We start from the raw sequence: 55637 nt of genomic DNA, 5'->3' as shown, positions 1-55637 counted from the left end.
CGCCCTCGGCCTCGGCTGCATGGGCATGTCCGCGCTGTACGGCGAGAGCGACCGCGCCGAGTCGATCGCGACGATCCACGCCGCGCTCGACGCCGGGATCACGCTCCTCGACACCGGCGACTTCTACGGAATGGGCCACAACGAGCTGCTGATCAACGAGGCCCTGCGCACGGCTCCCGCGGCCGCCCGCGAGAAGGCCCTGACCAGCGTGAAGTTCGGCGCCCTGCGCACGGTCGAGGGCGGCTTCACCGGCTATGACGGCCGCCCCGCCGCGGTGAAGAACTTCGCGGCGTACTCCCTGCAGCGCCTGGGCACCGACCACATCGACATCTACCGGATCGCCCGTGTCGACCCCGACGTGCCGATCGAGGAGACCGTCGGCGCGATCGCCGAGCTGGTCGAGGCCGGACACGTCCGCCACATCGGGCTCTCCGAGGTCGGCGCGGACACCCTGCGCCGTGCGGCGGCCGTCGCCCCGATCGCCGACCTCCAGATCGAGTACTCCCTGATCTCCCGGGGCATCGAGGAGAAGATCCTCCCGACCGCGCGCGAGCTGGGCATCGGCATCACGGCGTACGGCGTGCTGTCGCGCGGCCTGATCAGCGGCCACTTCACCCGTGACCGCGAGCTGGCCCCGGGCGACTTCCGCGGGATGTCTCCCCGCTTCCAGGGCGACAACCTCCACCGGAACCTGGACCTGGTGGAGCAGCTGCGGGCCATCGCCGAGGCCAAGGGCGTGACGGTCGCGCAGACCGCCATCGCCTGGGTCCTGGCGCAGGGCGCCTCGCACGGCGCCGACATCGTCCCGCTGGTCGGCGCCCGCCGCCGGGACCGGCTCACGGAGGCCCTCGGCTCGCTGGACCTCACCCTGGACGCCGCCGACCTGGACGCGATCGAGCGGGCCGTCCCCGCGGGCGCGGCGGCCGGCGAGCGCTACCCGGCTGTCCAGATGGCCCACCTGGACAGTGAGCACTGACCTGCGCTTCGGCTGACAGGTACTGTCATCCCATGCCCACCGAGACCCTGACCGCAGAGCGCATCCTCGAAGCCACCGAGGAGGTGCTGCGGCGGTACGGCCCGGCGAAGGCGACGGTGGTGGACGTGGCCCGGGTCCTCGGCGTCAGCCACGGCAGCGTCTACCGCCACTTCCGCACGAAGGCGGCGCTGCGGGAGGCGGTGACGGCGCGCTGGCTCTCCCGCACGGAAGCCGCGCTGGCCGAGCTGACCGGTTCCGCGGGCCGGCCCGCCCCGGAGAAGCTCCGTGCCTGGTTCGCCGAACTCTTCGACGCCAAGCGCCACAAGGCGGGCGACGACCCGGAGCTGTTCGCCACCTACGAGGTCCTGCTCGACGAGAACAGCGGAGTGGTCGAGGACCACCTCGGCGTCCTGGTCGGCCAGGTGCGCGAGATCGTCGAGGAGGGCGTCCGGGGCGCCGAGTTCACCGCCGCCGACACGGACAGCACGGCGCGGGCCCTCTTCGCGGCCACGGCCCGGTTCCACGACCCGGCCTACGCTCCTGAGTGGCAACGCCCCACGATCCAGGCGGAGTTCGACGCGGTGGTGGACCTCCTGCTGCGCGGCCTGCGCCCCTAGACCGTCCCGCTCGGCAGGCGTTCCGCTCGATACGCCGAAGCCCCCGGTTCCACTGGAACCGGGGGCTTCGGCGTAGGCGATCAGGCTGGTCAGCAGCCGAGCAGGCGGCTGCCCAGGTAGCCCTGGATCTGGTCGAGGGAGACGCGCTCCTGCTTCATGGTGTCGCGCTCGCGCACGGTCACCGCGTTGTCGTCCAGGGTGTCGAAGTCGACGGTGACGCAGAACGGCGTGCCGATCTCGTCCTGGCGGCGGTAGCGGCGGCCGATGGCGCCGGCGTCGTCGAACTCGATGTTCCAGTTCTGCCGCAGGTCGGCGGCGAGACCCTTGGCCTTCGGCGACAGCTGCGGGTTGCGGGAGAGCGGCAGGACGGCGACCTTGACCGGCGCGATGCGCGGGTCGAGGCGCATCACGGTGCGCTTCTCCATGACGCCCTTGGCGTTCGGGGCCTCGTCCTCGTTGTACGCGTCGAGCAGGAAGGCCAGCATGGTGCGGCCGACGCCCGCGGCGGGCTCGATGACGTACGGGGTCCAGCGCTCCTGGGTCTCCTGGTCGAAGTAGAACAGGTCGTTCCCGGACGCCTTGGAGTGCGCCTTGAGGTCGTAGTCGGTGCGGTTGGCGACACCCTCGAGCTCGCCCCACTCGCTGCCGCCGAACTGGAAGCGGTACTCGATGTCGGCGGTGCGCTTCGAGTAGTGGGAGAGCTTCTCCTTCGGGTGCTCGAACCAGCGCATGTTCTCCTCACGGAGACCCAGGCCCGTGTACCAGTTCCAGCGCTGCTCCATCCAGTACTCGTGCCACTGCTCGTCCTCGCCCGGCTTGACGAAGAACTCCATCTCCATCTGCTCGAACTCGCGGGTGCGGAAGATGAAGTTGCCCGGAGTGATCTCGTTCCGGAAGGACTTGCCCATCTGCGCGATGCCGAACGGGGGCTTCTTGCGCGAGGTCTGCTGGACCTGGCCGAAGTTGGTGAAGATGCCCTGCGCGGTCTCGGGACGGAGGTAGGCGACGGAGCCGGAGTCCTGCGTCGGGCCGAGGTGCGTGGAGAGCAGACCCGAGAACTGCTTGGGCTCGGTGAAGGTGCCCTTGTTGCCGCAGTTGGGGCAGTTCAGGTCGGTGAGGCCGTTCTCGGGGAGACGGCCGTGCTTCTCCTCGTACGCCTCCTCCAGGTGGTCGGCGCGGTAGCGCTTGTGACAGGAGGTGCACTCGGTCAGCGGGTCGGTGAAGGTGGCGACGTGACCGGAGGCCTCCCAGACCTCGGTGGCCAGGATCACCGACGAGTCGATGCCGACGACGTCCTCGCGCGCGGTGACCATGTAACGCCACCACTGGCGCTTGATGTTCTCCTTGAGTTCGACACCCAGCGGTCCGTAGTCCCAGGCGGCACGCTGGCCGCCGTAGATCTCGCTGCACGGGTAGACGAAGCCACGGCGCTTGCTCAGGCTGACGATGGTGTCGATCTTGTCGGCGGCCACGGTGCTCTCTTCATTACGACGACGAAGTGCGAATGCCTCAGGTTACCGGCGCCCGCACCCCCCGTATCAAATCGGTTCGGCCTCGCTCATCGGGAAGCACAGGGAGGCCGGGACACGGGCGTCGACGGCGGCGATCAGATCGCCTCCCGACTTGTACCAGTCTGCCTGTATATCGATGACCGTGCCGCGCTCCCCGTAGAGCACCCGCCGCGCGTCGGGAAACACCCCGAGGCCCGCCACCTGGTGCCAGCGAACGGCGTGGTGGCAGTACGTCGTCCAGTGCGCGAGGCCCTCGTCGCTCAGATACATCCGGTCCGCGCGTCCCGCGGGCCCGAAGAGCTTCGGCCGGTACTCGTAGGCCTCGTGGAACCCGCCCCCGGAGCGGTCCGGCTCCGGCGCGAACGGGCTGTCCGGGCCGGGGGCGCAGTGTTCCGGCAGGGTGAGCAACGCGGTCGAGGGGTACGTGCCGAGGGCGGCGCGGACGTCGGCGGGACCGAGTGACGCGAGCCGGGCCCGTACGCCCGCGACGTCGAAGACCTCCAGACCGGCGAGGTGGTCGAGGGCCGCCGTGAGGAGCTGGGTGTGCCGCTGGTCGTCCCCGTCGAGCCGCTCGGACCAGGCCCGTCCGGCCCGCCGCACCTCGTCCTCGGCCGGGCCGTGCTCGGCCAGCTCGCGGAGTGCGGCGTCGAGCCCTTCGGCGACACTCTGGACGCCCAGCTCGTCGGTCTCGGCGACCAGCCAGAAGAGCATGCGCCCGCCGCCCACATAACTGGAGGCGACCTCCAGGCTCCCGGTCAGGTTCACCGTCACGCGTTCGTCGCGCAGGGCACGGCTCCGGGCGATGTCCGCCGCGAGATGACCGGCGGGCGAGGCAGGCCCCTCGAAGGAGACCGTGACCTGCTCGCCGTAGCCGTCGGGTCCCTCGATCCAGCAACCGGTGACCCCGGGAAGGGGCTCCACGACGGGGCGCACGGCGCACGGCCCGTGCGGCGGTTCCGGGAGTCGCGGGTCGAAGGACTCCGGCGGCCGGCCGCTGAGCACGAGCACCGCGCCGTCGCGGGTGAGGCGCTCGGCGGCCCACGCCCGGACATCGGCGGCGTCGATGTGGGCGACGGCGGGGGCGGCCCAGGCGACCTTGCCGGGCCCGCGCAGCCCGTAGCGGAAGCCGAGCTCGCGCTCCTGGAACCGGCCCCAGCGTTCCTCACGGAGCTGCCTGGCCCGGACCCTGCGCACGGCGGCGGCGAGCTCGTCCACCGGAGGGTCGGCGAGGGCGCGGCAGAGCAGGTTCACGAACTCGGCGACCTGCTCGGGCTCGCCGGAGGCCGAGAAGCGGGTGAAGCGGCCGTCGGCGTTGGAGGCGATCTCGTCGCACGCCCGCGCGGCGTCGGCGACGGCGGTCAGGGCGAGCTGCCCGGCGAGCTCGGTGATGCCCAGGCGGGGAAACGGTTCGTCCACGCTCCCCGTACCGAACAAGAGGTGGGCGGTGAACGGCCCGGGGATGTCGTCCCAGTACAGAGGGATGCCGTTGATCTCCGTGCGCCGCATGGCCGCACTGTAGTGGGACGGAACACAGGTAAGGCAATTGACAACCGTTTCCAGTTTTGTTGAAAATGAGTGTCATGAACGTACGCCGTCTGATACCCACCACCGCCGTCGCCGGAGCCGTCGCGCTCGGTCTCGTCACGCTCTCCGCCTGCTCGGGGACGTCCGACGCCGCCGACAAGGCGAACGGCAGGCTCAGCGTGGTGGCGTCGTTCTATCCCATGCAGTACCTGGCCGAGCAGATAGGCGGCGCGCACGTCTCCGTCGAGACGCTGACCGCGCCGGGCGTCGAGCCGCACGACCTCGAGCTCAAGCCGAGGCAGATCGGCGAGCTCGGCGATGCCGACTACATCCTCTACCTCAAGGGCGTCCAGCCCGCCGTCGACGAGGCGATCAAGCAGGCGGGCGTGGAGCACACCGTCGACGCGGCCGGCCTCACGCAGCTCGAAACGCACGGCACCGGCGGCCACGGCCACGGCGCCGAGGAGCACGGCCACGAGGAGGAGGGCCACGGTCACGAGTCCGAGGCCGGCGCCGACCCGCACATCTGGCTCGACCCGGTGAAGTACGCCGAGGTCGCCAAGGGCGTCGGCGCCTCCCTGGCGAAGGCCGACCCGGACCACGCCGCCGACTACCGGAAGAACACCGACGCCCTGGTGAAGAAGCTCGGCGACCTGGACACGGCGTTCGAGACCGGTCTGAAGAACACGACCACCAGGACCTTCATCACCACGCACTCGGCGTTCGGCTACCTCGCCGAGCGCTACGGCCTGGACCAGGAGGGCATCACCGGCATCGACCCCGAGTCCGAGCCGAGCCCCGCCCGGATGCAGGAGCTCCAGACCATCGCGGAGAAGGAGAAGGTCTCCACCGTCTTCTTCGAGACGCTCGCCAGCGACAAGACCGCGAAGACCCTGGCCGAGGACACCGGCCTCACCACCGCCGTCCTGGACCCGCTGGAGGGAATCACGGACAGGTCCCAGGGCGATGACTACGTCGAGGTCATGCAGTCCAACCTCGCCGCGCTGAAGAAGGCCCTCGGCGCGAAGTGACCCACGCACAGCAGGAGGCACCCGTGAGCGCGCCCGTCCCGCCCGTCATATCCGTCCGCGGAGCCACGGCGACCCTCGGCGCGCGCCCCGTCCTGCGCGGCGTCGACCTCGCCGTGCACCCCGGCGAGGTCGTCGCGCTGCTCGGCGCCAACGGCTCCGGCAAGTCCACCGCCGTCCGCGCGATCATCGGCCAGGTGCCGCTGACCGGCGGCACGATCTCCCTCTTCGGCACCGAGCAGAAGCGGTTCCGCGCCTGGGCCCGCGTCGGTTACGTCCCTCAGCGCACCACCGCCGCCTCCGGTGTCCCCGCCACGATCCGCGAGGTCGTCTCCTCCGGCCGGCTCTCCCGCCGCACCTTCGGCTGGCTGACCAAGGCCGACCGGGCCGCCGTCGACCGGGCCATCGACCTCGTCGGCCTCGCCGACCGGGCCAAGGACTCGGTGAGCGCCCTCTCCGGCGGCCAGCACCAGCGCGTCCTGATCGCCCGCGCGCTCGCCTCGCGGCCCGAGCTGCTGATCATGGACGAGCCGATGGCCGGCGTCGACCTCGCCAGCCAGGAGATCCTCGCCGCCACCCTGCGCGAACAGGTCGCGGACGGCACCAGCGTGCTGCTCGTGCTGCACGAACTGGGCCCCCTGGAGCCGCTGATCGACCGGGCCGTGGTCCTCCGCGACGGCTGTGTCGTCCACGACGGCCCGCCGCCGCAGGCCGTCGGCCAGCACGCCCTGCCCGGCCACGACCACGTCCATCCGCACGCGGCCGGTGAGCCGCTCCGTACGGGTCTGCTGACCTGAGGAAGCTGACCTGATCATGGAATTCCTCGAACCCGCCTTCATGCAGCGGGCGCTCCTCGCGGCCGTTCTCGTCGGCATCACCGCACCCGCCGTCGGCATCTTCCTCGTGCAGCGCCGCCAGGCGCTGATGGGCGACGGCATCGGCCATGTCGCCATGACCGGTGTCGGCCTCGGCTTCCTGCTGAACAGCAGCCCGGTGTGGATGGCCACCCTGGTCGCCGTCGTCGGCGCCGTGCTGATGGAGCTGATCCGGACGTACGGGCGCACCCGCGGCGACCTCGCGCTCGCCCTGCTCTTCTACGGCGGCATGGCGGGCGGCGTCATGCTGATCCAGGTCGGCGGCGGCTCCAACGCCAATCTGCTCTCGTACCTGTTCGGCTCCCTGTCCACGGTGTCGTCCGAGGACGTCACCGCGATCGCCGTCCTCGCCGCCTTCGTCGTCCTGGTCACCGTCGGTCTGCGCCGCCAGCTCTTCGCGGTCAGCCAGGACGAGGAGTTCGCCCGCGTCACCGGCCTGCCGGTGCGCGCCCTGAACCTGCTCGTCGCGATCACTGCGGCCGTGACCGTCACGGTCGCGATGCGGGTCGTCGGGCTGCTGCTCGTCAGCGCGCTGATGGTGGTCCCGGTGGCGGCGGCGCAGCAGCTGTCCCGTTCGTTCCGCGCGACCTTCGTCCTCGCGATCGTGATCGGCACCGGTGTCACGCTGACGGGCACCGTGACCACGTACTACCAGGACCTGCCCCCGGGCTCGCTCATCGTGCTGCTCGCGATCGGCGTCTTCATCGTCCTGACGGCGCTCTCGGCGCCCCTGGCCAGGCGCCGCGCCCGGGCCGCCGAGGCCGCGGCCGCGGCCTCGTCGCCGTCCTCGGCGGAGTGCGACATGGCCGTTCCCGGAACGCGGCGGCCGACGGAGGACGCCCCGCTCTAGCAGCCTGGCAGAATGGCGGGGGCGACGACATCACTAGGAGGCCCCCGTGGCGACGGCAGGACCCCCCGTACGCGGCCGCTCGACCAAGCAGCGGGCCGCAGTGGCGGCGGCGCTCGACGAGGTGGACGAGTTCCGCAGCGCTCAGGAACTGCACGACATGCTCAAGCACCGCGGCGACTCCGTGGGCCTCACGACGGTGTACCGGACGCTGCAGACCCTCGCGGACGCCGGCGAGGTCGACGCGCTGCGCACCAGCGAGGGCGAGACGGTCTACCGCCGGTGCTCGACCGGTGACCACCACCACCATCTCGTCTGCCGCGTCTGCGGCAAGGCGGTCGAGGTGGAGGGCCCGGCGGTGGAGCAGTGGGCGGAGACGATCGCCTCCGAGCACGGGTTCGTGAACGTGGCGCACACGGTCGAGATCTTCGGCACCTGCGCGGAGTGCGCGGCCAAGTAGGTCTTGGGGCAGGGCCACGCAGGCCCTCGGACCGTACGGAAGGGCCCGCACCGGATCGCTCCGGTGCGGGCCCTTCCGTGCGGCCGGAACCGGTGCCGTACGCAACCGGGGCCTCGGGCGGGTGTCAGACCCGCTTCACATGGCGCTCCAGGATGGCCCGCAACCGGTCGAGATCCTCGGGGGCGGACACGCCCTGCTTGGGCAGCGCGGCGACGCCGACACCCGCCCGGTCGGCGGAGAGCAGGACGAAGAGCGTGGGCGTCTCGACGTACAGGGGCAGCATCGCCCACCGGCTCGTGGTCTCGCTGACGCGCGTCGTCCAGGTCACCCCGTCGTCGTCCACGACGGCCCGGAACTCCCCCTGCGGCTCGACGAGCCCGTACATCTGACTTCCCGTCACCCGCGGTATCAGGGGTCCCAGCGTGAGGACCAGGGCGCCGAGACCGCCGAAGAGGAACACCTTCGACAGCTCCGGGGCCCCCGGCCCCGCCAGCTCCCACACCACGACCAGAGCGGCCAGGACTCCTCCGGTGGGCAGCAGCCACCGCAGCAGGCGCCCCATCGGCGAGTGGCGCAGCCTGACCCTGACCACCTCCGTGACCTCGGCCTTCGTCGGCACGTAGACCAGTTCGACCTTGCTCGGCCCCTGCACGGTCACTCCCCTCCCCCCTCCTCCTGCTCAGCCCTTGTCGAGGACGGCCATGTCCGCCGCGTCCACGCCACCGAAGCGGCGGTCGCGGGAGGCGTACTCCACGCAGGCGCGCCACAGGTCACGGCGGTCGAAGTCCGGCCACAGGACGTCCTGGAAGATCATCTCCGCGTAGCTGCTCTGCCAGATCAGGTAGTTCGAGGTGCGCTGCTCACCGCTGGGGCGCAGGAACAGGTCGACGTCCGGCATGTCCGGGTAGTACAGGTACTTCTGGAAGGTCTTCTCGTTGACCTTCGCCGGGTCCAGCCTGCCCGCCGCCACATCCTCCGCGATCTTCTTCGCGGCGTCGGCGACCTCGGCGCGACCGCCGTAGTTCACGCAGAAGTAGAGCGTCATCGCGTCGTTGCCGACGGTCTGTTCCTGGGCGACCTGGAGCTCCTGGACGACCGACTTCCACATCTTCGGCATCCGGCCGACCCAGCGGATACGGATGCCGAGCTCGTCCATCTCGTCACGGCGCCGCCGGATGACGTCCCGATTGAAGTTCATGAGGAAGCGGACCTCCTCGGGGGAGCGCTTCCAGTTCTCCGTGGAGAAGGCGTAGAGGGAGAGGTTCTTGACGCCCATCTCCAGGCAGCCCTTGAGCACGTCGAGGACCACGCCCTCGCCGACCTTGTGGCCCTCGGTGCGCGGCAGGCCGCGCTCCTTGGCCCAGCGGCCGTTGCCGTCCATCACACAGGCCACGTGGTTGGGCACCAGCTCGGCGGGGAGCTTCGGCGGACGGGCACCGGAGGGGTGCGGCTCGGGGACCTTGTACTCCCGTCGCTGCCGTCCGAGGATTCCGCGTCGTGCGATGGCCATGGCGATGGATCTCCTAGCTCTTCTCTACATACCGCAGGGAACGCAGGCCGCGCTCCAGGTGCCAGTGCAGATAGGCGGACACCAGCCCGCTCCCCTCCCTGACGTGACGCGGCTCGCACGCGTCCGCAGTCGCCCAGTCGCCGGTGAGCAGCGCGCTGAGCAGGCCGATGGCCTCCGGAGAGGGTACGACGCTGCCGGGCACCCGGCAGTCGCCGCATATGACGCCGCCCGCCGCGACCGAGAAGAACCGGTTGGGCCCGGGCAGCCCGCACTTCGCGCAGTCCTCGAAGCTCGGCGCGTAGCCGTTGACGGCGAGGGAGCGGAGGAGGAAGGCGTCGAGGATCAGGTGGGGGGCGTGTTCGCCCCGGGCGAGGGTGCGCAGCCCGCCGACGAGCAGCAGGTACTGCTGCACGGCAGGCTCGCCCTCGTTGTCCGTGAACCGCTCGGCCGTCTCCAGCATCGCCGTCCCCGCGGTGTAGCGGGCGTAGTCGGTGACGATCCCGCCGCCGTACGCGGCGATGGTCTCGCTCTGGGTGCAGAGCGGGAGCCCGCGTCCCACGAGATCACTCCCGCGGGCGAAGAACTGCACGTCGACGTGGGAGAAGGGTTCCAGCCTGGCCCCGAACTTCGACTTCGTCCGCCGCACTCCGCGCGCCACGGCGCGCACCCGTCCGTGACCGCGCGTGAGGAGCGTGATGATGCGGTCCGCTTCACCCAGCTTCTGGGTGCGCAGCACGATGCCGTCGTCGCGGAACAGACTCATGCGGCCCATTCTCCCGTACGGGAGAAGTGCCCCGTGGCCGCTCCCGCCGTTCCGTCACCCGCGCCACCGCCCCGCGCCCGGCGGGCGCGGGCGGCGGGCCGCTCGCGGAGTCACGGCACCTCGCCCCGGCTGCGGGCGTTCGCGTGCGCGGTGGCGGCGCGGAGGCGCTCGGCGGAGGTGGCCTCGCGGACGCCCTCCGGCTCCGCGTCCCACTCGCGCCCGCCGCCGAGCGGCCGCAGCTGGATGTACGGGCCCTCGTGCCCCATGACCGTGCCCACACGACCGGTGCGGATCTCGACGACGTACGACCCGATGGGCAGTTTCATGACCGGCCCCTTTCTTCCCCCGGCAGTGCGGCGGGGTTCCTCGCGCAAATCCGCCACCGTCTCACTCGCTTCTTCGACGGCCCCGATGTCGACCGCGTGACCTGTTCCTTCACCCACGCATCCCTTTCCGAATCCATTTCGCGTTTACCGCACCCGAGGTGGTGCGGAATCCGTAGAATCGGCAGATACGCAGGTCCTGGAAGTACCCGGTGGAGCCGGGGAGTCAGGCCATGGCCAAAGCGAGGCGCGAACAGAGAATGCGGAACCCGTACCCGGCCGGGACGCGCTGAATCGCGGCGACCTGCAAACCGTCACCCTTTTCGAACGGACGGATCGCAAACGTGCCGGCGCCCCGGCGGGGCGCCGGGGCGCGCCGCTCAGCCGGTCCCGGCCACCGCCGCGCGTCAGAGGCTGCGGGCGGTGATGTCGCCGCGGGAGGTGGTGGCACGGATGTCGAGTGCGACGGTGCCGTCGTTCCTGAGGGCGTTGTCGACGCGGCCGTAGTCGGTACCGGCGTCCAGGGCGGCCGATACCCCGGCGGCCGCGACGACCGAGATGTCGCCGGACTGGGTACGGAGCACGACCGTGCCACGCACGGCCTCGGCGATCCGGATGTCGCCCCGCGCGGTGCTGATCTCCGCGGAGCCGCCCAGCCGGCCGATCTCGACGTCGCCGTCGACCGCCGCGAGGCGGAGGCTCGCGGCCTCGTCGATCCTGATCCTGCGGTACGCGCCTTCGAAAGCGACGTCGCCGAGCCGTCCGACGCCGTGGAGTTCGCAGGCCCCGGCCCTGCCCTCGACCCGGGAGCCGGCGGGCAGCTGGACCGTCACCTCGACGGATCCGGCGTCGCCCAGGACGCGGCTCTCCGCCGCCGGGGCCTCGATCCGCAAGACGCCGTCTCCGCAGGAGACCTCGATCCGCGCCGCCGCCTTCACGTCGCGGCTCTTGGAGGGGTCGGCCGGGCGGACCTCGACGGTGGCGTCGGCGCGGTCGGCGGCGATGAGCCGAAGGCTTCCGGCGGGGATGTCCACGACGGCGGCGATCGGGGCGGTGGTGTCGAACTTCTGCATCATGCTCTCCGGTGACTCGTCGCTGTTTCCGATGAGGGAAAAGCTACGTTGCGTTCGAAGAGTCGGCAACACTCCTATTGCATAGAATCACCATCACGGCAGGTCAGAATGGCAATTTCGTTGCAGTGTTCAGTGATTTAACGCAACGTCAGCCCATGGATCCGTTGCAATGAATGACAGTGAACGCTCGGCGGGCGCCGCGCCGCCCGCCTTCATGGCACTCTCCAGCCCCTTCTTTGAGGGGTCATAAGTTCGCCTTATGGGCTCATAGGCCGGGGGCGGGTACCGGCGCGCTTCAGGCGTTATTTAGGGTGACCTAAGTGACGACAGCCATCGTCGTCACGTCGTTTTGCGAAGGGAACCTGACATGCCCCGCCCTCTCCGGGTCGCGATCGTCGGCGCCGGCCCCGCCGGAATCTACGCCGCCGATGCGCTGCTGAAGTCCGAGGCCGCCGCCGAGCCGGGCGTGTCGATCGACATCTTCGAGCGGATGCCGGCCCCCTTCGGCCTCATCCGGTACGGCGTGGCGCCGGACCACCCGCGCATCAAGGGCATCATCACGGCCCTGCACCAGGTCCTCGACAAGCCGCAGGTCCGCCTCTTCGGCAACGTCGACTACGGCACCGACGTGCACCTGGACGACCTGCGCGCCTTCTACGACGCCGTCGTCTTCTCGACCGGCGCCATGGCCGACCGCGAGCTGAAGATCCCCGGTGTGGAGCTGGACGGCTCCTTCGGCGCCGCCGACTTCGCCTCCTGGTACGACGGTCACCCGGACGTCCCGCGCACCTGGGAGCTGGAGGCCGAGAAGGTCGCCGTCCTCGGCGTGGGCAACGTGGCCCTCGACATCGCCCGCATCCTCGCCAAGACCGCGGACGAGCTGCTGCCGACCGAGATCCCGCCGAACGTCTACGACGGCCTGAAGGCCAACAAGGCCGTGGAGATCCACGTCTTCGGCCGCCGCGGCCCGGCGCAGGCGAAGTTCAGCCCGATGGAGCTGCGCGAGCTGGACCACTCCCCCACCATCGAGGTCATCGTCAACCCCGAGGACATCGACTACGACGAGGGCTCCATCGCCGAGCGGCGCAAGAACAAGCAGACCGACATGGTCGCCAAGACCCTGGAGAACTGGGCGATCCGCGACATCGGCGACCGCCCGCACAAGCTGTTCCTCCACTTCTTCGAGTCGCCGGTCGAGATCCTCGGCGAGGACGGCAAGGTCGTCGGCCTCCGGACCGAGCGCACCGAGCTGGACGGCACGGGCAACGTCAAGGGGACCGGCCAGACCACGGACTGGGACGTCCAGTCCGTCTACCGCGCCGTCGGCTACCTCTCCGACGAACTGCCCAAGCTCCCCTGGGACACCGCCTCCGGCACCGTTCCGGACGAGGGCGGCCGCGTGATCGAGGAGGGCGGGGCCCACCTGGCGTCGACGTACGTCACCGGCTGGATCCGCCGCGGCCCGGTCGGCCTCATCGGCCACACCAAGGGCGACGCCAACGAGACGGTCGCCAACCTGCTCGACGACTTCGCCAACGGCCGCCTCCTCACCCCCGGGACCCCCGAGACGGACGCGGTCGTCGCCTTCCTGGAGGCCAAGGGCATCACGTACACGACGTGGGAGGGCTGGTACGCCCTCGACGCCGCCGAGAAGGCGCTGGGCGAGCCGCAGGGCCGCGAGCGCGTGAAGATCGTCGAGCGCGAGGACATGCTCCGCGCGAGCGGCGTCGAGCTCGGCTGACGCCACCGCACGCCGTCACCGCACGACGTCACGGACGCCGTCACCGGCCGACGCCCCGCCCCGACATCCCGGGCCCCCACCGGCACCTGACCGGTGGGGGCCCGGCCCGTGTCAGCGACTCGGTGCCACCAGGCCCGACTCGTAGGCCGCGATGACCAGTTGCGCCCGGTCGCGCGCCCCCAGCTTTCCCATGATCCGGCTCACGTGGGTCTTCGCCGTGAGGGGTGAGAGCCCCAGCGCCTCCGCGATCTCCGTGTTGTTCAGACCCCGCGCCACCAGCGCGAGCACCTGGCGTTCCCGGTCCGACAACCCCTCCGGTCCTCCCGTCACCGGTGTGTCCGGAGTCGCGAGGACCCTGGCTATCAGCCGGGCCGTCGGTCCCGGGGAGAGCAGGGACTCCCCCGCCGCCACCGTGCGGATCGCCGCGAGGAGCTCGGCCGGGCGGATGTCCTTGACCACGAAGCCCGAGGCACCCGCCCGCAAGGCCTCCAGGATGTGCTCGTCCGTGTCGTACGTCGTCAGGACCAGCACCTTCACCCCCGCCAGGTCCTCGTCGGCGGCGATCAGCCGCGTCGCCCCGATCCCGTCGAGCTCGGGCATCCGGACGTCCATGACCACCAGGTCCGCCCGCGCCGAACGGGCCAGCTCCACCGCCTCCTTGCCGTTGGCCGCCTGCCCCACGACCTCCATGTCGGGCGCCGAGTCGACCAGCATCGCGAACGACGCCCGGACGAGCGTCTGATCGTCCGCGAGCAGTACCCGGATCACGCCGTCACCCCCTCCCTCGCCACCAGCGGCAGCGCCGCCGTGACCTCGAAGCCCCCGCCGGCCCGCGGGCCCGCGCTCAGTGTCCCTCCCACACTCCGCGCCCGCTCGCGCATCCCCACGATCCCGTACCCGGAGCCGGGGCCGGCGCCGCCCACGCCCCCGGAGCCGCCGACGCCCCCGGGACCACCCGAGCCACCCGAGCCACCCGGAGATGCGCCGCCGTCGGTCACCCGTACCGTCAACACCTCGTCCGCCAGGGCGACATCGACCCACACACCGCCGTCCGCACCCCCGTGCCGGACGGCGTTGGTCAGCGACTCCTGCACGATCCGGTACGCCGCGGCCCCCACCGCCGCCGGAACCTTCGCTTCCCCTGTCCGGAGCGTCAGGTCCGCCCCCGAGGACCGTACGAGATCGGGCAGCGAGGCGAGATCCGGCAGCGGGCCCTCCGGCGCCGCCCGCAGCACGTCCAGCGTCGTCCGCACCTCGGAGCGGGCCTCCCGGCACGTCTCGGCTATGCCGTCGAGCGCCCGGGCGAGCGCCTCCCGGTCGAGCCGGTCCGGGTCGGCGACCAGGACGTGGGCGGCGACCGACGTCTGCACCCCGATCAGGGTGATCGAGTGCGCCAGGAGATCGTGGAGGTCCCTGGCGATGCGCAACCGCTCCTCGGCGACCTTCCGCTCCGCCTCTCGCGCGGCCCGGTCGACCACGCCCGCCACCAGCTCCCGGTAGAGCCGGATGCTCGCGCCGAACACCAGCACCGCCATCGACCAGCCGGAGACCCGCAGCAACTCCACGATCTCGTGCGGGTTGACGAATATCTGCATGGTCAGCGTGATCGAGGTGACCGAGAGCCCCACGACCAGCGTCCGCTTCGGCGGGCCGGTGGCCGCGACCGTGTAGAGCGCGGCCATCGAGGCCGGTATCGGCGCCAGGTGCATGTAGTCCAGCCCGTGGTACGGGACGACGCACGCCACCACGGCGAGCAGCACCGGCAGCGGGGCCTTGCGCCGCCACGCCAGCGGGACGTGCGCGGCGAGCAGCAGCGCCCAGCCGAGCAGGTCCGGCCGCCGGCCGTCGTCGACGGTGAGCGCGATCACCGCCGCGAGGACGGCGAAGACCGCCGCGGCCGCCGCGTCGCACCTCACCGGGTACGGCGCCGCCTGCGGGTCACGGGTGAAGGCCGCTGCGAAGTCCATGACGTTCATCCTCCCTGCGGGCGGGGGCTCCTGACAGTCCGGGAAGCCCCCCATCCGCCCCCGGTCACACCCGTACGGGAGTCGGCTCGGACCCCGACGACGAGCCGGCCTTCGGCGAACCGCCCGCCGGCGTGGGCTCCTTGGCCAGCGGCCCCGGCCACCAGACCCTCCGGCCGAGCAGCACGCTCGCGCTCGTCACGAGGTACGTGCGGACCAGGAAGGTGTCGAGCAGGACGCCGACCGCGATCACGAAGCCCAGCTCCGCCAGTTGCACCATGGGCATGTTCACAAGGACCCCGAAGGTGGCGGCGAGGACGAGACCCGCCGAGGCGATCACCCCGCCCGTCGTACGCAGGGCCGTCAGGGCCGCGGCACCCGGCTCCGAACCGTTCAGGCACTCCTCGCGCATCCGGTGCATCAGGAAGATGCCGTAGTCGACGCCGAGAGCGACGAGGAAGACGAAGGAGAGCAGGGCCAGGCCCGGGTCGGTCCCCTCGAAGCCGAAGAGCGATTCGAAGACGAACCCGCCGATGCCGAGGGCCGCACCCCAGACCGCGACGACGGCCGCGACCAGGATCAGCGGCGCGACGAGGCTGCGCAGCAGCACGATCAGGACGAGCAGGACGACGACGATGACGAGCGGCACCACGATGTTCCGGTCGCCGGCGTTGGTGTCGGTCATGTCGAGCTGTTCGGCGCTGGGCCCGCCGACGTACACGCCGTCACCGAGCGCGATCCGCAGCTCCCTGATGGTCGCGGTCTCGGCCGCCGACTGCGGCGGGTCGGAGGCGACGACGGAGATCTCCGTCCAGCCGCCGCCGCTGCGGCCCCGCTCCGCCTTCGCGACGCCGTCCGTCGCGAGGGCGGTCCGCAGCGCCCCGGGGACGGCGCCGGTCGGGGCGACGACGGTGACGGGCTGGGTGCCCATCTCCGGGTACGCGGCGGCGAGCGTCTTCATCGCGGCGACCGCCTCCGGGGCGGAGGTGAAGGAGTCCTCCTGCTTGAGCGCGCCCGGCAGGTTCACCACTCCGAGCGCCAGCGCCGCCAGGGCGGCGGCGCCCGCGACCAGGACGGCCAGGGGACGGCGGCCCGCCGAGGAGCCCATCGCCGCGAAGAGGGAACGGCGCACGGCCTTGGGCTCGCTCCCGTACTCCGGGATCAGCGGCCAGAACACCCGCCGGCCGAGGACGACGAGCAGCGCGGGAAGCAGCGACATCATCGCGACGAGCGCGCACAGCACCCCGACGGCGGCGGTGGGGCCCATGCCCCGGCTGCTGTTCATGTCGGCGGCGAGCAGGCAGAGCATCCCCAGCGCGACGGTGCCGGACGAGGCGAGGACGGCGGGCCCGCAGCCGCGCAGGGCGGTGACCATGGCGTCGTACGGCCTCTCGGTACGGCGCAGTTCCTCGCGGTAGCGGGAGACGAGGAGCAGGGCGTAGTCGGTGCCCGCGCCGAAGACGAGGATCGTCATCACTCCGGTGCTCTGACCGGAGACGCTGATGTCGAAGCCCTGGTGGAGGGCGTACGTGACGGCCATCGAGAGGTAGTCGGCGACACCCGCGACGACCAGGGGCACGAGCCAGAGGAAGGGGCTGCGGTAGATGACGATCAGGAGGATCGCGACGACGGCGACGGTCGTGTAGAGGAGCGGCCCGTCGAGGGAGTTGTAGACCTCGCTCGCGTCGGTGGCGAGCGCGCCGGGTCCGCCGACCTCGCCGCTCACCGTCTCGCGGACGTCGAGGACGAAGGCGTCCCTGGCCGCTTCGTCCGTACCGGGCTCGGTGCTGGACACGGCGTACAGGAGGGTGCTGCCGTCCTCGGAGGGGACGGGCACGGGGGGCGCCGTGAGCGGGTGCTCCGCCGCCACCCGCGCGACCTCCCGGGCGGCGGTGGCCTTGTCGGCGGCGGTCAGCCCGCCTTCGTGGTGGTAGACGAGCACGAGGTCGGTGGAGTCTCCACCGGGCAGCTGCTCGGTGATCTTCGCGACCTGGGTCGAGTCGGCGCTCGCGGGCAGATAGTCGACGGCGCGGTCGCGCTGTACGTCGCCGAGCTTTCCGGCGAGGGGTGCGGCGAGGGCGATCACGATCACCCACAGGGCCAGCACCCCCCAGCCGACGGTCCTCTTACGGCCCTCCATGACGGGGCTCCCTCCGGTCGTTGCGGTCGTCTGGGTCGATCCCAGACTCCCGTCGCCCCGCCGCGGATTCGTCGCGCTGACGGCGGAGCCGAGGGCTACTGCCGGGGGCGGTACGGAGGCCCGGTTACTCCGCCGGGAGTACGGGAGGCCGTGCGTGCCACGCGCTCATATTCTGGAAGGGCCGGCACGGCCGGGAAGGGATGTGAGCGGCGATGGCCGTCCCCGTCGATGAGGCACCCGCCGTCGAGCGGGCACGGGACGCGGCGGCCCGGGACGCGTGGGCCGAGGCGTACGTCCTGCTGCGCGACGCCGACCGGCATCCGTCCGCCGCCCTCGACGCCGGCGACCTGGACCTCCTCGCGGACGCCTCCTGGTGGACGGGGCACGTGGACGAGTCGGTCACCGCGCGGCTGCGCGCCCACGCGGGGTATGTGGCGGCGGGCGACCACCGCGGTGCGGGCCAGGTGGCCTGGTGGCTGCACTTCGAGTACCGCTGCCTCGGCCGGCCCGCGGCGGCGGCCGGGTGGCTGCACCGGTCCCGGCACCACCTGGAGGACGAACCGGACTGCCCCGAGCAGTGCCTCATCGCCTGGACGGACGCCGAGGAGGCCCAGGAGCACCGCGATCCGGAGGCGGCGCTGGCCGCGGCGCGGCGCATGGAACGGCTCGCCCGCGACTCCGGCAGCCCGGACCTGATCGCCCTGGGCCGTCAGGCCCACGCGGCGGTCCTCCTCGCGAACGGCCGCCGGGCGGAGGGGCTCGCGCTCCTCGACGACGCGATGTGCGCGGTGACGGCGGGCGAGCTGAGCGGGATGTTCACAGGCTGGCTCTTCTGTCTGGCGCTGACCCAGTGCATGGAGGCGGCGGACCTCGGTCGCGCGGTGGAGTGGACGGACGCGGCGATGGCCTGGTGCGAGGTCCCCTGGTCCCAGCACGTCCGCACGCCGGACACGGAGGGCCGCCCCGGGCCGCCCTGGCCGGCACCCGAGGCCCCGGACAGCCCGCCCGGAGCCGTACCCGCCCCCGCCCCCGAGGCGGTCACGGACAACCCCTTCCGGGGTCTGTGCCGGATCCACCATGTCGAGGTGCTCGATCTCCGCGGGGCCTGGGAGCTCGCCGAGGCCGAGGCGGCGCGGGTCTGCCACGAGGTGCCGGTGGACAGCCTCGACGTCGCCGCGGAGGCGTACTACGCGGCCGGCGAGATCCGGCGGCGTCAGGGCCGCCTGGACGACGCCGCCACCGCGTACGCGCACGCCCACGAGCTCGGCCGCATCCCGCAGCCGGGGCTTGCCCTGCTCAGGCTCGCCCAGGGCAAGGCCGACGCCGCCGTGACGGGCCTGAAGCTCGCCCTGGCCTGTCGGAGCGACACCGCCCACGACCTCCTCGGCCGGGCCCGGCTCCTCGCGGCGCGGACCGAGGTGGCGCTGGCGGTCGGGGACCTGGACGACGCCGCGGAGGCGGTCGCCGGGCTGGAGGCGCTGCCCGGTGACGCGCCGGTCCTGAGCGCCGTCGCCGACACCGCCCGGGGCGCACTCGGCCTGGCCCGCCACGAGCCGACCGCCGTGCGTCCGCTGCGCCGGGCGCTGGCCCGCTGGCTGGAGCTGCGCGTCCCGTACGAGGCCGCGCAGGTACGGATGCTGCTCGCCGCGGCCGACCGGGCGGCGGGTGACGAGGACGCGGCACGGCTGGAGCTCATGGCGGCCCGGGCGGCCTTCGAGCGGCTCGGCGCGCTGCCCGACGCCCGCCGCCCGCCGCGCGGCGGCCCTGCTGACGGCGGGGCGGCGGCGCCCGCTCGCGGGCGGCCTGACCGCCCGCGAGGCGGAGGTCCTCCGGCTGGTGGCGGAGGGCGGCACGAACCGGGAGATCGCCCAGGTGCTGGTGATCAGCGAGCACACGGTGGCCCGCCACCTGAACAACATCTTCGCCAAGCTGGACGTGACCTCCCGTACCGCCGCCACGGCCTACGCCTACGCCCACGGCATTGCCGGCGCCCCCGCGTAGCCGGGCGGCCCGGGCGAGCAGGCGTCGGCCCCGAGGACACCGCGTTCGCCTACCGCGACGCCTTCTTCTCGGCCGCGATCGGCACGACGCACACGGACCCGGCGGACAACGAGGCGAACATCGCCTGGACGCGGGCGTACGACCGGGACCTGCGGCCGCACGCCGAGGAGGCCGGCTACATCAACTTCATGGACACCGACGACCAGGGCCGGGTGCGCGCCAACTACCGTCAGAACTACGACCGGTTGCGCGCGGTCAAACGCCGCTACGACCCCGGCAACCTGTTCCGGCTCAACCACAACATCGAGCCGTGAGACAGGAAGGAGCGGTTAGAGCAGCGTCCTCGCCGTGGTGAGGAGCCGGGCCGTGTCGTCGGAGCAGAGCGCGAGCGCGTTCCCGACGGTGTGGAGCACGTCCCGCTCCGCCGGGCTGTACGCCCCGTCCGCGAGCGCGATCCTGGCCCCCTGGAGCAGGATCGACTCGCGCCCGGAGGCGGCCAGATGCGGGGCGAGCGGTTCCAGGGCCTCGTGCAACTCGATGGCCAGGGCCGCGCCGCCGCCGCCCGCGTCGGGCAGGAACCGGCCGGTGTCGGCGGCGAGCGCCTCGACGAGGTCGGTGAGCTGGACTCCGGTGCACTCGTCGAAGCCTGCCGCGCGGACCGCCGTGACCGCGGTGTCCACGGCCGTACGGGACGAGCTGCCGCCCGCGGCGAGGACGGCGAGGGCGACCGTGTGCACGCCGTCCCGCAGCATCGCGGCGAAGCGGCTCGTCGTCGGGTGGTCGAGCGCCTCGGTGCCGAAGTGGGTGTGGCACGCGGTGCATTCGACGACCGGCCCGGCGAGGCCGCGGGGCAGCAGGGGGACGCCCAGGACGGCGAACCGGCGGCGTCCCGTCCGCCTGCGGTAGTTACGGTCGCCGCCGCACTCCTCGCAGAAGAACTCGCCGTCCCCGACGGTGTTCCAGGAGGTACGAACGCCGCAGAGGATCACTTTTCGTCCGCGTGACTCTCGGGCAGACCGCACGCCGCACCTCCCTTGACGAACCGGCGACTTTGCCGACGTGGGGAGTGATGTTAACCACATCCATGATGTGGCGTCAGCACCTCGTCGACAGATCGCCATCGACTTGGCCGAGACACGACACCGCCGCGGGAGGGGCTCGGAGCCGCCGCTCCAGCCCGAAGGGGGCCCGTCCGTGTGGACGGGCCCCCTTTCGGGCACTGCACCGTGTCAACCGGAAAGGGTGACGTACCGCCCGGCCCAGAGAGGCGCTCCTCCGCCCGGAGAGGCGCTCCTCCGCTCGGAGAGACGCGTCCCGGGTCGGGAGGCGCCCCGTCCCGGGGAACGGATCAGCGCGCCGAGCGGTTGACCGCCGAGATGACGGCCTTCAGCGAGGCGCGGGTGGTGTTGGCGTCGATGCCGATGCCCCACAGGACCTTGCCGTCGATGGCGCACTCGATGTACGAGGCGGCCTGCGCGGAGGCGCCCTCGCTCATCGTGTGCTCCTGGTAGTCCAGCAGCCTCGCGTCCACGCCGATCGACTGCAGCGCGGCGAAGAAGGCGGAGATCGGACCGTTGCCGGAGCCGGTCAGGACGGTGTCGGTGCCGTCGACGACCGCCTCGACGGTCAGCGTGTCGGTGCCGTCCGTGTCCGAGGTGGCCTGGCCGGAGCGCAGCTGGATACGTCCCCAGGCGTTGTCCGGGTTGGGCAGGTACTCGTCCTGGAAGACCGACCAGATGGCGGCCGGCGTGACCTCGCCGCCCTCCGAGTCCGTCATCTGCTGGATGATCTTCGAGAACTCGATCTGCATCCGGCGCGGCAGGTCCAGCTTGTGGTCGTTCTTCAGGACGTACGCGATACCGCCCTTGCCGGACTGCGAGTTGACCCGGATGACGGCCTCGTAGGAGCGGCCGACGTCCTTCGGGTCGATGGGCAGGTACGGAACCGCCCACTCGATGTCGTCCACGGTCTTGCCCTGGGCGGCCGCGTCGGCCTCCATGGCGTCGAAGCCCTTCTTGATGGCGTCCTGGTGGGAGCCGGAGAAGGCGGTGTAGACCAGGTCGCCCGCGTAGGGGTGGCGCGGGTGGACCTCCATCTGGTTGCAGTACTCGCTGGTGCGGCGGATCTCGTCGATCTGCGAGAAGTCGATCTCCGGGTCGACGCCCTGGCTGAACAGGTTCATGCCCAGGGTGACCAGGTCGACGTTGCCGGTGCGCTCGCCCTGCCCGAACAGGCAGCCCTCGATGCGGTCGGCGCCGGCCATGATGGCCAGCTCGGCCGCCGCCACGGCCGTACCGCGGTCGTTGTGCGGGTGGACGGACAGGCAGACGTACTCCCGGCGGCTCAGGTTCCGGGACATCCACTCGAACCGGTCCGCGTGGGTGGAGGGCGTCGAACGCTCCACGGTGGCGGGCAGGTTCAGGATGATCTCGCGGCCCTCCTCGGGCTGCCAGACGTCACAGACCGCCTCACAGACCTCCAGGGCGAAGTCCAGCTCGGTGTCGGTGAAGATCTCGGGGCTGTACTGGTAGCCGAAGACCGTGTCGTCGCCCAGCAGCTTGTCGGCGTACTCCATGACCAGCCGCGTGCCGTCGACGGCGATCTGCTTGATGTCCTCCTTCGAGCCGCGGAAGACGACCCGGCGGAAGGTGGGCGCGGTGGCGTTGTACAGGTGGACCGTGGCGCGCTTGGCGCCCACCAGAGACTCCACCGTCCGCTCGATCAGGTCCTCGCGGGCCTGGGTCAGGACGGAGATGGTGACGTCGTCCGGGATCGCGCCCTCTTCGATGATGGAGCGTACGAAGTTGAAGTCGGTCTCGCCGGAGGACGGGAAGCCGACCTCGATCTCCTTGTAGCCCATCCGCACCAGCAGGTCGAACATCTCGCGCTTGCGGGCGGGGCTCATGGGGTCGATCAGCGCCTGGTTGCCGTCGCGCAGGTCGGTCGACAGCCAGCGGGGAGCCTTGGTGATGCGCTGCTCGGGCCAGGTGCGATCGGGGATGTGGACGGCTTCGTACCGCCCGTACTTGTGGATCGGCATGCCGGACGGCTTCTGCGTCCGGGTGGCGTTGGTGATGGGCGTCGGACGGCCAACGGGCTGAGACATTGCGTAGGGCTCCTCGGGTCCTTCCGGGGGACGGCCGACTGTCGAACGCAACACCAGGTCCCGCGGGGAGGGGGTCGGCCTACGACTACAGGCCCTCGCCGCGGCAGCTAAGGAGAAGCAGCCCGAAACGCATGATGTGCCGCAGCCTAGCTCAGGTCCGCGGAGCGCGGACGGCCTGTTTCAGTATGCGGGACGGCCTGGCCGACAATACGAAAGGGTGACGAATCACTCCATTTCGCGGATCATGGTCGCCGCTAGTGACAGTGGGGTGACCCAGTGCCACATTGCTGGCATGACCTCCCACGCGTACGTCCCCGTCCACCCGGTCTTCTGCACGATCGTGCCGCCGCACCTGCTGGAGCACCTGGCGGCCTCGGAGAACCCGGCCGTCGCGGCGGCCGCCCGGCGCACACTGGTCGCCGACGCGATGAACCGGACCAGCCGCGTCCTCTCCCAGCCGGCCGTGACCCGGTCGGCGGGCCCCACGGAACCCGCGGAGTCCGCCCGCCCGCGCCGCACGGTGCACGACGCGCGGAACGGCACGGAGCTGCCGGGTGCCGTGGTCCGCGAGGAGGGCCAGGAGGCCACCGCCGACGCCACCGTCAACCGCGCGTACGCCGGGCTCGGCGCCACCTTCGACCTCTTCCTGAAGGGCTTCGGCCGGGACTCCGTCGACGGCGCGGGGCTGCCGCTCCTGGCGACCGTCCACTACGACCGGAACTACGGCAACGCCTTCTGGAACGGCGAGCAGATGGTGTTCGGCGACGGCGACGACGAGATCTTCCTCGACTTCACGCTCCCCGTGGACGTGATCGGCCACGAGCTGGCGCACGGCTTCACGCAGTACACGGCGAACCTGGAGTACTTCAGCCAGTCGGGCGCGCTCAACGAGTCCGTCTCGGACGTCTTCGGCTCGCTCGTGAAGCAGTACACGCTCGGCCAGAGCGCGCAGGACGCGGACTGGCTGATCGGCGAGGGCCTCTTCCACCCGAACGTGGAGGGGACGGCGCTGCGCTCGATGAAGGCGCCCGGCACGGCGTACGACGACGACGTCCTCGGCAAGGACCCCCAGCCGGGCCACATGGACGACTACGTCCGCACGAGCCGCGACAACGGCGGGGTGCACATCAACTCGGGCATCCCGAACCACGCCTTCTACCTCGCGGCCACCGAGCTGGGCGGCAACGCCTGGGAGCGGGCGGGGCAGATCTGGTACGACGTTATGACCGGCGGGACGCTCACCCCCGAGACGCGGTTCTCCGAGTTCGCGGCGGCGACGGTGGCGGCGGCGCGGGCGCGGTACGGGGACGGGAAGGAGATCCAGGCCGTGCTGAAGGCCTGGGGAGCCGTCGGCGTGCCGACGGACTGATAGACCAGGGGCATGCGTATTCGAGTGCGGCGCACCGGCGGCTTCGCGGGCATCGAGCGGTCGGCCGAGGTGGACACCTCCGGCCGGCCGGACGCCGGGGACTGGCACACACTGGCCGTCGCCGTCCTCCGGGAGGGGAACGGCGACGTCCGGGGCGTGCCGGACGGCTTCTCGTACGAGATCACGGTCGACGACGAGACGGTCCGCTGCTGCGACCCGCGCCTGACGGAGTCGCAGCGCGCCCTGATCACGAAGGTCCTGAAGGAGGGCGCCTGACGGCGACCCGGCCCGCGACCGACCCCGGGCCCCGAGACCGACACCGGGCGCGAGGTCGACGCCGGGCCCCGAGGCCGCCCCGCGGGGCGGCCTAGAAGCCGAGCTTGCGGAGCTGCTTGGGGTCGCGCTGCCAGTCCTTCGCGACCTTCACGTGGAGGTCGAGGAAGACCGGGGTCCCGAGCAGCGCCTCGATGTGCTTGCGGGACTTCATCCCGACCTCCTTCAGGCGGCTGCCCTTCGGGCCGATGATGATCCCCTTCTGGCTGGGGCGCTCGATGTAGACGTTCGCGTGGATGTCGAGCAGCGGCTTGTCCGCCGGGCGGTCCTCGCGCGGGATCATCTCCTCGACCACGACCGCGATCGAGTGCGGCAGCTCGTCCCGTACGCCTTCCAGCGCGGCCTCGCGGATCAGCTCCGCGACCATCACCTGTTCCGGCTCGTCCGTGAGGTCGCCCTCGGGGTAGAGCGGCGGGGACTCCGGCAGGAGCGGGATCAGCAGGTCGGCGACCAGCTGGACCTGCTTGTCGCCCACCGCGGAGACGGGGACGATCTGCTGCCACTCGAAGCCCAGCTCCTTGCCGAGCTGGTCGACGGCGATGAGCTGCTCGGCGAGCGTCTTGGAGTCGACCAGGTCGGTCTTGGTGACGATCGCGACCTTCGGGGTCTTCTTGATCCCCGCGAGCTCCTTGGCGATAAAACGGTCGCCGGGGCCGAGCTTCTGGTCGGCGGGCAGGCAGAAGCCGATCACGTCGACCTCGGCCCACGTCGTGCGCACGACGTCGTTCAGGCGCTCGCCGAGGAGCGTGCGCGGCTTGTGGAGGCCGGGCGTGTCCACCAGGATCAGCTGCGCGTCCGGGCGGTGCACGATGCCGCGCACGGTGTGCCGGGTCGTCTGCGGCCGGTTGGAGGTGATCGCCACCTTCTGGCCGACCAGAGCGTTCGTGAGGGTGGACTTGCCCGCGTTGGGGCGGCCGACGAAGCAGGCGAAGCCGGCCCGGTGGACGGCTTCGGAATCTTGGTTACGAGCGCTCATGGGGGCCATTCTCCCCGATGCGGGACGCCGTCACGTACTCAGTGCCCGCCGGAGCCCCTGCGGCGCCGGACCCGCAGCCCGATCAGCGCCGCCGCTCCCCCGGCGAGCACGGTGGCCGCGGCGAGCCAGGGCAGCGCGAGGAAGGAGGCGCGCCCGGACTCCCGTACGTCCTTCGCGGTGGCCGTGAGCGTCACCTCGCCCCAGTCGAACTGCGGCGACCCCGTCCACCGCTCCGTGAGCCGGATCTTCTGGCGGGGCAGCAGCTCCGAGGGGATCTTCGCCAGGTCGCGGGCGAGCAGGGTGCGGCCGAAGACGCCCTCGGCGCGCAGGGCGACCCGGGGGTTGAGCGTGACGTTGCCGCGGTTGTGGAGCGTGTACGAGATGAGGGCGGTGCTCGTACCGGCGCCGGGGACGAGCGGCCGGTCCTGGTCGAGGGTGACGTCCTCGACCGCGAGGGCGGGGACGGTGGGGCCGTTGACCCGGAGGTAGACCCGGGCTCCGACGGCCCGCTGGACACCGACCGCGACCGAGCCCTTCCCGCCGGGCTCCACGCGCTCGTCGAGGGCGACGACGGCGCCGGGGTGGTCTCCGGGCTCCGCGTCCTCGGGGACGGTCAGGGTGTACGGCACGGTGACGGAGGAGCGGGCCGGGACCGTGACGCGGGTGCGGGCGGGTGCGATCCAGGCACCGGCGCCGGTCTGCTTCTCCCTGCTGGTGCGGATGGCGAAGCCGCCGTCGCGTTCGGTGTTGTAGGCGTCGGCGCCGTAGAGCCGGAAGGTGCGGGGGGTACCGGTCTTGTTGGCGACCGTGACCTCGTCGGTGACGGTCGTGCCGGGGTCCGCGGAGAGGTAGAAGTACGGGCGGCTGCCGAGCTGGGAGGCGGCCGGGTAGACGGCCCACTCCCCGTTGTCGGCGGCTCGGGCGGACGGGGCGCCGAGCAGCACGAGCGCCGCCGCGACGAGGAGGACGTACAGCCTGGTGCGCACGGTGCGGACCTCCCGGGGTTCGGAGCGGGATTCCGGATCGGGTCCGGAGTGGGATTCCGGAGCGGGATTCCGGATCGGGTCCGGAGCGGGGGCCGGAGTGGGGTGGTGAGCAGGTTCGGAGTGGGGTGGTGAGGCAGGGTTCGGAGCGGGCCGACCGGGTGCGCGCCCGGCCCGCTGGGTGCGTGCCGAGGATCAGCTGAGCGTGAGCGTCAGGACGCCCGCGTACGAGCCGGGCGCGGTGAACGCCGGGACGTCGAGGGAGACCTTGGCGTCGACGGTGAACTCACCGCCGGTGAGGGTGCCGTTCGGCGTCGAGGCGAGGGTCGCCCCGCCGCTGCCGACCGTGCCCGCCGAGCCGGGGACGCAGGTGCTCGGGCTGCCGGCCTTGGTGGTGCAGGCCGGGGTCCAGCTGAGGGCGCCGGCGCCGATGGAGCCGCCGGGTCCGGTGAAGTCGGTGACCTTGCCGGTCAGGGACCAGCCCGCGGGGCCGCCGCGGAAGTCCTTGACCGTCACCGTCTTCAGATCGCCGGTGGCCGCGCCTCCCTGACCGAAGTCGACGGACGACAGCTGGACGGCGTCACCGGCCTGGGTCATCGACAGCTGCCCCGCCGCGACCGTCGCCGTGAGCTTCTGGCTGTTCGGCGGCTGCGGGGTGTCGTCGATGACGGTGTACGCGGCCGGTCCGGCACCCTTCTCCGGGTCCCAGGCCGCACCCTCGTACGCCACGACCCCGGTCGTCGCCTTGTCGTTGACCTTCAGACGGGCGACGAACCCGCCCGCGCTGTCGGTCGTGACGGTCATCCTGTCGGCGGTCTCCGCCGCGCCGGACCGGCCGACGACGGTGACCTCGGCGAGCGGTGTGAACTTGGCGCCGGTCACGGTGACCCGGGCGCCGGGTGCGCCGGAGGCCGCGTCGAGCGCGATGTTGCGCTCGTTGGCTCCCGGCTGCGCGCTCGCGACGACCGTCTCGGAGACGGGGGCGGGCGGGTTCAGGACGGTACAGGGGGTGTCCAGCTCCATGATGTAACTGGTGTGGATGTTGTAGTCGCCGGGCGAGAGACTGATCGAGCCGGGCGCGGTGACCGTGAACGTACCGGTCATCGAGAACGCCGGGAAGGCGCCCTTTCCGGGGACCGGCGGGTTCTTCTTGGGCCCGGTGACGGTGACCGCGCCGGACTGGGCGCCGCCGAGGACGACCTTGCCGCTCGGGGTCATGATGTCGGCCGGAAGGGCCAGGTCGACCGGGTTCGACGCGGCCGGCTTGGTGACGGTGTAGGTGACCGTGACGGTGTCGCCGACCTTGGGCGTGGGCTTGTCGACCGTGATCTCCGCCGTCGTGGTGCCCTCGATCGGCGGGATGCCGGCGATCGGCGGCGGGACGCAGCGGGTCGTGAAGTCCACCGCCTGGGACGCGGGAAGCGCTCCGGCCGGTGGGGCCAGCGCGCCGGCGACGCCGAACGCGAGGGCGGTGGCCCCGAGGGCGGCGGTCCAGCGCCGTCTTCGGGGCGGGTTTCTCAGAGCCATGTGTGCCCCCTCCTGAGGGATGAGAGGGCGCCATTGACGGCCGCGCGTGAGGAGAAGTCAATGGAATCGAAATGCACCGACTGATGGCCCATCAGATGCTGTCAAGATCGACGTTTTGCCTGGTCAGGCGCGTGTGCAACACAGGTACCGGCGCCGCCCGAGGCGACGCCGGCGAGTGGTGCGACAGGGGCCGTCAGAAGACGAACGGCCCGGGCGACTGCGAGGTGACCGCGTCGCAGTTCACGGTCACGCCGAAGATCGTCATGGTGAGCGCGGTGCCGGCGAAGTACGAGTTGAGACTGTCGCCGGCGGCCACGGTCCCGCCGAGCGGACCGATCGTGACGGACTGGTTCGCCGCCAGGGCCGGGTTCCTGGTGCCGCTGAACACGCGGGTTCCGCCACCGCCCTTGGCCATCGTCAGCTGGGCGTTGATGGTGTCGGCGCCGACCGCGACCGGCGTCTTGACGGCCGAGGTGAGGGTGATCGTCGCGGCCGTGCCGCTCTGCGTGGCCTGGAGGGTGGCGAGCCCTCCGCCCCAGAACCCGCAGTCGTACGTCGCCGTGGCGCTGCCCGGTGTCACGGCGGCGGCCGCCGGGGCGAAGGCGAGTCCGGTCACGGCGAGCGCGCCCGCGAGGACGGCACCGATTCCTAAGTTGCTGCCTCTCATGAGGTCGTACCCCTTCCCGATGAAGCACGCAGGGGTGCGGACGCTGCGTGAGGCGTGAATCTGACGGCCCGTCGGACGGACCGCTGTCATTGACGCGCACCGGGCCTGGGAAGACAAGAGACGTCTCGTTGATTCTTCACAAACGCGCAAAGGGGGCCCGGCGTGCTGCCGAGCCCCCTTCGGGTCCGCCTGGACCTCAGCCCGCCGTGACCGCGACGCGCAGCTGCCCGTCGGGCCCGGCGAGCAGGACGGGGGTGTCCGGACCGCCGAGGTCGCGCACCGCCGCACGGTCCTCGTCCGAGGCCGCGTCGGCGGTCGAGACGACGGCCGCGGCCTCCAGGGACTGGGCGCCACTGGCCACGGCCATCGCGACCGCGGTCTGCAGCGCGCTCAGCTTGAGCGACTCCAGGGCCACGGTTCCGGCCACGTACGTGCGACCGGTCTCGTCCCGTACCGCCGCGCCCTCGGGCACACCGTTGCGGGCGCGGGCGCTGCGCGCCAGCGTGATGATCTTGAGGTCCTCGGCGCCGAGGGCGCCGTGGTCAGGCTGAATCGTCATGCCCCGAGGATAGGTCGGGGCCCGGGATCAGCTCTGCGCGCCCTTCACGAACTTGTCGGTGGCGAGCTTGGCGAGGGTGTCGAAGTCCTTCTTGGCGGTGGCGGCGTCGGCGAGGTGCAGGAACCGCATCACACCGGTGCCCTGGCGGACGACGATGAGGTTCGGCTCGATCTTCATGCCGGGCGCGACCTCCAGCGACAGCTGGAAGGCGAGCGCCTCCTCGGCGCCCTGCGGGGCGGTGATCTTCTTCACCGCGACCTTCATCTTGGTGCCGTCGGCCTCGGTGGTGAAGTCGGGGCAGGCGTCCAGCGCGCCGCCGAGCTTCTTGATGTAGTCGGCGGCGCCGGTGCCGTCGAAGGTCACGATCTCCTCGGTGATCTCGGAGTCGTTGTTGCCCACGGCGAAGTCGCCGGTGGCGCCCTTGGTGGCGCCTGCGATGTCGCCGCCCAGCATCGGGGCGAGCGGCTCGCACGCGGCCTTGTCGACCTTGTAGACCGACGAGGTCGTCTCGTGCTTGGTGGTCTTCCAGCCGGACGGCAGGTCCTTCACCTCGAGGATGCCGGCCTTCATCTGGGCGGCCGTCAGCGGCGTGGCGGGCGCGGCGGAGGTGGGTGCCGCGGACGTGGTGGCGGCCGGCTTGTCGGCGTCCTTCTTGGCGTCGTCCTTGCTGTCGCCGCCGCCGCACGCGGCGACGAGGGAGAGCGCGGAGACGGTGAGGGCGGCGGCCAGGCCGTGGCGGAGGCGCGTACGCATGATGAAAGAACCCCTTGCAGGTGCGAGTGACGTGACTAACCGGCACCGGAGGGAGGGGACGGCCGGATCGCGAGGAGGATATCCGGCCGCTGTGACGTTCCTGTGCGCGGGGCATCCGGGCCCGGACCCGAACGGTCGCTGGTCGGACCGCGATCGGGTACGGGGACCGGCGGCGCTTCTCCGGGCGGGCCGGGCGCCCTGGGGCCTGCGCTACGGCCGGTCGAGGCGGAGGCGGACCGCCTTCGGGAGGCCCGCGACCACCAGGTCGTAGGAGTCCTCGACGAGCTCCCGGACCATGCGGTCCGGGAGCTCGCCGACGGTCACCGTGTTCCAGTGGCGCTTGTTCATGTGGTAGCCGGGGGCGACCGCCGGATACTCCTCGCGGAGCCGCACCGCCTCCTCGGGCTCGCACTTGAGGTTGATGCGCAGGGGTCTGCCGTCGAGCCAGGACAGCGCGAACATCTTCCCGGCGACCTTGAAGACGGAGGTGTCCGGCCCGAAGGGGAACTCCTCCGTCGCGTCGTTGAACTCCAGGCAGAAGGCGCGCAGCTGGTCAGGCGTCATCCCCGGTCCCTTCGGCGGCCGGCACGGGCTCCGCGAGCACCGTCACGATCTTGTTCCGTCGTCCCGCGGGGGACTCGGCGGTCAGCCGCAGGGAGCGCCCGTCAGGCAGCTCCACGACCGCCTTGGCTCCGGAGATCGGCACGCGGCCGAGCGCCTTGGCGAGCAGTCCGCCGACGGTCTCCACGTCCTCGTCGTCGTACTCGTCGGGGCCGAAGCCGTACAGCTCGCCGAGGTCGCCGATGTCGAGGCGGGCGGTGACCCGGTAGCGGTCGTCGCCCAGCTCCTGGACCGGCGGGAGCTCCCGGTCGTACTCGTCGGTGATCTCCCCGACGATCTCCTCCAGGATGTCCTCGATCGTGACGATCCCCGCCGTGCCGCCGTACTCGTCGATGACGACGGCGACGTGGTTGCGCTCCTGCTGCATCTCGCGCAGCAGGTCGCCCGCGTTCTTGGTGTCCGGCACGAAGGCCGCCGCGCGCATCGCCGTGGACACCAGGTCCGCCTCGGCGTCCCGGTTGATGTGCGTCTTGCGGACCAGGTCCTTCAGATACACGATGCCGACGATGTCGTCCTCGTTCTCACCCGTGACGGGGATCCGCGAGAAGCCGGACCGCAGCGCGAGCGTGAGGGCCTGACGGACCGTCTTGTACCGCTCGATGCAGACGAGGTCGGTGCGCGGCACCATGACCTCCCGTACGAGCGTGTCGCCGAGTTCGAAGACGGAGTGCACCATCCGGCGCTCGTCGTCCTCGATCAGCGACTCCTGCTCGGCCAGGTCGACCATCGCCCGCAGCTCGGCCTCGGAGGCGAAGGGTCCCTTGCGGAAGCCCTTGCCGGGGGTGAGCGCGTTGCCGACGAGGATGAGCAGCTGCGGGATCGGGCCCATGACGCGGGCCAGCGGCAGCAGGACGTACGCCGCCGCGGTCGCCGTGTTCAGCGGGTGCTGCCGTCCGATGGTGCGCGGCGAGACGCCGACGGCGACGTACGAGACGAGCACCATCACCGCGATGGCGACGAGCAGGGCCTGCCAGGTCTCGGAGAACTCCTCCAGGCAGGCGTACGTGACGAGGACGCCGGCCGCCATCTCGCAGGCGACGCGGACGAGCAGCGCCACGTTGAGATAGCGGGTCGGGTCTGCGGCGACCTGCGCCAGCTTCTCGGCGCCGCGGCGCCCCGACCGTACGGCCTCGGCGGCGCGGAAACTGGAGACCCGGGCGATGCCGGCCTCGGCACAGGCGGCCAGCCAGGCGACGACGACCAGGCCGACGGCGCCGAGGATGAGCGATGCGTCCATCGGGGGCTCAGGAGACGGTCGGCGCCGGGGAGGGGCCGGTCAGGCCCTTCTCCGCGCGCCAGCCGTCGACGATCGCTGCCTGGAGGCCGAACATCTCGGCCTTCTCGTCCGGCTCCTCGTGGTCGTAGCCCAGCAGGTGCAGCACTCCGTGGACGGTGAGGAGCTGGAGCTCCTCGTCCATGGAGTGCTGCGTCGGCGCGTCCTTGCCCTGCTGGGTGGCGACCTCGGGGCAGAGCACGATGTCGCCGAGGAGGCCCTGCGGGGGCTCCTCGTCGTCCTTCGTGGGCGGGCGCAGCTCGTCCATCGGGAAGGACATGACGTCCGTCGGGCCCGGCAGGTCCATCCACTGGATGTGGAGCTGCTCCATCGCCTCGGCGTCCACGACGATCACCGAGAGTTCGGAGAGCGGGTGGATGCGCATCCGCGCGAGCGCGTAGCGGGCGATGTCGAGGATCGCCTGCTCGTCGACCTCGGTTCCGGACTCGTTGTTGACGTCGATCGACATGGTGCTTCTCTGCTCCAGCTTCGGAAATTCACAGGCCGTTGCGGCTGTCGTACTGCTCGTACGCGTCGACGATACGGCCGACGAGCTTGTGCCGGACGACATCCTGGGAGGTGAGCGTCGAGAAGTGCACGTCGGGGACGCCGTCCAGGATGTCCCGGACCTGGCGGAGACCGCTCTTCGTGCCGCCGGGCAGGTCGACCTGGGTGATGTCACCGGTGATGACGATCTTGGATTCGAAGCCGAGCCGGGTGAGGAACATCTTCATCTGCTCGGGGTTCGTGTTCTGCGCCTCGTCGAGGATGATGAACGCGTCGTTGAGCGTCCGTCCTCGCATGTACGCCAGCGGCGCGACCTCGATCGTGCCCGAGGCCATCAGCTTCGGGATCGAGTCCGGGTCGAGCATGTCGTGCAGCGCGTCGTAGAGCGGGCGCAGGTACGGGTCGATCTTCTCGTAGAGCGTGCCGGGCAGGAAGCCGAGCCGCTCGCCCGCCTCGACGGCCGGCCGGGTCAGGATGATCCGGGTGACCTGCTTGGACTGCAGGGCCTGGACCGCCTTGGCCATGGCCAGGTACGTCTTGCCGGTGCCCGCGGGGCCGATGCCGAAGACGATCGTGTGCTTGTCGATCGCGTCGACGTACCGCTTCTGGTTGAGGGTCTTGGGGCGGATGGTGCGACCGCGGCTGGAGAGGATGTTCTGCGTGAGCACCTCGGCCGGGGTCTCCTGGCCGTCCTCCGCCTTGCCGTTCTCGCTCGCCCTGAGCATGGCGATCGAGCGTTCCACTGCGTCCTCCGTCATCGGCTGTCCGGTGCGGAGCACCAGCATCATCTCGTCGAACAGGCGCTGGATGAGAGCGACTTCCGTCGCCTCGCCCACCGCGCTGACCTGGTTGCCCCGGACATGGATGTCGGCCTTCGGGAACTCCCTCTCGATCACGCGCAGGAGTGCGTCACCGGAGCCGAGAACGGTCACCATCGGATGCTTGGCGGGGACGGTGAAGTGGGCGCGGGCCTCGCCCGGCGCGCCCTTGGGTGCTGTGGGTGTCTGAGTCATGGGCCGGCACTGTGGCCTGCACATACCTCCCGTTGCAGGGTTCTCGCTGCTCGACAACCTCTGGGGTACCAAGCCTACGACTTGTCACCGACACGGCCGAAGGCTTTTACGACGGGGCCGCTCTGAACCCGATCGTCGGGACCGCGCGCCGCAGGGGCCAGGGGCGGGTCGCGGCCGGGAGCAGCCGCTCCAGGAAGGCGTACCGGCCGCGCAGGGCCTCCGGGTCCTGGCAGACGTGCTCCTGGACGTGCTCCCACCAGGTGGCGACCTCGCCCCAGCCGGGCGCGGAGAGCGAGCCGCCGAACTCCTGGACGGAGAGCGCGGCGATCAGTCCGGCGAAGGCCAGCCGGTCGGCGAGGGGCCAGTCCGCGAGGGTGCCGGTGACGAATCCGGCCACGAAGACGTCGCCGGCGCCGGTCGGGTCGAGGGCGGAGACCTCGATGGCCGGGACCTCCGCGGTCTCGCCGGTGGCGCCGTCGACCGCGTACGCGCCCTCCGCGCCGAGGGTGACCACGGCGTAGCGGACCTTGTCGGCGAGCGCGCGGGCGGCGGCCCGCGGGCAGTCGGTGCGGGTGTAGCGCATGGCCTCCTGGGCGTTGGGCAGGAAGGCCTCGCAGTGCGCCAGGTCGGTCAGGCCGTTCAGGTCCCAGCGGCCGGTGTCGTCCCAGCCGACGTCGGCGAAGACCCGTGCGCCGCCCCGCGCGGCCTGGGCGACCCACTCCTCCGCGCGGCCCGGCGCCAGGGAGGCGACGGCGGCCCGGGCGTGCGGCGGGTAGGCGGGCAGGGCACCGTCCAGGGGCGGGGCCTCGTGGCCGTGGGAGACCATCGTGCGCTCGCCCTCGTACGCCATGGAGACGGTGACCGGGGAGTGCCAGCCGGGCACGGTGCGGGACAGCGAGAGGTCGATGCCCTCGCCCTGCTCAAGGGCGTCCCAGCAGTACTCGCCGTAGTGGTCGTCCCCGAACGCGGCGGCGAGCGAGGTGCGCAGGCCGAGGCGGGCGAGGGCGGTGGCCATGTTGGCGACGCCGCCGGGGCTGGAACCCATGCCCCTGGCCCAGGACTCGGTGCCGCGCACGGGGGCGCAGTCGAGGCCGGTGAAGATGATGTCGAGGAAGACCGTGCCGGTGAGGAAGACGTCGCAGGCGGGGTCGGTGGGCTCGCGCAGACGCACCAACGGGTCGACTCCCGCGTCGCGTTGCTGGTCTCCCCTTGCTGTGGTCACGGCAGGCTCCCCGAACATCGTGCGGATCAGGTCAAGTGTGCCCGATGGGGCCTGAGTGGCGGGTGCGGCGAGATGAAAAAGCTCGCGCTCTTACCCGAGGAACTCGACCCCAAACCCATGGTGACCCAGATCACATTCCGAATGCGGGGTTTCCTTCCCTTTCGGGCTTCTGCGAGCCCCCGCCCGCTTGATAGATATGTCCCGCGACCCCGTGCAACACCGGGCGCCCCTCCCATACCTCCCGTTCCCTGGAACACCCATGTCGTCGCGCCCGCGTGCCCTGGGGCCCCTTGTCGCCCTGTTCACGGCCGGTTATCTCGCTCCGTACCTGCTCCCGACCGTCGTCGGCAGACTCTCCGCCGGACTGGGCCTCACCCCGGCCCAGGCGGGACTGGTCGGCTCGGTGCTGCTCCTCTCCTCCGCCTCGGCCGGCTTCACGCTGGCCGCGCGCGTGGAGCGGCTCGGCCCGCGCCGGGCGGCCCGCATCGGCCTCCTCGCGATGATCGTCGGCTATGGCTCGGCGGCGCTGACCACGAGCGTTCCGCAGGTGGTCAGCGGCGCGGTGGCCGGCGGCTTCGGTTCCGGTACGACGCTGGCCGTGGCCGCGGCGGGCATCGCGGCGCAGCGGGACCCGCACCGGGCCTCGACGCTCGGCCTGCTGTCCGTCTCGGCGACGGCAGGCGCGCTCTACCTCTCGCTCCCCCACCTCGGCGGCGGCCACGCGCTGCCGTTCGCGTCCATCGCGGTGGCGGCGGCGCTGGTCTGGCCGCTGACGCGGGGCCTGGCGGGCGGACCGGCAGGCGGCCTGGGCCGTCCGACGGGCGGGGCCGGGCGCCCGGCCGCGGAGCCGGTCCGGGTCGGGGGCGGGGGCTCTCCGCTCCCCCACCGGCGCTCCGGTCTCGTCCTCGCCGGGGCGATCCTGTGCTGGTCCATGGCACAGAACGCCCTCTGGGGCGTGAGCGGCCGGATCGGTCTCACCCAGGCCGGGCTGAGCGAGGTCACCGTCGGCGCCGTCTTCGCGGCGGCGCTGGGGGCCGGACTCGCGGGCGTGACGGCCGCGGGGGCGCTCGGCTCGCGGATCGGCAGGGCCGCGCCGGTCGGGGCGGGCACGGCGATCATCGCCGGGTGCGTACTGATCAGCTCACGCGCGGAGAACCTGGCCGCCTTCGCGACCGGCGAGATCCTCTGGAACGTCTTCTACCCGGTCGTCCTGTCGTACCTGCTCGGTCTCGCCGCCTCCCTGGACCCGCGCGGCCGCTGGGCCGTGCTGGTCGGCTCGGCGTCCTCCCTGGGCGTGGCCTGCGGGCCGGTCGCCGGCAGCGTCCTGTCCGAGCAGGCCGGCTACCCGGGCATGGGCCTGGTCCTGTGCGTGCTGCTCCTGCTGGTCGCGGTCCCGATGACGGCGGTCGCGCTGCACACCTCGGGCCGCCCGCTGGTCCCCGGCTCCGTGCGCCGTCGCGGCGGCGCCCCGGCGGCGGTGCTGGCGGGCACGACGACCGCCGCGACGGGCCTGGTGCCGCAGATGGGCGCCCCCGAGCAGGAGGTCACCGAGATCCCGGTCCCCACCCGCCGCCGCGCCGACCGCCGGTCCTTCCGCCTGGCCCGCCCGAGCGACCAGGGCTAGGGCGTGTTCCGAAAGGAGCGCCGTTCGCCCGAAGGGCGGGCCCCCGGCCAGACGGGACTTTCGAAACACGCCCTGGACCCGTCAAGACATCAACGGCAGCCACAGGACGGGCGCCGTGCAACCGCCGGCCGGGCGCCGGGCCCCGCCCCGGCGCCCGTCCACGGCCTCGGCCTCGACTCCGTACGCCTCACTCCGCTTCGAAGTCGTACGCCTCGACCTCGGCCACGTACCGCGCCCTGCGGTCCTCGTCGTCATCCAGGAACGACGCCTCGAAGGAGTTGCGGGCCAGCGTCCGCAGCTGCTCCCGGTCCAGCCCCAGCGCACCCCGCACCGCGTCGAACGTGTCGCCCACGTAGCCGCCGAAGTATGCCGGGTCGTCCGAGTTGACGGTCGCCATCAGACCCGCGCCCAGCATCGAGGCCAGCGGGTGGTCCTCCAGGACGTCGATCGCGCGCAGGCGTACGTTCGACAGCGGGCAGAGCGTGAGCGGCACCCGCTCCCGCACAAGGCGTGACACCAGCTCCGGGTCCTCCATGCACCGCAGCCCGTGGTCGATCCGCTCCACGCCGAGGACGTCCAGCGCCTCGCGGATGTACGCCGGCGGGCCCTCCTCGCCCGCGTGCGCGACCTTCCGCAGACCGAGGGCCTCCGCCGCCGCGAACACCTCGCGGAACTTCGACGGCGGGTGGCCCACCTCCGCCGAGTCCAGGCCGACGCCCGTGATCCGGTGCAGATACGGCCGCGCGGCCTCCAGCGTGGCCATCGCCGACTCGGCGGACTCGTCCCGCAGGAAGCACATGATCAGCCGCGTGGAGACGCCGTGCCGTTCCTCCGCCCCGTCGAGCGCGCGGGCCAGGCCCTCGATCACGGTGCCGATCGGGACCCCGCGCGCCGTGTGTGCCTGCGGGTCGAAGAAGATCTCGGCGTGCCGCACCCCCTGCGCGGCGGCCCGCGCCAGGTAGGCGTCGGCCAGCTCGGTGAAGTCCTCGGCCGTGTGGAGCACGGCCATCAGCCCGTAGTACAGGTCGAGGAAGGACTGCAGATCGCTGAAGAGGTACGCCTTGCGCAGCTCCTCGGTGTCCGCGTACGGCAGGGTGACGCCGTTGCGCGCGGCGAGCGCGAACGCCAGCTCGGGTTCGAGGGTGCCTTCGATGTGGAGGTGGAGTTCGGCCTTGGGGAGGGGCATCGATCTATCTTTTCGGTAGGGGGACCCTCATCAGGTCCTGGGCAATGCTCAGCTCGCCGTCGAACCCGGCCGCCCGCGCCTGCCGTTCGAACTCGGCGGGGTCGCCGTACCGCTGCGAGAAGTGGGTCAGGACGAGGTGCCTCACCCCCGCGTCGCGCGCGACGGCGGCGGCCTGTCCGGCCGTCAGGTGGCCGTGGTCGGTGGCGAGCCGGACGTCCTCGTCGAGGAAGGTCGACTCGATGACCAGCATGTCGGCGCCCTCGGCGAGCGCGTACACGCCGTCGCAGAGCCGGGTGTCCATGACGAACGCGAACCGCTGCCCGCGCCGGACCTCGCTGACCTCGTCCAGCGTCACGCCGTCCAGGACGCCCTCGCGCTGGATCCGGCCGACGTCCGGGCCCTTGATGCCGTGCGCGGCGAGCCGCTCGGGCAGGATGCGGCGCCCGTCGGGCTCGGTGATGCGGTAGCCGTACGACTCCACCGGGTGCGAGAGCCGGTACGCGTCGAGCGTGTACGAGTCGGTCACCGCGAGGGGCCCGTCGGCGTCCACCGGGGCCTGCGTCAGCCGCACCGTCTCGCGGTAGGCCGTCGCGTACCGCAGCCGTTCGAAGAAGTGCTGCCCGCTCGCCGGGTAGTGCGCGGTGACCGGGTGCGGGACCTGGTCGAGGTTGATCCGCTGGATCACCCCGGCCAGACCGAGCGAGTGGTCGCCGTGGAAGTGCGTGACGCAGATCCGGTCGATGTCGTGCGCGGCGACCCCGGCCCGCAGCATTTGGCGCTGGGTGCCCTCGCCGGGATCGAACAGGATGCCCTGGCCGTCCCAGCGCAGCAGGTAGCCGTTGTGGTTGCGGTGCCGGGTCGGGACCTGGCTGGCGGTCCCGAGCACGACGAGTTCACGTACGGACACGTCTTATCCGGGGGGCCAGTTGAGACCGCGGCCGCCGAGGACGTGCGCGTGGGCGTGGAAGACGGTCTGGCCCGCGCCGGCCCCGGTGTTGAAGATGATGCGGAAGCCGGTGCCGTCGACCTTCTCCTGCGCGGCGATCTCGCCGGCCTCGCGCAGCACGTCCGCGGCGATGGTCGGCGCGGCGGCGGCGAGGCTGGCGGCGTCGGGGTAGTGGACGCGCGGGATGACGAGCACGTGCGTGGGCGCCTGCGGGTTGATGTCCCGGAAGGCGAGGGTGGTCTCCGTCTCACGCACGATCGTCGCCGGAACCTCCCCGTCCGCGATCTTGCAGAACAGGCAGTCGCTCTGCGGCTCTCCGGCCATGGCCCGGGCCTCCTCGCCTCGGAAGATCAGATACTCCGGCATCGTATCGGCCGTGTCACCGACCGCGCTCGGGTCCGGGGGCGCGGCGCTGCAGGCGGGAGCGGCTGACCCAGTAGGTGATGATCACGATCCAGAACAGCGGGTAGCCGAGCGCCCCGACGACGGACGCGTCCAGCGTCACCACGGCCATGGAGACCGCCGAGTGGAGCCCGAGCAGTCCGACGGCGATCGCCATGGCGAGCACGGGCGGGCAGTTGCGCGCCACGAGGATCAGCGGGCGGCGCAGCCGCGGTGGTACGCGCCGGGTGATCCACACCGCCCAGCCCGCCCAGCCGCCGACGAGGACGACCGCGCCGATCAGGTACGGGACCAGGGCGTCGCCGCCCGAGCCGCCGGTGCGGAGCGGCGCGGAGCCGAGGCCGGCGGCGAGGAAGCCGGCCAGGGCCACCCAGCGGGCCCCCGCGGCGGTGCCCCAGGCCATGGTCTCCAGGTTGTAGCGGGCCTGGCGGTCGTTCGTGTCCAGCGCCGCCGACTCGACGAAGCCCTCGGCGGCCTTCGTCCACGACCCCGGCCGGAACCAGCGTCGGCGCAGATGCAGGAGGGAGAGGTTGTTGTGGGCCTCGCTGCTCTGCGGATCGAGGCGCAGCGCCGTCTCGTAGGCCTGCCGGGCGACGCGGTGGTCGCCGGTGCGCTGGGCGGTGAGGCCGACGAGGAAATGCGCGTCGCTCTCCTCGGGGCCGAGCGCGACGGCGGTCCGGGCAGCCTCGTACGCCTCGCGCCGGCGCTCGACGCGGACGGACCGGTCGAGGACGGTGCCGAGGGCGTAGTGACTGCCCCAGTACTGCGGGGCGAGTTCGACGGCGTACCGGGCGGACCGTTCCGCCTCCTCGTAACGCTGCACGGCGAGCAGGACGTGGGTGCGCATCAACCAGGCCGGCAGTGAGTCCGGTTCGACGAGCAGCGCCGCCTCGACCGACTCGAGTGCCTCCTGTTCGCGGCCCAGCCGGTGCCGACAGCGGGCCAGCAGGACCAGCGCGGCGGCGTCCTGCGGGTCGGTGGCCAGATGCTGCGCGGCGAGGGCGGCGGCCTGCTCGTACCGCCCCACGTCGAAGAGGGCGTCGGCCCTGTCCAGGGCGGGGTGCATCAGACCTTGTCCCGGTCATGGGTGATGCTGAGCAGGTTCGGTACGAGTCCGACCCAGAACAGGACCTGCGGGACCGTGCGGTCGGTCCACGGCACGAGGAGCATCACCAGGGCGCAGAGCGTCGCGAGGGTGGCCTGTGCGAGGACGACCCGGGGCCAGAACAGCCGTCGCACGAGCGCGCGCACGGTCAGCCGGGCGCCGGTGCGCATCCGCCGGTAGCGGCGCAGGGCGCCGAAGCCCCACACCGCCGCCATCAGCGCGAACGCCCAGAGCCGGGTGCCGAGGTCGACGGGGAGCTCCTTCGGCTCCTCGCCGTCGGTCGGGAAGATGTCGAGGGTGACACCCGCCAGGACCAGGCAGAGCAGCGCGAGCCAGCGCGTCCCCCGCAGCATCCGGTAGACGGCCTTGTCGAGGTCCCTGCGCAGCCAGTTGGAGTCGGGGGCGGCGGCGAGACCGCCGGCGTAGAGGTCGGCGGCCTGCGCGGCGGAGGTGCCGGGCTTGGCGGCCTCGTCCTCCGTGGCCATCGTCACGGCGAGGGTGTTGGTCGGGTCGATCCGCAGGAGCTGCCGGACGGCCTCGTCGGCGAGGTCGGGGCGCCGGTTGAAAAGGGCGAGCTTGTACAGGGCCTCCCACGCGCGGGGCTCCTCCGGCCCCAGCCGGACGGCTTCCTGTGCCTCCGCGAGTCCCTCGGCGACCGCCGCCGCGTCGCCTCCCGGGAACCGGTCGCGCACGAAGGGCATCAGCTCGGCGCGCACGGCGCGCGGCGCCCAGTAGTCCGGGTCGAGACGGATGGTCTCCCGCATCGCCTCCTCGGCGTCGTGCGGCCGCCCCTGGCGGCGCAGCGCGACACCGCGGATGTAGTGCCCGTAGGCGAAGTCCGGGGCGTGGGTCAGCGCCGCGTCGGCGGCGCCGAGGCCCTCTGCGAATCGCTCCTCGGCTATGAGGCACCGAGCGAGCAGCACCAGGGCGTGGTGGTCGTCGGGGGCCTCGGCGATCCACCGGGCGACGCGTTCCCGGCTCTCGCCGTACCGGCCCATGCCGTAGAGCAGCTCGGCCTGTTCCAACTCCGGGTGCTTCACGCTCACAGCTTCCGCTTCTTCTTCAGGTAGGTGACCAGGTCGTCGTACATCCCGCCGTCGTTGGCGAACATCGCCACGTTGCGGGCGGCGGCGAACCAGGACTCGCTCGACGGCTTCAGCTGCTTCGCCGCGCCCAGCAGATCCTTCATGTTGATCATGCGGACGGTGCCGGTACGGGCGGAGTCGAGGAGCGCGGACTCGGCGGCCGTCTCGCAGAGATGGGCGAGGTCCGCGCCGGAGAAGTCCTCGGTGATCTTGACGAGCTTGCCGAGATCGACCGATTCGATGGGGCGCTCGCGCAGGTGGTAGCGGAGGATCGCCTCGCGGGCCGGAGCGTCGGGCGGCAGCACGAGCAGGGTCCGGTCGAGGCGGCCGGGGCGGCGCAGCGCGAGGTCCACGTCCCAGGGGACGTTGGTGGCGGCGAGGACGAAGACGCCCTCGTTCTCGGCCCCGTCGACTCCGTCGAGCTCGGTGAGGAGCTGGTTGACGACGTTGCGCAGTCCGCTGTGGTGTGTACGGGAGCGCTTGGCGCCGAGGGCGTCGAGCTCGTCGAGGAAGACGACGCACGGGGCCTGGGCGCGGGCGGTCTCGAAGATGTCGTGGACGTTCTTCTCGGACGTGCCGATGTACATGTCGAGGATGTCGGAGAGCGAGACCGACATGAAGCTCGCGCCGAGTTCGCCGGCGACGGCGCGGGCGATGAAGGTCTTGCCGCAGCCGGGCGGGCCGTACAGGAGCAGGCCGCCGCGCAGGGACTTGCCGTACAGCCTGCGGAGTTCGGGGTTGCGCATGGGAGCGAGGAAGGCGGCCTCCAGGCGGCCCTTGACCTCCTGCATGCCGCCGACGTCGGCGAGGCGTACGGAGCCGGGGGCGTCGACGTCCCAGGCCGAGGCGTCCCCGGGGTCTCCGCCGCCGTCGGAGGTGAGCGGCTGCTCCAGGTCGTCGCCGTCACCGCCGCCGCCCTCGACGAACCGGGGCCCGACGAGGTCCCCGACCTCCTGCTCGGCCGCGTTCCAGTCGAAGGAGGAGGACCGGGCGGGGGCGGCGTCGGCGGCAGGGGCGGTCGGGGCGGCTTCGCCGGCGGGGGTCGCGGGGGCGGCTTCTGCCGCCGGGGCCGCTGCGGGTGCGGCGTGCTGTCCCATCGCCCGGAGCATCAGCGCCCGCGCCGCCTCGTCACCCGGCGCGCGCTGGAGCGCGACGGCGGCCTCGGTGACGGCCTCGTCGCCGCGCCCCTCGGTGAGGAGCAGTTCGGCGAAGTGCAGCCGCAGGGGCACGTCTTCGGGCGCGGCGGCGACCGCGGCGCGCAGACTACGGATCAGAGGAGACTCGTCGGACATGCGGTCACCCTATGAACCGACATGCCTTCCGCACCCACCGGGTCCGAAATCCCGTTGCCGCGCCCCCGGGCTCCGCGCATACCGTGGGCGCATGGGGCGACGAGAACGCGTACCGCGCAGGCTGACGGCGGACGGCACGGTCTGGCTCTGGTCGGTCGGGCACCTGCACCCGCCCTGCCGGGAACTCCTGACGCTGCGCCGGGCCGAGACCCCGCACGCCCAGCTGCGCCTGGTCTTCCAGGAGGGCCCGGGCCGTGTGACGCAGGGCGGGTACATGGGCGCGGGCCAGGTCGCGGACACCGGAGACGGCTACCTCAACCTCAACGAGCCCGGGGTGGTACGCCGTTTCCTCGACGAGGCCACGGCACGCGGTCTCCTCCCGACGGCCCACGGCCTGCACGAGACGGACGGCTGGCCCCTCTTCGACACGCTGGTGGCGGACTAGCTCCAGCGGCCCGTGCGGCCGAGGAGCAGCGCCGTGGCCGCCGTACCGGCCGTGGAGGTACGCAGGACGCTGTGGCCGAGTCGGTACGGTTTCGCGCCCGCCGCCTCGAAGGCCGCCAACTCCTCCGGGGACACGCCCCCTTCAGGGCCCACGACGAGCACGATCTCGCCCTCGGCAGGGAGTTCGGCTTCGGCGAGCGCGCCGCTCGGGTGGTCCCGGTCCTCGTGCAGCACGGCGGCGAGGTCGGCCCCCGCGAGGAGTGCGGCGACCTGCTTGGTGGTCATCGCGTCGGCGACCTCGGGGAAGCGCGTACGGCGGGACTGCTTGCCGGCCTCGCGCGCGGTGGCCCGCCACTTGGCGAGGGCCTTGAGCCCGCGGTCGCCCTTCCACTGGGTGATGCAGCGGGACGCGGCCCACGGCACGATCGCGTCGACCCCGGTCTCCGTCATGATCTCGACGGCCAGTTCGCCCCGGTCGCCCTTGGGCAGCGCCTGGACGACGGTGATACGGGGCGCGGGCGCGGCCTCCTCGTACCTGCCGGAGACCTCGACGGTCAGCTGGTCCTTGCCCTCGGCGCCGAGCACCACGCAGTCGGCCCAGGTGCCCCGCCCGTCGGTGAGGACGACGTCCTCCCCCGCGCGCAGCCGCTTCACGGAGACGGCGTGACGGCCCTCGGGGCCGTCGAGGAGGAAGGGGCCGTTGCCGGGGACGGCCTCGACGACGAAGACGGGTGCGGTCATGAGGCGTTGCTCCTGTGGGCCTGCGCGGTGAGTGCGGTGTCGAGTTCGGCGGCCAGCACCTCGACGAGCCGGCCCGCGGGGAGTTCGCGGGCCAGCCGGTGCCCCTGGCCGGCCCACAGGGCCATACCCTGCGCGTCGCCCGCGGTGGCGGCTGCCTTGCGGACGGGGGCGGTGAGGTGGTGGACCTCGGGATAGGCGGCGGGGGCGTACGGCCCGTGCTCGCGCATGAACCGGTTGACGAGCCCGCGCGCCGGGCGGCCGGAGAAGGCCCGGGTGAGCTCGGTCCGGACGAAGAGGGGGTTGGTCAGGGCCTGCTTGTGCAGCGCGTGCGCCCCCGACTCGGGGCACACGAGGAACGCGGTGCCCAGCTGGGCGGCGTCGGCACCGGCCGCGAGGACCGCGGCGATCTGCGCGCCGCGCATGATCCCGCCGGCCGCGAGGATCGGAAGCTGCACCGCCTCCCGGACCTGGGTGACGAGCGTGAGGAGCCCGGTCCCGGCGAGAGCGGCGTCCGGGTCGTCGCGGTGCGTGCCCTGGTGTCCGCCGGCCTCCACGCCCTGCACGCAGACGGCGTCCGCCCCGGCCCGCTGGGCCGCCTGGGCCTCGTCGGCGGAGGTGACGGTGACGATCGTGTACGTACCGGCGCGGGCGAAGGCGTCGAAGGTGTCCCGGTCGGGGCAGCCGAAGGTGAACGAGACGACGGGGACCGGGTCTTCGAGCAGGATCGCGAGCTTGGCGTCGTAGGCGTCGTCGCGCCCGTTGTCGGGGTCGCCGAGGGCCGTCTCGTACCAGGTGGCCTCCCCGGCGAGCTGGTGCCGGTACACCTCGACGGCGGCCGGATCGGCGGGCTGCCCGCCGGGCGGCACGAAGAGGTTGACGCCGAAGGGCTCGCCGGTCAGCCCGCGCACCTGCTTGATCTCCTGGTAGAGCCCGCCCGCGGTCTTGTAGCCCCCGGCGAGGAACCCGAGCCCGCCGGCGGCGCACACGGCTCCGACGAGCTCCGGGCAGGACGCGCCACCCGCCATGGGGGCCTGCACGATCGGGTATCGGGAGAGATCGTTCAGCGCGGTGGACATGCAGGCATCGTGTCATACGGAAGGGCGGCATCCGCGACCCGCGGATACCGCCCTTCCAGGCCCGGAACCGACCGCCCGACGGGCGGCGGGGATCCGGTCTAGCGCCCGTTGAACGCGTCCTTCAACCGCGAGAACAGCCCCTGCTGACCCGGCTGACTGTGCCTGCCCGGGGGACGACCCCCGGACCCCCGGCAGCAGTACGCCTACCGCCCGTTGAACGCGTCCTTCAACCGCGAGAACAGCCCCTGCTGACCCGGCTGGAACTGACCCGTGGGCCGTTCCTCGCCGCGCAGCTTCGCCAGTTCGCGCAGCAGCCGCTCCTGCTCGGCGTCGAGCTTCGACGGCGTCGTCACCTCGACGTGCACGATCAGGTCTCCCCGGCCGCCGCCGCGCAGGTGCGTGATGCCGCGCCCGTGCAGCGGGATCGACTGGCCGGACTGGGTGCCCGGGCGGATGTCGACCTCCTCCATCCCGTCGAGCGTCTGCAACGGCACCTTCGTACCGAGCGCTCCCGCCGTCATCGGGATGGTGACCGTGCAGTGCAGGTCGTCGCCGCGGCGCTGGAAGACCTCGTGCGGGACCTCGTGGATCTCGACGTACAGGTCACCGGCGGGGCCGCCGCCGGGGCCGACCTCACCCTCGCCCGCGAGCTGGATGCGCGTCCCGTTGTCGACACCGGCCGGGATCTTCACGGTGAGCGTGCGCCGCGAGCGGACCCGCCCGTCGCCCGCGCACTCGGGGCACGGGGTGGGGACGACCGTGCCGAAGCCCTGGCACTGGGGGCAGGGGCGAGAGGTCATGACCTGGCCCAGGAAGGACCGCGTGACCTGCGAGACCTCACCACGGCCGCGGCACATGTCACAGGTCTGGGCGGACGTGCCGGGCGCGGCACCCTCGCCGGAGCAGGTCGTACAGACGACCGCCGTGTCGACCTGGATGTCCTTCGTCGTACCGAAGGCGGCCTCGTTGAGGTCGATCTCCAGCCGGATCATGGCGTCCTGGCCGCGGCGCGTGCGCGAGCGCGGTCCGCGCTGCGACGCCGTGCCGAAGAAGGCGTCCATGATGTCCGAGAAGTTCCCGAAGCCGCCCTGGCCGAAGCCGCCGGCTCCACCGCCGCCGCCGGACGCGGACAGCGGGTCGCCACCGAGGTCGTAGACCTGCTTCTTCTGCGGGTCCGACAACACCTCGTAGGCGGCGTTGATCTCCTTGAACCGCTCCTGCGTCTTCGGATCGGGATTGACATCCGGGTGCAGCTCGCGGGCGAGCCGCCGGAATGCCTTCTTGATCTCGTCCTGGGACGCGTCGCGGCGCACGCCGAGTACGGCGTAGTAGTCCGTGGCCACTTACGACTCCGCCAGGATCTGTCCGACGTAACGTGCCACTGCGCGTACCGCTCCCATCGTTCCGGGGTAGTCCATGCGGGTCGGTCCGACCACGCCGAGTTTGGCGACTGCCTCGTCGCCCGAACCGTAGCCGACCGCGACGACGGACGTGGACGTGAGGCCCTCGTGGGCGTTCTCGTGCCCGATCCGTACGGTCATGCCCGAGTCCTTGGCCTCGCCCAGCAGCTTGAGGAGCACGACCTGCTCCTCGAGGGCTTCGAGAACGGGCCTGATCGTGAGGGGGAAGTCATGGCCGAAACGGGTGAGATTGGCGGTACCGCCGATCATCAACCGCTCCTCGTGCTCCTCCACCAGGGTTTCGAGCAGGGTCGCGAGCACCGTCGAGACCGTGCCGCGGTCCTCCGTCTCCTCGAAGGACTCCGGAAGATCCTGCACCAGCTGCGGCACGTCCGCGAAACGGCGGCCGACGACACGGCTGTTGAGCCGGGCGCGCAGGTCCGCGAGCGAGGTCTCGCCGAACGGCGCCGGGCAGTCGATGACGCGCTGCTCGACCCGGCCGGTGTCCGTGATCAGCACCAGCATCAGCCGGGCGGGGGCCAGCGACAGCAGCTCCACGTGCCGGACCGTCGAGCGGGTCAGCGACGGGTACTGCACGACGGCGACCTGCCGGGTCAGCTGCGCGAGCAGCCGGACCGTGCGCCCGACGACGTCGTCGAGATCGACGGCTCCGTCGAGGAAGTTGTGGATCGCGCGCCGCTCGGGCGTCGACAGCGGCTTGACGCCGGCGAGCCGGTCGACGAAGAGCCGGTAGCCCTTGTCGGTCGGGATGCGTCCGGCGCTGGTGTGAGGCTGGGCGATGTAGCCCTCGTCCTCCAGGACGGCCATGTCGTTACGCACGGTGGCGGGCGAGACGCCGAGCTTGTGGCGCTCCGTGAGCGCCTTGGAGCCGACCGGCTCCTCCGTCCCGACATAGTCCTGGACGATGGCGCGCAGCACCTCGAGTCTGCGTTCGCTGAGCATCGCGCACACCTCCAGCTGTCGTATCGGTTGCTCCGCATTTGGCACTCGCCCTGTTCGAGTGCCAGGAATCCCCCGGCCAGTGTACGGCGGCGGGCATCGCTCCTGGCAAGGAGGCCGGGTCGGAGGCCACGTCGTTGCGGATAGCGTCGCGGTATGGATGTCGATTGGGAAGAGTACGGCTGGGAGCGGCTCGGTAACGGGGTGGGCAGGCGCCGACTGCCCGGCTGGGACGCCACGGTGGGGCTGGTACTGGGCGAGCGCGCCGTGCTGCTGTACGACACGGGCTCCACGCTCGCCGAGGGCGCCGAGCTGCGGGGGCAGGCGGAGGCGCTCGCGGGCGGCCGGAGAGTGACACACATCGCACTGAGCCACCCGCACTTCGATCATGTCCTCGGCACGGCCGCCTTCGCGGGGGCGGAGGTGTTCGGGGCGGTGGGCCTGGACGAGCTGCTGCGACGGGAAGGGCACGCGCTGCGGGAGGACGCGGTACGGCACGGGGTGGCGGAGTCGGCGGCGACGGAGGCCGTGGACACCCTCGTCCTGCCGGGGCACATGGTGTCGGGCGAATGGACGCTGGACCTGGGCGGCCGCCAGGTGCTGCTGGCCAACGTGGGGCCGGGGCACTCGGGTCATGATCTGACGCTCCTCGTCCCGGACGTCGACGGGGTGGAGGTCGTCTTCTGCGGCGACCTGGTCGAGGAGTCGGGCGAGCCGCAGGCCGGAAGCGACGCGATCGGCTCGCGCTGGCCGGCGGCCCTGGACCGGCTGCTGGCGCTCGGCGGGGAGGACGCGCTGTACGTGCCGGGACACGGGGCGGTGGTGGACGCGGCGTTCGTGCGGCGCCAGCGGGATGAGCTGGCACGGCGCTTCTCCGTCGCATAACGTCGCCCGAATGCGCAGCTACAACCCGGACCTGACGCCCCCTTGGAAGCGATCCGCCCCGGTGCCGGAGGTGCCGGCGGAGGTGGACCTCGTGGTGGAGGAGGTCGCGACGGGATTCTGCGGAGCGGTGATCCGCTGCGAGGCCGGCACGGTCACGCTGGAGGACCGCTTCGGCAAGCACCGTGTGTTCCCGATGGATCCCCGGGGCTTCCTGCTGGAGGGCAAGGTGGTGACGCTGGTCCGCCCGGCGGCCGGTCCGGCGCGCCCCAGCCGCACGGCCTCGGGGTCCGTCGCGGTCCCGGGCGCGCGGGCGCGGGTGGCGCGGGCGGGCCGGATCTACGTGGAGGGCCGGCACGACGCGGAGCTGGTGGAGCGGGTCTGGGGCGACGACCTGCGTATCGAGGGCGTGGTGGTGGAGTACCTGGAGGGCATCGACGACCTCCCGTCGATCGTCGCGGAGTTCGGCCCGGCGGCGGACGCGCGGCTCGGCATCCTCGTCGACCACCTGGTGCCGGGCTCGAAGGAGTCCCGCATCGCGGCGCAGGTCTCGTCCCCGGACGTCCTGATCGTGGGGCACCCGTACATCGATGTCTGGGAGGCGGTGAAGCCGTCCTCCGTGGGCATCCCGGCCTGGCCGGCGGTCCCCCGGGGCGAGGACTGGAAGACGGGCGTCTGCCGGGCGCTGGGCTGGCCGCAGAACACGGGAGCGGCCTGGCAGCACATCCTGTCGAAGGTCCACTCCTACAAGGACCTGGAGCCGTCGCTCCTGGGCCGGGTGGAGGAACTGATCGACTTCGTGACGGCGCCCTAGCGCCGTCCCACCCGGCCGATCCGCGCGGGCCGCGACAGCGAGGCCCCGTCGCCGCGCCTTGGTGCGGCGACGGGGCGCGGCACCAAGGCGGGCGCCGGGGTGCGGCACCAAGGCGCGGCGCCAGGGCACGGCGCCGGGGCGCGACGCCGGGACCTAGTCCACCAGGTCGCGGACGACCGCGTCGGCGAGGAGGCGGCCCCGCAGGGTCAGGACCGCGCGCCCCGCCTCGTACGGCCCGGGCGCGAGGAGTCCGTCCGCGAGGGCCTTACGGGACGCCGCGAGGCCGTCGGGCTTCAGGAGGTCCAGCGGGCAGCCCTCCCGGAGCCGCAGCTCCAGAAGCACACGCTCCACGCGCCGGTCCTCCGCCGAGAGGAGCTCCCGCCCGGCGCCCGGCGACCTCCCGGCGCCGAGGGCCGCCGCGTACGACCCCGGATGCTTCACGTTCCACCAGCGCACCCCGCCCACGTGCGAGTGCGCCCCGGGGCCCGCGCCCCACCAGTCGGCGCCGCGCCAGTACAGCTCGTTGTGCAGGCACCGCCCGGCCTCCGACGTGGCCCAGTTCGACACCTCGTACCAGTCGAAGCCGGCCTCGGCGAAGACGGAGTCGGCGATCAGGTACCGGTCCGCGTGCACGTCGTCGTCCGTCATCGGCACCTCGCCGCGGCGGATCCGGCGCGCCAGCTGCGTCCCCTCCTCGACGATCAGCGCGTACGCGCTGACGTGGTCGGGGCCCGCTCCGATCGCCGCCTCCAGCGACGCGCGCCAGTCGTCGTCGGACTCCCCCGGCGTCCCGTAGATCAGGTCCAGGTTCACGTGCTCGAAGCCCGCCGCCCGCGCCTCCGCGACGCACGCCTCGGGCCGGCCCGGGGTGTGCGTACGGTCGAGGACCTTCAGGACGTGCTGCCGGGCGCTCTGCATCCCGAACGACACCCGGTTGAAGCCGCCGGCCCTCAGCTCCGCCAGATACGCCGGATCCACCGACTCCGGGTTCGCCTCCGTCGTCACCTCGGCGTCGTCCGCGAGCCCGAACTCGTCCCGGATCGCCCCCAGCATCCGTACGAGATCACCGGCCGCGAGCAGCGTGGGCGTACCGCCGCCGACGAAGACCGTCCGCACCGGCCGCGGGTCGTCGCCGAGCACCTTCCGGGCGAGGCGTATCTCCTCGACGACCTGCCCCGCGTAGTTGTCCCGGGAGGCGAGCACGCCTCCGGCACCGCGCAGCTCACTGGCGGTGTACGTGTTGAAGTCGCAGTAGCCGCAGCGGGTCGCGCAGTACGGCACGTGCAGATAGAACCCGAGCGGCCGCTCCCCGGCCCCTTCCAGGGCGTGCGCGGGCAGCGCCCCGTCATCGGGCATGGGCTCACCATCGGGCAGTACGGAAGGCATGAGCCCATTGTCCCGTACTGCCCGAGGTGGGCCGCCGGCCTGTGGATAACCCCGGCTACGGCCGGACCGGAGCGGTCACGCCTCCCGCGCCCCCGCGTACATGTCCTCGATCAGGTCCTTGTACGTCCGCTCCACCACCGGCCGCTTCATCTTCAGCGACGGGGTGAGCTCGCCGTGCTCCACGTCCAGGTCGCGGGGCAGCAGCCGGAACTTCTTGATCGTCTGCCAGCGCTGCAGGCCCTCGTTGAGGCGGTCCACGTATCCCTGGACCATCGCCAGGGTCTGCGGGGCGGCCACGACCTCCGCGTACGCCTTGCCCGCGAGGCCGTTCTCCGCGGCCCAGCCGAGGATGGCGGGCTCGTCGAGCGCGATGAGAGCGGAGCAGTAGTTCCGGTCGGCGCCGAGGACGACGATGTTGGAGACGAAGGGGCAGACGGCCTTGAACTGGCCCTCGATCTCGGTCGGCGCGATGTACTTGCCGCCGGAGGTCTTGAACAGGTCCTTCTTGCGGTCGGTGATCCGCAGGTAGCCGTCGGCGGACAGCTCGCCGATGTCCCCGGTGTGGAACCAGCCGTCCGCCTCCAGGACCTCGGCCGTCTTCTCGGGCAGGCCGTGGTAGCCCTCCATGATGCCGGGGCCGCGCAGCAGGATCTCGCCGTCGTCGGCGATCCGGACCTCGCAGCCGGGCAGCGGCTTGCCGACCGTGCCGGTGCGGTAGGCCTCGCCCGGGTTGACGAAGGAGGCGGCGCTGGACTCCGTGAGGCCGTAGCCCTCCAGGATGTGGATGCCCGCGCCGGAGAAGAAGAAGCCGATCTCGGGTGCCAGCGCGACGGAGCCGGATACGGCGGCGCGGAGACGGCCGCCGAAGGCCTCGCGGAGCTTCTTGTAGACCAGCGCGTCGGCGACCTTGTGCTTCACGGTGAGGCCGAAGGGCGCGGAGGCGGTACCGGTGCGGCGGAAGTTGTCCTGGGTGACCTTGGCGTACTCGCGGGCCACTCCGGCCGCCCACTGGAAGATCTTGTACTTGGCCGCGCCGCCCTCGCGCGCCTTGGCGGCGACGCCGTTGTAGACCTTCTCGAAGATCCGGGGCACGGCGGCCATGTAGGTCGGCTGGACCACCGGCAGGTTCACGATGATCTTGTCGATGCGGCCGTCGACGGCGGTGACGTGGCCGACCTCGATCTGGCCGGAGGTGAGCACCTTGCCGAAGACGTGCGCGAGGGGCAGCCAGAGGTACTGGACGTCGTCGCCGGTGACGAGACCGGTCGCGGCGATGGCCTTGGCCATGTACGACCAGTTGTCGTGCGGGAGGCGGACGCCCTTGGGGCGGCCGGTGGTGCCCGAGGTGTAGATGAGGGTGGCGAGCTGGTCGGCGGTGATCGCCGAGACGCGCTCCTTGACCGCGTCGGCGTGCCGCTCCAGGTACGCCTGGCCGCGCTTCTCCAGTTCGGCCAGCGAGAGGACCCAGTCGTCGCTCTCGACGCCCGTCGGGTCGATGACGACGACGTGGTGGAGACCGGGCAGGTCGGCACGGGTCTCGCGGGCCTTGGCGACCTGCGTCGCGTCCTCCGCGATCAGCACCTTGGACTCGGAGTCGGAGAGGATGAACGCCGACTCCTCGGCGTTGGTCTGCGGGTAGATCGTGGTGACGGCGGCTCCCGCGCACATCACACCGAGGTCGGAGAGGATCCACTCCACCCGGGTGGAGGAGGCCAGGGCGACGCGCTCCTCCGCCTGCACCCCCAGGTCGATCAGACCGGCGGCGATGGCGTAGACCCGCTCGGCGGCCTGCCCCCAGCTGAGCGACTTCCACTCGTCCGGACCCTGGCCGGAAACCGCCGGAACCGGATAGCGATAGGCCTCCGCATCAGGAGTCCGCTCGACGCGCTCAAGGAAGAGGGTCGCCACGGAGGGCGGCCGGTTCTCGATCAAGGTCTGTGTGTCGCTCACGACGTCCTCCGGGCGGCGGCGGTGCCTGCGGGTGGTGCGATCTGGCGGTGCGTATCTAACTGGCGAGTAACCTTCGATTCGGGGATCAGCGTAGATGGCCGAAGTCCGGCGCGTAAGAGCCTGGTGGCCGCCTCTTCATACCCGGTTGATAACAGAACGAACGCCGAACGGGCCCCCGCACCGTCCGCGCGGAGACCCGTTCGATGTATCAGTCAGCTAAACAGCCGATCACTTCTTGCTCTTGCCGCCGGCGGAGTCGTCGCTCGACAGGACGGCGATGAAGGCCTCCTGCGGGACCTCCACGGAGCCGACCATCTTCATCCGCTTCTTGCCTTCCTTCTGCTTCTCCAGCAGCTTCCGCTTACGGGAGATGTCACCGCCGTAGCACTTGGCGAGGACGTCCTTGCGGATGGCGCGGATGGTCTCACGGGCGATGACCCGGGAGCCGATCGCGGCCTGGATGGGCACCTCGAACGCCTGCCGCGGGATGAGCTCGCGCAGCTTGGCGACGAGCCGCACACCGTAGGCGTACGCGGCGTCCTTGTGGGTGACGGCGGAGAAGGCGTCGACCTTGTCGCCGTGCAGCAGGATGTCGACCTTGACCAGGCTGGAGGCCTGCTCGCCGGTGGGCTCGTAGTCGAGGGAGGCGTAACCGCGCGTCTTGGACTTCAGCTGGTCGAAGAAGTCGAAGACGATCTCGGCGAGGGGGAGGGTGTAGCGGATCTCCACCCGGTCCTCGGAGAGGTAGTCCATCCCGAGGAGGGTGCCGCGACGGGTCTGGCAGAGCTCCATGATCGCGCCGATGAACTCGCTCGGGGCGAGGATCGTGGCGCGTACGACGGGCTCGTACACGTCGTTGATCTTGCCCTCGGGGAACTCGCTCGGGTTGGTGACCGTGTGCTCGCTGCCGTCCTCCATGGTCACGCGGTAGACCACGTTGGGGGCGGTGGCGATCAGGTCGAGACCGAACTCGCGCTCCAGCCGCTCCCGGATCACGTCCAGGTGCAGCAGGCCGAGGAAGCCGACGCGGAAGCCGAAGCCGAGCGCGGCGGAGGTCTCCGGCTCGTAGACCAGCGCGGCGTCGTTGAGCTGCAGCTTGTCGAGGGCCTCACGGAGGTCCGGGTACTCCGAGCCGTCCAGCGGGTAGAGGCCCGAGAACACCATCGGCTTGGGGTCCTTGTAGCCGCCGAGCGCCTCGGTGGCGCCCTTGCTCAGGGAGGTGATCGTGTCACCGACCTTGGACTGGCGGACGTCCTTCACACCGGTGATGAGGTAGCCGACCTCGCCGACGCCGAGACCGTCCGACGGCGTCATCTCCGGGGACGAGACACCGATCTCCAGCAGCTCGTGGGTGGCGCCGGTCGACATCATCCTGATGCGCTCGCGCTTGTTGAGCTGGCCGTCGACGACACGGACGTACGTCACGACACCGCGGTAGGAGTCGTAGACGGAGTCGAAGATCATCGCGCGGGCGGGGGCGTCGGCGACGCCGACGGGGGCCGGAACGTTCGCGACGACCCGGTCGAGCAGCGCCTCGACGCCCATGCCGGTCTTGGCGGAGACCTTGAGCACGTCCTCGGGCTGGCAGCCGATGAGGTTCGCGAGCTCCTCGGAGAACTTCTCCGGCTGGGCGGCCGGCAGGTCGATCTTGTTCAGCACGGGAACGATCGTGAGGTCGTTCTCCATCGCGAGGTACAGGTTCGCGAGGGTCTGCGCCTCGATGCCCTGGGCCGCGTCCACCAGCAGGATCGTGCCCTCGCAGGCCGCCAGGGACCGCGAGACCTCGTAGGTGAAGTCGACGTGCCCGGGGGTGTCGATCATGTTGAGGATGTGGGTCTTGCCCTGGTCCTCGCCCTCGGTGGGCGCCCAGGGGAGACGCACGGCCTGGGACTTGATCGTGATGCCGCGCTCGCGCTCGATGTCCATCCGGTCGAGGTACTGGGCACGCATCTGCCGCTGGTCGACCACACCGGTCAGCTGGAGCATCCGGTCGGCAAGCGTGGACTTGCCGTGGTCGATGTGCGCGATGATGCAGAAATTGCGGATCAACGCCGGGTCGGTACGGCTCGGCTCAGGCACGTGGGTAGGAGTCGCGGGCACGCAAGGTCTCGTCTCGGGGCGATGGTCGGTTGGATACGTAGGCTCCATGGTCCCACGAGTGAGCGGCTCCGCTCGGTTTGGGCAGAGCTTACCGGCCCTGATACCGTGGACAGCTGTGTCTCGTACGCCCTCTCAGCGCAGAGGCACACCTCAGAAACAACACCGAACCTGAAAAGGCTCTTTTCGTGGCGAACATCAAGTCCCAGATCAAGCGGAACAAGACGAACGAGAAGGCGCGCCTGCGCAACAAGGCCGTCAAGTCCTCGCTCAAGACCGCGATCCGCAAGGCCCGCGAGGCCGTCGCCGCGGGTGACGTCGAGAAGGCCGTCGTGGCTTCTCGCGCCGCCTCCCGCGCGCTCGACAAGGCTGTCTCGAAGGGCGTCATCCACAAGAACGCCGCCGCCAACAAGAAGTCGGCGCTGGCCACCAAGGTTGCCGCTCTGCAGGGCTGAGCTCTCTGATGTAACGCCGGACGGGACCCAGCGGGCCCTCTCTCCCGCTCCCAACCGGCACCCCGGGCTCGTACGCGACACGCGTTCGCCACGCGTGTACGAGCCCACCAAGCACCACGCCGAAGGCCCCGCGCGCTTCTTCCCCAGAAGCCCACGGGGCCTTCGCCGCGCCCGGACCCGGCCGCCGGGTTCGACTGCGGCAGTGCCCCCCGGCCGCCGGAAGGATCCGGAAGTGGCCGGAAGGGGCCGGAAGGGTCTCGGGGAGGGCGGAGTGGGGCGGGGGAATCGACCCGGCACAACACCGTGCCTACCGGCGCAGCCTCGCCGCCCGCGCCGCCCGGCACAACACCGTGCCTACCGGCGCAGCCTCGCCGCCCGCGCCACCGCGACCACCGCCTTCTCCAGCGCGTACTCCGGGTCGTCCCCCCCGCCCTTCACACCCGCGTCCGCCTCGGCCACCGCGCGCAGCGCCAGCGACACCCCGTCCGGCGTCCAGCCCCGCATCTGCTGCCGCACGCGGTCGATCTTCCACGGCGGCATCCCCAGCTCCCGCGCCAGATCAGCCGGCCGCCCGCCCCGCGCCGACGACAGTTTGCCGATCGCCCGGACACCCTGCGCCAGCGCGCTGGTGATCAGGACCGGCGGGACGCCGGTCGAGAGCGACCAGCGCAGCGCCTCCAGCGCCTCCGCCGCCCGCCCCTCCACCGCACGGTCCGCCACGTTGAACGACGACGCCTCGGCCCGCCCCGTGTAGTACCGCCCGACGACCGCCTCGTCGATCGTCCCCTCGACGTCCGCCGTCAGCTGCGAGACCGCCGACGCCAGCTCCCGCAGGTCGCTGCCGATCGAGTCGACCAGCGCCTGGCACGCCTCGGGCGTGGCCGACCGCCCGAGCGCCCGGAACTCCTGCCGTACGAACGTCAGCCGCTCCGCCGGCTTCGTCGTCTTCGGGCAGGCCACCTCCCGGGCACCCGCCTTGCGCGCCGCGTCGAGCAGGCCCTTGCCCTTGACGCCGCCCGCGTGGAGCAGCACCAGCGTGATCTCCTCGATGGGCGCGCCGAGGTAACCCTTGATGTCCTTGATCGTGTCCGCGGACAGGTCCTGCGCGTTCCGCACGACCAGCACCTTGCGCTCGGCGAAGAGCGACGGGCTCGTCAGCTCCGCGAGCGTCCCGGGCTGGAGCTGCTCGGAGGTCAGGTCCCGTACGTCCGTGTCGGCGTCGGCGGCCCGCGCGGCCGCCACCACCTCCTGGACGGCGCGGTCGAGGAGCAGGTCCTCCTGGCCCACGGCGAGCGTGACGGGGGCGAGAAGGTCGTCGTTCGAATTCTTCCTGGTGGCCATCGCGTCCAGCATCCCACGGGCCACTGACACCGTTCCCCATGCCCCAGAATGGCGAGGTGAGTGAACGACACGTACTGGTACTGCCCGACCGCGACGCCGCCGAGGAGGTCGCCGAAGAGCTCCCCGCCCGCTTCGCGGTCGCCCATGAACCCCAGCTCGTACGGGACGCCCTGGCCGGCGAGGACGACG

The 55637-nt window shown here is 71.8% G+C and carries 54 protein-coding genes (2 of these 54 cut by a window edge); 17 read left to right on the top strand and 37 right to left on the bottom strand.

The genetic code is table 11. The annotated features are described in order from the left end of the window. Positions 1-976 carry the 3' portion of an aldo/keto reductase gene (locus ACF1G2_RS07935; RefSeq protein WP_391797416.1) on the top strand. It extends 59 nt beyond the left edge of the window, so only the last 976 of its 1035 coding nucleotides appear in the window; its start codon lies beyond the left edge, outside the window; its stop codon occupies positions 974-976. 32 nt (positions 977-1008) lie between these two features. Continuing rightward, a complete protein-coding gene (locus ACF1G2_RS07930) occupies positions 1009-1593 on the top strand; it encodes a TetR family transcriptional regulator (protein WP_391797415.1) in 585 nt (194 codons plus the stop codon). An 89-nt stretch (positions 1594-1682) separates the two neighbouring features. Here the strand turns inward: ACF1G2_RS07930 and ACF1G2_RS07925 are convergent, their stop codons facing one another. Next, positions 1683-3065, bottom strand: coding sequence for a glycine--tRNA ligase (locus tag ACF1G2_RS07925; protein ID WP_361679966.1), 1383 nt, complete (start codon positions 3063-3065; stop codon positions 1683-1685). 66 nt (positions 3066-3131) lie between these two features. Beyond that, the gene (locus ACF1G2_RS07920; protein WP_391797414.1) at positions 3132-4610 is read right to left on the bottom strand and encodes a hypothetical protein; all 1479 of its coding nucleotides are present in this window, start codon (positions 4608-4610) and stop codon (positions 3132-3134) included. Between the two features lie 74 nt (positions 4611-4684). On the opposite strand from ACF1G2_RS07920, the gene ACF1G2_RS07915 reads away from it, so the two are divergent. Genes ACF1G2_RS07915 through ACF1G2_RS07900 form a run of 4 tightly spaced genes read left to right on the top strand, consistent with a single transcriptional unit; the run spans position 4685 to position 7838 of the window. Beyond that, positions 4685-5659, top strand: coding sequence for a metal ABC transporter substrate-binding protein (locus tag ACF1G2_RS07915; RefSeq protein ID WP_391797413.1), 975 nt, complete (start codon positions 4685-4687; stop codon positions 5657-5659). A gap of 23 nt (positions 5660-5682) precedes the next feature. Beyond that, entirely contained in the window at positions 5683-6453 is a 771-nt protein-coding gene (locus ACF1G2_RS07910) for a metal ABC transporter ATP-binding protein (protein WP_391797412.1), read from the top strand. Positions 6454-6469: 16 nt separating this feature from the next. Beyond that, complete coding sequence (locus tag ACF1G2_RS07905; RefSeq protein WP_391797411.1) at positions 6470-7381, top strand: metal ABC transporter permease; 912 nt, start codon at positions 6470-6472, stop codon at positions 7379-7381. A 46-nt stretch (positions 7382-7427) separates the two neighbouring features. Further along, positions 7428-7838, top strand: a complete 411-nt coding sequence (locus ACF1G2_RS07900; RefSeq protein WP_352187933.1) for a transcriptional repressor — start codon at positions 7428-7430, stop codon at positions 7836-7838. A 124-nt stretch (positions 7839-7962) separates the two neighbouring features. Here the strand turns inward: ACF1G2_RS07900 and ACF1G2_RS07895 are convergent, their stop codons facing one another. The 5 genes from ACF1G2_RS07895 to ACF1G2_RS07875 all read right to left on the bottom strand — a co-directional run bounded on the left by ACF1G2_RS07895 (position 7963) and on the right by ACF1G2_RS07875 (position 11507). Next, the gene (locus ACF1G2_RS07895; protein WP_391797410.1) at positions 7963-8496 is read right to left on the bottom strand and encodes a YcxB family protein; all 534 of its coding nucleotides are present in this window, start codon (positions 8494-8496) and stop codon (positions 7963-7965) included. A gap of 21 nt (positions 8497-8517) precedes the next feature. Beyond that, complete coding sequence (locus ACF1G2_RS07890; RefSeq protein ID WP_361594176.1) at positions 8518-9342, bottom strand: isoprenyl transferase; 825 nt, start codon at positions 9340-9342, stop codon at positions 8518-8520. 19 nt (positions 9343-9361) lie between these two features. Beyond that, complete coding sequence (recO, locus tag ACF1G2_RS07885; protein WP_391797409.1) at positions 9362-10111, bottom strand: DNA repair protein RecO; 750 nt, start codon at positions 10109-10111, stop codon at positions 9362-9364. Positions 10112-10221: 110 nt separating this feature from the next. Continuing rightward, positions 10222-10437, bottom strand: coding sequence for a hypothetical protein (locus ACF1G2_RS07880; RefSeq protein ID WP_361434953.1), 216 nt, complete (start codon positions 10435-10437; stop codon positions 10222-10224). A 404-nt stretch (positions 10438-10841) separates the two neighbouring features. Further along, complete coding sequence (locus ACF1G2_RS07875) at positions 10842-11507, bottom strand: DUF4097 family beta strand repeat-containing protein (RefSeq protein WP_391797589.1); 666 nt, start codon at positions 11505-11507, stop codon at positions 10842-10844. A 367-nt stretch (positions 11508-11874) separates the two neighbouring features. On the opposite strand from ACF1G2_RS07875, the gene ACF1G2_RS07870 reads away from it, so the two are divergent. Further along, a complete protein-coding gene (locus tag ACF1G2_RS07870) occupies positions 11875-13248 on the top strand; it encodes an FAD-dependent oxidoreductase (protein ID WP_391797408.1) in 1374 nt (457 codons plus the stop codon). 111 nt (positions 13249-13359) lie between these two features. Here the strand turns inward: ACF1G2_RS07870 and ACF1G2_RS07865 are convergent, their stop codons facing one another. From ACF1G2_RS07865 to ACF1G2_RS07855, 3 genes are all read right to left on the bottom strand, one after another. Continuing rightward, positions 13360-14016, bottom strand: coding sequence for a response regulator transcription factor (locus tag ACF1G2_RS07865; RefSeq protein ID WP_352187927.1), 657 nt, complete (start codon positions 14014-14016; stop codon positions 13360-13362). Further along, positions 14013-15215, bottom strand: a complete 1203-nt coding sequence (locus ACF1G2_RS07860; protein WP_391797407.1) for a sensor histidine kinase — start codon at positions 15213-15215, stop codon at positions 14013-14015. The genes ACF1G2_RS07865 and ACF1G2_RS07860 overlap by 4 nt, the downstream gene beginning before the upstream one ends. Before the next feature lie 64 nt (positions 15216-15279). Then, positions 15280-17352, bottom strand: coding sequence for an MMPL family transporter (locus ACF1G2_RS07855; RefSeq protein WP_391797406.1), 2073 nt, complete (start codon positions 17350-17352; stop codon positions 15280-15282). Positions 17353-19017: 1665 nt separating this feature from the next. Between ACF1G2_RS07855 and ACF1G2_RS07850 the strand changes: the two genes are divergently transcribed. Beyond that, positions 19018-19353 (top strand): response regulator transcription factor, encoded by a 336-nt coding sequence (locus ACF1G2_RS07850; RefSeq protein ID WP_391797588.1) that lies wholly within the window; start codon positions 19018-19020, stop codon positions 19351-19353. Positions 19354-19541: 188 nt separating this feature from the next. Further along, a complete protein-coding gene (locus tag ACF1G2_RS07845) occupies positions 19542-19667 on the top strand; it encodes a BBE domain-containing protein (protein WP_391797587.1) in 126 nt (41 codons plus the stop codon). A gap of 15 nt (positions 19668-19682) precedes the next feature. On the opposite strand, the gene ACF1G2_RS07840 is transcribed toward ACF1G2_RS07845, so the two are convergent. Together ACF1G2_RS07840 and leuA are read right to left on the bottom strand one after the other, a co-directional pair. Further along, positions 19683-20375 (bottom strand): TerB family tellurite resistance protein, encoded by a 693-nt coding sequence (locus tag ACF1G2_RS07840; protein WP_391797405.1) that lies wholly within the window; start codon positions 20373-20375, stop codon positions 19683-19685. Between the two features lie 326 nt (positions 20376-20701). Next, positions 20702-22459, bottom strand: a complete 1758-nt coding sequence (gene leuA / locus ACF1G2_RS07835; protein ID WP_391797404.1) for a 2-isopropylmalate synthase — start codon at positions 22457-22459, stop codon at positions 20702-20704. A gap of 292 nt (positions 22460-22751) precedes the next feature. Between leuA and ACF1G2_RS07830 the strand changes: the two genes are divergently transcribed. Beyond that, entirely contained in the window at positions 22752-23828 is a 1077-nt protein-coding gene (locus ACF1G2_RS07830; RefSeq protein ID WP_391797403.1) for a M4 family metallopeptidase, read from the top strand. A gap of 12 nt (positions 23829-23840) precedes the next feature. Then, positions 23841-24104 carry a protealysin inhibitor emfourin gene (locus tag ACF1G2_RS07825; protein ID WP_391797402.1) on the top strand — a complete coding sequence of 88 codons (264 nt, stop codon included), beginning with the start codon at positions 23841-23843 and terminating at the stop codon, positions 24102-24104. 91 nt (positions 24105-24195) lie between these two features. Here ACF1G2_RS07825 and era read toward each other — a convergent pair whose 3' ends face one another. The 11 genes from era to ACF1G2_RS07770 form a co-directional block, all read right to left on the bottom strand. Beyond that, positions 24196-25137 carry a GTPase Era gene (gene era, locus ACF1G2_RS07820; protein WP_391797401.1) on the bottom strand — a complete coding sequence of 314 codons (942 nt, stop codon included), beginning with the start codon at positions 25135-25137 and terminating at the stop codon, positions 24196-24198. Between the two features lie 38 nt (positions 25138-25175). Beyond that, a complete protein-coding gene (locus ACF1G2_RS07815; RefSeq protein ID WP_391797400.1) occupies positions 25176-26123 on the bottom strand; it encodes a WxL protein peptidoglycan domain-containing protein in 948 nt (315 codons plus the stop codon). Between the two features lie 192 nt (positions 26124-26315). Then, positions 26316-27647 (bottom strand): beta-xylosidase, encoded by a 1332-nt coding sequence (locus ACF1G2_RS07810; protein ID WP_391797399.1) that lies wholly within the window; start codon positions 27645-27647, stop codon positions 26316-26318. Positions 27648-27840: 193 nt separating this feature from the next. Continuing rightward, the gene (locus ACF1G2_RS07805) at positions 27841-28314 is read right to left on the bottom strand and encodes a hypothetical protein (protein ID WP_391797398.1); all 474 of its coding nucleotides are present in this window, start codon (positions 28312-28314) and stop codon (positions 27841-27843) included. 196 nt (positions 28315-28510) lie between these two features. Then, complete coding sequence (locus ACF1G2_RS07800) at positions 28511-28873, bottom strand: cytidine deaminase (RefSeq protein ID WP_391797397.1); 363 nt, start codon at positions 28871-28873, stop codon at positions 28511-28513. 27 nt (positions 28874-28900) lie between these two features. Continuing rightward, positions 28901-29626, bottom strand: a complete 726-nt coding sequence (locus ACF1G2_RS07795) for a hypothetical protein (RefSeq protein WP_391797396.1) — start codon at positions 29624-29626, stop codon at positions 28901-28903. A 210-nt stretch (positions 29627-29836) separates the two neighbouring features. Next, the gene (locus ACF1G2_RS07790) at positions 29837-30190 is read right to left on the bottom strand and encodes an MmcQ/YjbR family DNA-binding protein (protein ID WP_352187912.1); all 354 of its coding nucleotides are present in this window, start codon (positions 30188-30190) and stop codon (positions 29837-29839) included. Next, on the bottom strand, positions 30180-31484 hold the full coding sequence (locus tag ACF1G2_RS07785; RefSeq protein WP_391797395.1) for a hemolysin family protein: 1305 nt from the start codon (positions 31482-31484) through the stop codon (positions 30180-30182). Before ACF1G2_RS07785 ends, ACF1G2_RS07790 begins: the two co-directional genes overlap by 11 nt. Positions 31485-31491: 7 nt before the next feature. Further along, a complete protein-coding gene (ybeY, locus tag ACF1G2_RS07780; RefSeq protein ID WP_352187910.1) occupies positions 31492-31989 on the bottom strand; it encodes an rRNA maturation RNase YbeY in 498 nt (165 codons plus the stop codon). A 28-nt stretch (positions 31990-32017) separates the two neighbouring features. Beyond that, entirely contained in the window at positions 32018-33040 is a 1023-nt protein-coding gene (locus ACF1G2_RS07775) for a PhoH family protein (protein WP_391797394.1), read from the bottom strand. A 106-nt stretch (positions 33041-33146) separates the two neighbouring features. Continuing rightward, on the bottom strand, positions 33147-34280 hold the full coding sequence (locus ACF1G2_RS07770; RefSeq protein WP_391797393.1) for a PfkB family carbohydrate kinase: 1134 nt from the start codon (positions 34278-34280) through the stop codon (positions 33147-33149). A gap of 241 nt (positions 34281-34521) precedes the next feature. Between ACF1G2_RS07770 and ACF1G2_RS07765 the strand changes: the two genes are divergently transcribed. Then, the gene (locus tag ACF1G2_RS07765) at positions 34522-35886 is read left to right on the top strand and encodes an MFS transporter (RefSeq protein WP_391797392.1); all 1365 of its coding nucleotides are present in this window, start codon (positions 34522-34524) and stop codon (positions 35884-35886) included. Between the two features lie 187 nt (positions 35887-36073). On the opposite strand, the gene ACF1G2_RS07760 is transcribed toward ACF1G2_RS07765, so the two are convergent. Genes ACF1G2_RS07760 through ACF1G2_RS07735 form a run of 6 tightly spaced genes read right to left on the bottom strand, consistent with a single transcriptional unit; the run spans position 36074 to position 41902 of the window. Continuing rightward, positions 36074-37072 (bottom strand): adenosine deaminase, encoded by a 999-nt coding sequence (locus tag ACF1G2_RS07760; protein ID WP_391797391.1) that lies wholly within the window; start codon positions 37070-37072, stop codon positions 36074-36076. Between the two features lie 4 nt (positions 37073-37076). Then, a complete protein-coding gene (locus tag ACF1G2_RS07755) occupies positions 37077-37979 on the bottom strand; it encodes a ribonuclease Z (RefSeq protein WP_391797390.1) in 903 nt (300 codons plus the stop codon). A gap of 3 nt (positions 37980-37982) precedes the next feature. After that, on the bottom strand, positions 37983-38342 hold the full coding sequence (locus tag ACF1G2_RS07750) for a histidine triad nucleotide-binding protein (RefSeq protein ID WP_391797586.1): 360 nt from the start codon (positions 38340-38342) through the stop codon (positions 37983-37985). A 55-nt stretch (positions 38343-38397) separates the two neighbouring features. Further along, positions 38398-39486, bottom strand: a complete 1089-nt coding sequence (locus ACF1G2_RS07745) for a tetratricopeptide repeat protein (protein ID WP_391797389.1) — start codon at positions 39484-39486, stop codon at positions 38398-38400. Further along, positions 39486-40571, bottom strand: a complete 1086-nt coding sequence (locus tag ACF1G2_RS07740) for a tetratricopeptide repeat protein (protein WP_391797388.1) — start codon at positions 40569-40571, stop codon at positions 39486-39488. Before ACF1G2_RS07740 ends, ACF1G2_RS07745 begins: the two co-directional genes overlap by 1 nt. Beyond that, positions 40568-41902: an AAA family ATPase gene (locus ACF1G2_RS07735; RefSeq protein WP_391797387.1), complete on the bottom strand. Its 1335-nt coding sequence runs from the start codon at positions 41900-41902 to the stop codon at positions 40568-40570. The genes ACF1G2_RS07740 and ACF1G2_RS07735 overlap by 4 nt, the downstream gene beginning before the upstream one ends. A 91-nt stretch (positions 41903-41993) precedes the next feature. Here ACF1G2_RS07735 and ACF1G2_RS07730 point away from each other — a divergent pair, with 91 nt between their 5' ends. Further along, entirely contained in the window at positions 41994-42347 is a 354-nt protein-coding gene (locus ACF1G2_RS07730) for a hypothetical protein (protein ID WP_391797386.1), read from the top strand. Here ACF1G2_RS07730 and ACF1G2_RS07725 read toward each other — a convergent pair. From ACF1G2_RS07725 to hrcA, 4 genes are all read right to left on the bottom strand, one after another. Continuing rightward, positions 42344-43087, bottom strand: coding sequence for a 16S rRNA (uracil(1498)-N(3))-methyltransferase (locus ACF1G2_RS07725; RefSeq protein ID WP_391797385.1), 744 nt, complete (start codon positions 43085-43087; stop codon positions 42344-42346). The genes ACF1G2_RS07730 and ACF1G2_RS07725 overlap by 4 nt on opposite strands. Continuing rightward, complete coding sequence (locus ACF1G2_RS07720) at positions 43084-44163, bottom strand: nitronate monooxygenase (protein ID WP_391797384.1); 1080 nt, start codon at positions 44161-44163, stop codon at positions 43084-43086. Before ACF1G2_RS07720 ends, ACF1G2_RS07725 begins: the two co-directional genes overlap by 4 nt. Before the next feature lie 203 nt (positions 44164-44366). After that, on the bottom strand, positions 44367-45506 hold the full coding sequence (gene dnaJ / locus ACF1G2_RS07715; protein WP_383169887.1) for a molecular chaperone DnaJ: 1140 nt from the start codon (positions 45504-45506) through the stop codon (positions 44367-44369). Beyond that, a complete protein-coding gene (gene hrcA, locus ACF1G2_RS07710; RefSeq protein ID WP_361434985.1) occupies positions 45507-46526 on the bottom strand; it encodes a heat-inducible transcriptional repressor HrcA in 1020 nt (339 codons plus the stop codon). A gap of 153 nt (positions 46527-46679) precedes the next feature. Here hrcA and ACF1G2_RS07705 point away from each other — a divergent pair, with 153 nt between their 5' ends. Both ACF1G2_RS07705 and ACF1G2_RS07700 read left to right on the top strand, forming a co-directional pair. Continuing rightward, positions 46680-47408 carry an MBL fold metallo-hydrolase gene (locus ACF1G2_RS07705; RefSeq protein WP_391797383.1) on the top strand — a complete coding sequence of 243 codons (729 nt, stop codon included), beginning with the start codon at positions 46680-46682 and terminating at the stop codon, positions 47406-47408. Positions 47409-47418: 10 nt separating this feature from the next. After that, the gene (locus ACF1G2_RS07700; protein ID WP_391797382.1) at positions 47419-48219 is read left to right on the top strand and encodes a DUF3097 domain-containing protein; all 801 of its coding nucleotides are present in this window, start codon (positions 47419-47421) and stop codon (positions 48217-48219) included. Positions 48220-48372: 153 nt separating this feature from the next. Here ACF1G2_RS07700 and hemW read toward each other — a convergent pair whose 3' ends face one another. The 3 genes from hemW to lepA all read right to left on the bottom strand — a co-directional run bounded on the left by hemW (position 48373) and on the right by lepA (position 53655). After that, positions 48373-49575 carry a radical SAM family heme chaperone HemW gene (gene hemW / locus ACF1G2_RS07695; protein WP_391797381.1) on the bottom strand — a complete coding sequence of 401 codons (1203 nt, stop codon included), beginning with the start codon at positions 49573-49575 and terminating at the stop codon, positions 48373-48375. A gap of 105 nt (positions 49576-49680) precedes the next feature. Beyond that, complete coding sequence (locus ACF1G2_RS07690; protein WP_391797380.1) at positions 49681-51555, bottom strand: AMP-dependent synthetase/ligase; 1875 nt, start codon at positions 51553-51555, stop codon at positions 49681-49683. A gap of 228 nt (positions 51556-51783) precedes the next feature. Continuing rightward, positions 51784-53655, bottom strand: a complete 1872-nt coding sequence (lepA, locus tag ACF1G2_RS07685; protein ID WP_391797379.1) for a translation elongation factor 4 — start codon at positions 53653-53655, stop codon at positions 51784-51786. 185 nt (positions 53656-53840) lie between these two features. On the opposite strand from lepA, the gene rpsT reads away from it, so the two are divergent. Continuing rightward, positions 53841-54107, top strand: coding sequence for a 30S ribosomal protein S20 (gene rpsT, locus ACF1G2_RS07680; protein WP_137989361.1), 267 nt, complete (start codon positions 53841-53843; stop codon positions 54105-54107). Between the two features lie 354 nt (positions 54108-54461). Here the strand turns inward: rpsT and holA are convergent, their stop codons facing one another. Then, positions 54462-55448 carry a DNA polymerase III subunit delta gene (holA, locus tag ACF1G2_RS07675; RefSeq protein ID WP_391797378.1) on the bottom strand — a complete coding sequence of 329 codons (987 nt, stop codon included), beginning with the start codon at positions 55446-55448 and terminating at the stop codon, positions 54462-54464. A gap of 38 nt (positions 55449-55486) precedes the next feature. Between holA and ACF1G2_RS07670 the strand changes: the two genes are divergently transcribed. After that, a protein-coding gene (locus tag ACF1G2_RS07670) for a hypothetical protein (protein WP_391797377.1) crosses the window boundary here: on the top strand, positions 55487-55637 show its 5' portion. It continues 110 nt past the right edge of the window; 151 of the gene's 261 nt are visible here — the first part of the coding sequence; its start codon is at positions 55487-55489; its stop codon lies off the right edge, out of view.

The sequence above is a fragment of the Streptomyces sp. NPDC013457 genome (genome assembly GCF_043089925.1).
Lineage (GTDB): Bacteria > Actinomycetota > Actinomycetes > Streptomycetales > Streptomycetaceae > Streptomyces.
The sequence above is the reverse complement of the archived record's forward strand: the minus strand, read 5'-3'. Positions and strand labels throughout refer to the sequence as shown.

Bases quoted from the DNA above. Each gene is read 5' to 3' on its own strand.
- ACF1G2_RS07825 (WP_391797402.1), top strand. From the start codon at position 23,841: ATGCGTATTCGAGTGCGGCGCACCGGCGGCTTCGCGGGCATCGAGCGG.
- ybeY (WP_352187910.1), bottom strand. From the start codon at position 31,989: ATGTCGATCGACGTCAACAACGAGTCCGGAACCGAGGTCGACGAGCAG.
- ACF1G2_RS07845 (WP_391797587.1), top strand. From the start codon at position 19,542: ATGGACACCGACGACCAGGGCCGGGTGCGCGCCAACTACCGTCAGAAC.
- ACF1G2_RS07745 (WP_391797389.1), bottom strand. From the start codon at position 39,486: ATGCACCCCGCCCTGGACAGGGCCGACGCCCTCTTCGACGTGGGGCGG.
- ACF1G2_RS07800 (WP_391797397.1), bottom strand. From the start codon at position 28,873: ATGACGATTCAGCCTGACCACGGCGCCCTCGGCGCCGAGGACCTCAAG.
- ACF1G2_RS07725 (WP_391797385.1), bottom strand. From the start codon at position 43,087: ATGACCGCACCCGTCTTCGTCGTCGAGGCCGTCCCCGGCAACGGCCCC.
- ACF1G2_RS07720 (WP_391797384.1), bottom strand. From the start codon at position 44,163: ATGTCCACCGCGCTGAACGATCTCTCCCGATACCCGATCGTGCAGGCC.
- hemW (WP_391797381.1), bottom strand. From the start codon at position 49,575: ATGCCCGATGACGGGGCGCTGCCCGCGCACGCCCTGGAAGGGGCCGGG.
- ACF1G2_RS07875 (WP_391797589.1), bottom strand. From the start codon at position 11,507: ATGCAGAAGTTCGACACCACCGCCCCGATCGCCGCCGTCGTGGACATC.
- ACF1G2_RS07830 (WP_391797403.1), top strand. From the start codon at position 22,752: ATGACCTCCCACGCGTACGTCCCCGTCCACCCGGTCTTCTGCACGATC.
- ACF1G2_RS07770 (WP_391797393.1), bottom strand. From the start codon at position 34,280: ATGTTCGGGGAGCCTGCCGTGACCACAGCAAGGGGAGACCAGCAACGC.
- ACF1G2_RS07730 (WP_391797386.1), top strand. From the start codon at position 41,994: ATGGGGCGACGAGAACGCGTACCGCGCAGGCTGACGGCGGACGGCACG.
- ACF1G2_RS07880 (WP_361434953.1), bottom strand. From the start codon at position 10,437: ATGAAACTGCCCATCGGGTCGTACGTCGTCGAGATCCGCACCGGTCGT.
- ACF1G2_RS07930 (WP_391797415.1), top strand. From the start codon at position 1,009: ATGCCCACCGAGACCCTGACCGCAGAGCGCATCCTCGAAGCCACCGAG.
- ACF1G2_RS07700 (WP_391797382.1), top strand. From the start codon at position 47,419: ATGCGCAGCTACAACCCGGACCTGACGCCCCCTTGGAAGCGATCCGCC.
- ACF1G2_RS07760 (WP_391797391.1), bottom strand. From the start codon at position 37,072: ATGCCCCTCCCCAAGGCCGAACTCCACCTCCACATCGAAGGCACCCTC.
- ACF1G2_RS07765 (WP_391797392.1), top strand. From the start codon at position 34,522: ATGTCGTCGCGCCCGCGTGCCCTGGGGCCCCTTGTCGCCCTGTTCACG.
- ACF1G2_RS07735 (WP_391797387.1), bottom strand. From the start codon at position 41,902: ATGTCCGACGAGTCTCCTCTGATCCGTAGTCTGCGCGCCGCGGTCGCC.
- ACF1G2_RS07860 (WP_391797407.1), bottom strand. From the start codon at position 15,215: ATGGACTTCGCAGCGGCCTTCACCCGTGACCCGCAGGCGGCGCCGTAC.
- hrcA (WP_361434985.1), bottom strand. From the start codon at position 46,526: ATGCTCAGCGAACGCAGACTCGAGGTGCTGCGCGCCATCGTCCAGGAC.
- leuA (WP_391797404.1), bottom strand. From the start codon at position 22,459: ATGTCTCAGCCCGTTGGCCGTCCGACGCCCATCACCAACGCCACCCGG.
- ACF1G2_RS07920 (WP_391797414.1), bottom strand. From the start codon at position 4,610: ATGCGGCGCACGGAGATCAACGGCATCCCTCTGTACTGGGACGACATC.
- ACF1G2_RS07705 (WP_391797383.1), top strand. From the start codon at position 46,680: ATGGATGTCGATTGGGAAGAGTACGGCTGGGAGCGGCTCGGTAACGGG.
- era (WP_391797401.1), bottom strand. From the start codon at position 25,137: ATGAGCGCTCGTAACCAAGATTCCGAAGCCGTCCACCGGGCCGGCTTC.
- ACF1G2_RS07775 (WP_391797394.1), bottom strand. From the start codon at position 33,040: ATGACTCAGACACCCACAGCACCCAAGGGCGCGCCGGGCGAGGCCCGC.
- ACF1G2_RS07905 (WP_391797411.1), top strand. From the start codon at position 6,470: ATGGAATTCCTCGAACCCGCCTTCATGCAGCGGGCGCTCCTCGCGGCC.
- ACF1G2_RS07855 (WP_391797406.1), bottom strand. From the start codon at position 17,352: ATGGAGGGCCGTAAGAGGACCGTCGGCTGGGGGGTGCTGGCCCTGTGG.
- ACF1G2_RS07795 (WP_391797396.1), bottom strand. From the start codon at position 29,626: ATGCGTACGCGCCTCCGCCACGGCCTGGCCGCCGCCCTCACCGTCTCC.
- ACF1G2_RS07870 (WP_391797408.1), top strand. From the start codon at position 11,875: ATGCCCCGCCCTCTCCGGGTCGCGATCGTCGGCGCCGGCCCCGCCGGA.
- ACF1G2_RS07790 (WP_352187912.1), bottom strand. From the start codon at position 30,190: ATGACGCCTGACCAGCTGCGCGCCTTCTGCCTGGAGTTCAACGACGCG.
- ACF1G2_RS07785 (WP_391797395.1), bottom strand. From the start codon at position 31,484: ATGGACGCATCGCTCATCCTCGGCGCCGTCGGCCTGGTCGTCGTCGCC.
- ACF1G2_RS07810 (WP_391797399.1), bottom strand. From the start codon at position 27,647: ATGGCTCTGAGAAACCCGCCCCGAAGACGGCGCTGGACCGCCGCCCTC.
- recO (WP_391797409.1), bottom strand. From the start codon at position 10,111: ATGAGTCTGTTCCGCGACGACGGCATCGTGCTGCGCACCCAGAAGCTG.
- ACF1G2_RS07750 (WP_391797586.1), bottom strand. From the start codon at position 38,342: ATGGCCGGAGAGCCGCAGAGCGACTGCCTGTTCTGCAAGATCGCGGAC.
- ACF1G2_RS07915 (WP_391797413.1), top strand. From the start codon at position 4,685: ATGAACGTACGCCGTCTGATACCCACCACCGCCGTCGCCGGAGCCGTC.
- holA (WP_391797378.1), bottom strand. From the start codon at position 55,448: ATGGCCACCAGGAAGAATTCGAACGACGACCTTCTCGCCCCCGTCACG.
- ACF1G2_RS07805 (WP_391797398.1), bottom strand. From the start codon at position 28,314: ATGAGAGGCAGCAACTTAGGAATCGGTGCCGTCCTCGCGGGCGCGCTC.